Annotated in this window: 56 protein-coding genes and 2 pseudogenes; 42 read left to right on the top strand and 16 right to left on the bottom strand. The window is 72.3% G+C overall.

Features of this window, described 5'->3' with window-relative positions; genetic code table 11:
- Nucleotides 1-76: 76 nt before the first annotated feature.
- From AB0F58_RS19935 to AB0F58_RS19855, 17 genes are all read left to right on the top strand, one after another.
- Complete coding sequence (locus AB0F58_RS19935) at nt 77-1,690, top strand: ABC transporter substrate-binding protein (protein WP_357144716.1); 1,614 nt, start codon at nt 77-79, stop codon at nt 1,688-1,690.
- 68 nt (nt 1,691-1,758) lie between these two features.
- A complete protein-coding gene (locus AB0F58_RS19930) occupies nt 1,759-3,819 on the top strand; it encodes a hydantoinase/oxoprolinase family protein (protein ID WP_357144713.1) in 2,061 nt (686 codons plus the stop codon).
- On the top strand, nt 3,816-5,819 hold the full coding sequence (locus AB0F58_RS19925) for a hydantoinase B/oxoprolinase family protein (protein ID WP_357144711.1): 2,004 nt from the start codon (nt 3,816-3,818) through the stop codon (nt 5,817-5,819). The genes AB0F58_RS19930 and AB0F58_RS19925 overlap by 4 nt, the downstream gene beginning before the upstream one ends.
- Before the next feature lie 84 nt (nt 5,820-5,903).
- Nucleotides 5,904-6,215 carry a BMC domain-containing protein gene (locus tag AB0F58_RS19920; protein WP_357144708.1) on the top strand — a complete coding sequence of 104 codons (312 nt, stop codon included), beginning with the start codon at nt 5,904-5,906 and terminating at the stop codon, nt 6,213-6,215.
- Nucleotides 6,216-6,250: 35 nt separating this feature from the next.
- Complete coding sequence (locus AB0F58_RS19915; RefSeq protein ID WP_357144705.1) at nt 6,251-7,021, top strand: hypothetical protein; 771 nt, start codon at nt 6,251-6,253, stop codon at nt 7,019-7,021.
- Nucleotides 7,018-8,178, top strand: a complete 1,161-nt coding sequence (locus AB0F58_RS19910; protein WP_357144702.1) for a class I SAM-dependent methyltransferase — start codon at nt 7,018-7,020, stop codon at nt 8,176-8,178. Before AB0F58_RS19915 ends, AB0F58_RS19910 begins: the two co-directional genes overlap by 4 nt.
- Entirely contained in the window at nt 8,129-8,812 is a 684-nt protein-coding gene (locus tag AB0F58_RS19905) for a hypothetical protein (RefSeq protein WP_357145226.1), read from the top strand. The genes AB0F58_RS19910 and AB0F58_RS19905 overlap by 50 nt, the downstream gene beginning before the upstream one ends.
- A gap of 19 nt (nt 8,813-8,831) precedes the next feature.
- Nucleotides 8,832-9,119: a EutN/CcmL family microcompartment protein gene (locus AB0F58_RS19900; RefSeq protein ID WP_357144699.1), complete on the top strand. Its 288-nt coding sequence runs from the start codon at nt 8,832-8,834 to the stop codon at nt 9,117-9,119.
- 1 nt (nt 9,120) lies between these two features.
- Nucleotides 9,121-9,762 carry a BMC domain-containing protein gene (locus AB0F58_RS19895; protein ID WP_357144696.1) on the top strand — a complete coding sequence of 214 codons (642 nt, stop codon included), beginning with the start codon at nt 9,121-9,123 and terminating at the stop codon, nt 9,760-9,762.
- Between the two features lies 1 nt (nt 9,763).
- A complete protein-coding gene (locus AB0F58_RS19890; RefSeq protein WP_357144692.1) occupies nt 9,764-10,552 on the top strand; it encodes an alpha/beta hydrolase in 789 nt (262 codons plus the stop codon).
- Complete coding sequence (locus tag AB0F58_RS19885) at nt 10,549-11,970, top strand: FAD-dependent oxidoreductase (RefSeq protein ID WP_357144689.1); 1,422 nt, start codon at nt 10,549-10,551, stop codon at nt 11,968-11,970. The genes AB0F58_RS19890 and AB0F58_RS19885 overlap by 4 nt, the downstream gene beginning before the upstream one ends.
- Nucleotides 11,971-12,112: 142 nt before the next feature.
- A complete protein-coding gene (locus AB0F58_RS19880; RefSeq protein WP_357144686.1) occupies nt 12,113-13,324 on the top strand; it encodes a CoA transferase in 1,212 nt (403 codons plus the stop codon).
- Nucleotides 13,325-13,336: 12 nt separating this feature from the next.
- Nucleotides 13,337-13,972 carry an isochorismatase family protein gene (locus AB0F58_RS19875; protein WP_357144683.1) on the top strand — a complete coding sequence of 212 codons (636 nt, stop codon included), beginning with the start codon at nt 13,337-13,339 and terminating at the stop codon, nt 13,970-13,972.
- Entirely contained in the window at nt 13,972-14,985 is a 1,014-nt protein-coding gene (locus tag AB0F58_RS19870) for an ABC transporter permease (RefSeq protein WP_357144680.1), read from the top strand. Before AB0F58_RS19875 ends, AB0F58_RS19870 begins: the two co-directional genes overlap by 1 nt.
- Nucleotides 14,978-15,844, top strand: coding sequence for an ABC transporter permease (locus AB0F58_RS19865; RefSeq protein ID WP_357144676.1), 867 nt, complete (start codon nt 14,978-14,980; stop codon nt 15,842-15,844). The genes AB0F58_RS19870 and AB0F58_RS19865 overlap by 8 nt, the downstream gene beginning before the upstream one ends.
- Nucleotides 15,841-16,890, top strand: a complete 1,050-nt coding sequence (locus tag AB0F58_RS19860) for an ABC transporter ATP-binding protein (protein ID WP_357144673.1) — start codon at nt 15,841-15,843, stop codon at nt 16,888-16,890. Before AB0F58_RS19865 ends, AB0F58_RS19860 begins: the two co-directional genes overlap by 4 nt.
- The gene (locus AB0F58_RS19855; RefSeq protein WP_357144670.1) at nt 16,887-17,846 is read left to right on the top strand and encodes an oligopeptide/dipeptide ABC transporter ATP-binding protein; all 960 of its coding nucleotides are present in this window, start codon (nt 16,887-16,889) and stop codon (nt 17,844-17,846) included. The genes AB0F58_RS19860 and AB0F58_RS19855 overlap by 4 nt, the downstream gene beginning before the upstream one ends.
- A 76-nt stretch (nt 17,847-17,922) precedes the next feature.
- Here the strand turns inward: AB0F58_RS19855 and AB0F58_RS19850 are convergent, their stop codons facing one another.
- Nucleotides 17,923-18,579 (bottom strand): GntR family transcriptional regulator, encoded by a 657-nt coding sequence (locus AB0F58_RS19850; protein ID WP_357144667.1) that lies wholly within the window; start codon nt 18,577-18,579, stop codon nt 17,923-17,925.
- A 74-nt stretch (nt 18,580-18,653) separates the two neighbouring features.
- On the opposite strand from AB0F58_RS19850, the gene AB0F58_RS19845 reads away from it, so the two are divergent.
- Nucleotides 18,654-19,565 (top strand): hydroxymethylglutaryl-CoA lyase, encoded by a 912-nt coding sequence (locus AB0F58_RS19845; protein WP_357144664.1) that lies wholly within the window; start codon nt 18,654-18,656, stop codon nt 19,563-19,565.
- Between the two features lie 181 nt (nt 19,566-19,746).
- Here the strand turns inward: AB0F58_RS19845 and AB0F58_RS19840 are convergent, their stop codons facing one another.
- The gene (locus AB0F58_RS19840) at nt 19,747-22,722 is read right to left on the bottom strand and encodes a BTAD domain-containing putative transcriptional regulator (protein WP_357144661.1); all 2,976 of its coding nucleotides are present in this window, start codon (nt 22,720-22,722) and stop codon (nt 19,747-19,749) included.
- 89 nt (nt 22,723-22,811) lie between these two features.
- On the opposite strand from AB0F58_RS19840, the gene AB0F58_RS19835 reads away from it, so the two are divergent.
- Both AB0F58_RS19835 and AB0F58_RS19830 read left to right on the top strand, forming a co-directional pair.
- A complete protein-coding gene (locus tag AB0F58_RS19835) occupies nt 22,812-23,537 on the top strand; it encodes a hypothetical protein (protein WP_357144659.1) in 726 nt (241 codons plus the stop codon).
- A gap of 22 nt (nt 23,538-23,559) precedes the next feature.
- Complete coding sequence (locus tag AB0F58_RS19830; RefSeq protein WP_357144657.1) at nt 23,560-24,198, top strand: hypothetical protein; 639 nt, start codon at nt 23,560-23,562, stop codon at nt 24,196-24,198.
- A gap of 158 nt (nt 24,199-24,356) precedes the next feature.
- Here AB0F58_RS19830 and AB0F58_RS19825 read toward each other — a convergent pair whose 3' ends face one another.
- Nucleotides 24,357-25,199 carry a DUF72 domain-containing protein gene (locus tag AB0F58_RS19825; protein ID WP_357145210.1) on the bottom strand — a complete coding sequence of 281 codons (843 nt, stop codon included), beginning with the start codon at nt 25,197-25,199 and terminating at the stop codon, nt 24,357-24,359.
- A 357-nt stretch (nt 25,200-25,556) separates the two neighbouring features.
- Between AB0F58_RS19825 and AB0F58_RS19820 the strand changes: the two genes are divergently transcribed.
- The 10 genes from AB0F58_RS19820 to AB0F58_RS19775 all read left to right on the top strand — a co-directional run bounded on the left by AB0F58_RS19820 (nt 25,557) and on the right by AB0F58_RS19775 (nt 36,444).
- The gene (locus tag AB0F58_RS19820; RefSeq protein WP_357144654.1) at nt 25,557-26,759 is read left to right on the top strand and encodes a membrane dipeptidase; all 1,203 of its coding nucleotides are present in this window, start codon (nt 25,557-25,559) and stop codon (nt 26,757-26,759) included.
- Entirely contained in the window at nt 26,756-28,381 is a 1,626-nt protein-coding gene (locus AB0F58_RS19815; RefSeq protein WP_357144651.1) for an ABC transporter substrate-binding protein, read from the top strand. Before AB0F58_RS19820 ends, AB0F58_RS19815 begins: the two co-directional genes overlap by 4 nt.
- A 33-nt stretch (nt 28,382-28,414) precedes the next feature.
- The gene (locus AB0F58_RS19810) at nt 28,415-29,368 is read left to right on the top strand and encodes an ABC transporter permease (protein WP_357144648.1); all 954 of its coding nucleotides are present in this window, start codon (nt 28,415-28,417) and stop codon (nt 29,366-29,368) included.
- A gap of 154 nt (nt 29,369-29,522) precedes the next feature.
- Nucleotides 29,523-30,404 carry an ABC transporter permease gene (locus tag AB0F58_RS19805; RefSeq protein WP_357144645.1) on the top strand — a complete coding sequence of 294 codons (882 nt, stop codon included), beginning with the start codon at nt 29,523-29,525 and terminating at the stop codon, nt 30,402-30,404.
- Nucleotides 30,405-30,406: 2 nt separating this feature from the next.
- On the top strand, nt 30,407-31,588 hold the full coding sequence (locus AB0F58_RS19800; protein WP_357144643.1) for a Xaa-Pro peptidase family protein: 1,182 nt from the start codon (nt 30,407-30,409) through the stop codon (nt 31,586-31,588).
- The gene (locus AB0F58_RS19795) at nt 31,585-32,421 is read left to right on the top strand and encodes an alpha/beta hydrolase (RefSeq protein ID WP_357144640.1); all 837 of its coding nucleotides are present in this window, start codon (nt 31,585-31,587) and stop codon (nt 32,419-32,421) included. The genes AB0F58_RS19800 and AB0F58_RS19795 overlap by 4 nt, the downstream gene beginning before the upstream one ends.
- Nucleotides 32,418-33,398, top strand: a complete 981-nt coding sequence (locus AB0F58_RS19790; RefSeq protein WP_357144637.1) for an ABC transporter ATP-binding protein — start codon at nt 32,418-32,420, stop codon at nt 33,396-33,398. The genes AB0F58_RS19795 and AB0F58_RS19790 overlap by 4 nt, the downstream gene beginning before the upstream one ends.
- Entirely contained in the window at nt 33,385-34,374 is a 990-nt protein-coding gene (locus AB0F58_RS19785; RefSeq protein WP_357144634.1) for a dipeptide ABC transporter ATP-binding protein, read from the top strand. The genes AB0F58_RS19790 and AB0F58_RS19785 overlap by 14 nt, the downstream gene beginning before the upstream one ends.
- A 31-nt stretch (nt 34,375-34,405) precedes the next feature.
- A complete protein-coding gene (locus tag AB0F58_RS19780; RefSeq protein ID WP_357144631.1) occupies nt 34,406-35,608 on the top strand; it encodes a membrane dipeptidase in 1,203 nt (400 codons plus the stop codon).
- Between the two features lie 89 nt (nt 35,609-35,697).
- Nucleotides 35,698-36,444 carry a GntR family transcriptional regulator gene (locus tag AB0F58_RS19775; RefSeq protein ID WP_357144628.1) on the top strand — a complete coding sequence of 249 codons (747 nt, stop codon included), beginning with the start codon at nt 35,698-35,700 and terminating at the stop codon, nt 36,442-36,444.
- Here the strand turns inward: AB0F58_RS19775 and AB0F58_RS19770 are convergent.
- From AB0F58_RS19770 to AB0F58_RS19750, 5 genes and pseudogenes are all read right to left on the bottom strand, one after another.
- Nucleotides 36,410-37,066, bottom strand: a complete 657-nt coding sequence (locus AB0F58_RS19770) for an NADAR family protein (protein ID WP_357144625.1) — start codon at nt 37,064-37,066, stop codon at nt 36,410-36,412. The two genes, AB0F58_RS19775 and AB0F58_RS19770, sit on opposite strands and share 35 nt — an antisense overlap.
- A gap of 66 nt (nt 37,067-37,132) precedes the next feature.
- On the bottom strand, nt 37,133-38,113 hold the full coding sequence (locus tag AB0F58_RS19765) for an enolase C-terminal domain-like protein (RefSeq protein WP_357144622.1): 981 nt from the start codon (nt 38,111-38,113) through the stop codon (nt 37,133-37,135).
- A 160-nt stretch (nt 38,114-38,273) separates the two neighbouring features.
- Nucleotides 38,274-38,783, bottom strand: a complete 510-nt coding sequence (locus AB0F58_RS19760) for an NUDIX domain-containing protein (protein WP_357144620.1) — start codon at nt 38,781-38,783, stop codon at nt 38,274-38,276.
- 183 nt (nt 38,784-38,966) lie between these two features.
- A pseudogene (locus AB0F58_RS19755) lies at nt 38,967-39,479 on the bottom strand (hypothetical protein); the annotation flags it as partial.
- 159 nt (nt 39,480-39,638) lie between these two features.
- Nucleotides 39,639-39,833, bottom strand: coding sequence for a hypothetical protein (locus tag AB0F58_RS19750; RefSeq protein ID WP_357144617.1), 195 nt, complete (start codon nt 39,831-39,833; stop codon nt 39,639-39,641).
- A 240-nt stretch (nt 39,834-40,073) separates the two neighbouring features.
- Here AB0F58_RS19750 and AB0F58_RS19745 point away from each other — a divergent pair, with 240 nt between their 5' ends.
- Nucleotides 40,074-40,739 (top strand): GNAT family N-acetyltransferase, encoded by a 666-nt coding sequence (locus AB0F58_RS19745; RefSeq protein ID WP_357144614.1) that lies wholly within the window; start codon nt 40,074-40,076, stop codon nt 40,737-40,739.
- A 329-nt stretch (nt 40,740-41,068) separates the two neighbouring features.
- Nucleotides 41,069-41,419, top strand: coding sequence for an STAS domain-containing protein (locus AB0F58_RS19740; RefSeq protein ID WP_357144611.1), 351 nt, complete (start codon nt 41,069-41,071; stop codon nt 41,417-41,419).
- Between the two features lie 23 nt (nt 41,420-41,442).
- Here AB0F58_RS19740 and AB0F58_RS19735 read toward each other — a convergent pair whose 3' ends face one another.
- A complete protein-coding gene (locus AB0F58_RS19735) occupies nt 41,443-42,894 on the bottom strand; it encodes a glycoside hydrolase family 3 N-terminal domain-containing protein (protein ID WP_357144609.1) in 1,452 nt (483 codons plus the stop codon).
- A gap of 158 nt (nt 42,895-43,052) precedes the next feature.
- Here AB0F58_RS19735 and AB0F58_RS19730 point away from each other — a divergent pair, with 158 nt between their 5' ends.
- From AB0F58_RS19730 to AB0F58_RS19715, 4 genes are all read left to right on the top strand, one after another.
- On the top strand, nt 43,053-44,231 hold the full coding sequence (locus AB0F58_RS19730; protein ID WP_357144606.1) for an ROK family transcriptional regulator: 1,179 nt from the start codon (nt 43,053-43,055) through the stop codon (nt 44,229-44,231).
- A gap of 130 nt (nt 44,232-44,361) precedes the next feature.
- Entirely contained in the window at nt 44,362-45,204 is an 843-nt protein-coding gene (locus tag AB0F58_RS19725) for an ABC transporter ATP-binding protein (protein ID WP_357144603.1), read from the top strand.
- Between the two features lie 17 nt (nt 45,205-45,221).
- Nucleotides 45,222-46,115, top strand: coding sequence for a ribokinase (locus tag AB0F58_RS19720; RefSeq protein WP_357144601.1), 894 nt, complete (start codon nt 45,222-45,224; stop codon nt 46,113-46,115).
- A gap of 88 nt (nt 46,116-46,203) precedes the next feature.
- Nucleotides 46,204-46,695, top strand: coding sequence for a GNAT family N-acetyltransferase (locus AB0F58_RS19715; RefSeq protein ID WP_357144598.1), 492 nt, complete (start codon nt 46,204-46,206; stop codon nt 46,693-46,695).
- Nucleotides 46,696-47,142: 447 nt separating this feature from the next.
- Here the strand turns inward: AB0F58_RS19715 and AB0F58_RS19710 are convergent, their stop codons facing one another.
- The 3 genes from AB0F58_RS19710 to AB0F58_RS19700 all read right to left on the bottom strand — a co-directional run bounded on the left by AB0F58_RS19710 (nt 47,143) and on the right by AB0F58_RS19700 (nt 49,088).
- Nucleotides 47,143-47,904 (bottom strand): hypothetical protein, encoded by a 762-nt coding sequence (locus AB0F58_RS19710; protein ID WP_357144595.1) that lies wholly within the window; start codon nt 47,902-47,904, stop codon nt 47,143-47,145.
- A 159-nt stretch (nt 47,905-48,063) separates the two neighbouring features.
- Nucleotides 48,064-48,543 carry a DUF6232 family protein gene (locus AB0F58_RS19705; protein WP_357144592.1) on the bottom strand — a complete coding sequence of 160 codons (480 nt, stop codon included), beginning with the start codon at nt 48,541-48,543 and terminating at the stop codon, nt 48,064-48,066.
- Nucleotides 48,544-48,617: 74 nt separating this feature from the next.
- Nucleotides 48,618-49,088 carry a DUF6232 family protein gene (locus tag AB0F58_RS19700; protein WP_357144589.1) on the bottom strand — a complete coding sequence of 157 codons (471 nt, stop codon included), beginning with the start codon at nt 49,086-49,088 and terminating at the stop codon, nt 48,618-48,620.
- Nucleotides 49,089-49,184: 96 nt separating this feature from the next.
- Between AB0F58_RS19700 and AB0F58_RS19695 the strand changes: the two genes are divergently transcribed.
- A complete protein-coding gene (locus AB0F58_RS19695) occupies nt 49,185-49,958 on the top strand; it encodes an enoyl-CoA hydratase-related protein (RefSeq protein WP_357144587.1) in 774 nt (257 codons plus the stop codon).
- Nucleotides 49,959-50,037: 79 nt separating this feature from the next.
- Complete coding sequence (locus AB0F58_RS19690; RefSeq protein ID WP_357144584.1) at nt 50,038-51,660, top strand: acetolactate synthase; 1,623 nt, start codon at nt 50,038-50,040, stop codon at nt 51,658-51,660.
- A 192-nt stretch (nt 51,661-51,852) separates the two neighbouring features.
- Here the strand turns inward: AB0F58_RS19690 and AB0F58_RS19685 are convergent.
- The 3 genes and pseudogenes from AB0F58_RS19685 to AB0F58_RS19675 form a co-directional block, all read right to left on the bottom strand.
- Nucleotides 51,853-52,197: pseudogene (locus tag AB0F58_RS19685) on the bottom strand (PLDc N-terminal domain-containing protein); the annotation flags it as partial.
- 28 nt (nt 52,198-52,225) lie between these two features.
- Nucleotides 52,226-52,525, bottom strand: coding sequence for a DUF202 domain-containing protein (locus AB0F58_RS19680; RefSeq protein WP_357144581.1), 300 nt, complete (start codon nt 52,523-52,525; stop codon nt 52,226-52,228).
- Nucleotides 52,522-52,914 carry a DUF202 domain-containing protein gene (locus AB0F58_RS19675; RefSeq protein WP_357144579.1) on the bottom strand — a complete coding sequence of 131 codons (393 nt, stop codon included), beginning with the start codon at nt 52,912-52,914 and terminating at the stop codon, nt 52,522-52,524. Before AB0F58_RS19675 ends, AB0F58_RS19680 begins: the two co-directional genes overlap by 4 nt.
- 40 nt (nt 52,915-52,954) lie before the next feature.
- On the opposite strand from AB0F58_RS19675, the gene AB0F58_RS19670 reads away from it, so the two are divergent.
- Together AB0F58_RS19670 and AB0F58_RS19665 are read left to right on the top strand one after the other, a co-directional pair.
- On the top strand, nt 52,955-53,752 hold the full coding sequence (locus AB0F58_RS19670) for a GNAT family N-acetyltransferase (RefSeq protein ID WP_357144577.1): 798 nt from the start codon (nt 52,955-52,957) through the stop codon (nt 53,750-53,752).
- Nucleotides 53,749-54,162, top strand: coding sequence for a hypothetical protein (locus tag AB0F58_RS19665; protein ID WP_357144574.1), 414 nt, complete (start codon nt 53,749-53,751; stop codon nt 54,160-54,162). The genes AB0F58_RS19670 and AB0F58_RS19665 overlap by 4 nt, the downstream gene beginning before the upstream one ends.
- 27 nt (nt 54,163-54,189) lie before the next feature.
- Here the strand turns inward: AB0F58_RS19665 and AB0F58_RS19660 are convergent, their stop codons facing one another.
- Nucleotides 54,190-54,405: a hypothetical protein gene (locus AB0F58_RS19660; protein WP_357144571.1), complete on the bottom strand. Its 216-nt coding sequence runs from the start codon at nt 54,403-54,405 to the stop codon at nt 54,190-54,192.
- Nucleotides 54,406-54,625: 220 nt separating this feature from the next.
- Here AB0F58_RS19660 and AB0F58_RS19655 point away from each other — a divergent pair, with 220 nt between their 5' ends.
- Together AB0F58_RS19655 and AB0F58_RS19650 are read left to right on the top strand one after the other, a co-directional pair.
- Nucleotides 54,626-55,405 carry an electron transfer flavoprotein subunit beta/FixA family protein gene (locus AB0F58_RS19655; protein ID WP_357145208.1) on the top strand — a complete coding sequence of 260 codons (780 nt, stop codon included), beginning with the start codon at nt 54,626-54,628 and terminating at the stop codon, nt 55,403-55,405.
- Between the two features lie 12 nt (nt 55,406-55,417).
- Nucleotides 55,418-56,176, top strand: a 759-nt coding sequence (locus AB0F58_RS19650) for an electron transfer flavoprotein subunit alpha/FixB family protein (protein ID WP_357144568.1), incomplete at its 3' end; no start/stop codon positions are given.

Below are 56,176 nucleotides of genomic sequence, written 5' to 3'. Positions count from 1 at the left end.
TCGCTTCATGTGATCCGCTTCACCGGGACCATTGGGATAGATGTAGCAACCTTGCACACAATGTGGAGGTGTTGGCATGGGAATACGCTCCGTGCGGCTGCGGGCCGTGGCACTGCTCGCCGTAGCGAGCCTGACTCTCGCGGCCTGCAGCGGGAACGATGCGGAGGAGTCTGATGCCGGCACCGGCCAGGCGTTGACCATCGCGGCGCCGGGAGTCGTGTCCAGTCTCGACTCCGAGCGCTACCAGGGGTTCATCTCGATCGACCTGCTACCGAACACCGCCGGCACCCTCGTGCGCTTCAAGAAGCCCGAGGCCGGCGCGACCACCCTCCAGACGCCGGACCAGATCGAGCCCGAGCTTGCCGAGTCCTGGAAGCTGAGCGAGGACCGCAAGCAGATGTCCTTCACGCTCCGCGAGGCCAAGAGCCAGTTCGACAACCCCCTCACCTCGGACGACGTGAAGTGGTCCGTCGATCGGATGGTCAACAGCACGGGCGTGCCGATCGCCAAGATCCTGATGGGCATCGGCGGTTGGGACACCGCCAACCCGATCACCGTCACCGACGCCCGGAACTTCACGATCAACGTCGCCAAGCCGAACGCGGTGAGCGTGTCCATCCTGAGCACGTTCTTCATGACCATCTACGACTCGGTCGAGGCGAAGAAGCACGCCACGGCGGACGACCCGTACGCCTACAAGTGGCTGGCGGAGAACACCGCCACCTTCGGGCCGTACCAGGTGCGGTCGTTCGACCCGGGCAAGGAGGTCCGCCTCACCGCCAACAAGAACTACTTCCGGGGCATGCCGAAGGTGACCGACGTGGTGGTCCGCGCCGTCGCCGACACCTCGAACCGGCTCCAGCTCGCCCAGAGCGGGCAGGTCGACATCGCCAGCGCGATGACCTTCGACCAGCTCTCCTCCCTGGAGAAGAGCGGCGACGTCCGGTTGGAGCGGGTGCTCTACCCGAACATCGACGTGCTGGTGCCGAACCTCAAGGCCAAGCCCTTCGACGACAAGCGGGTGCGCGAGGCCATCTCGTACGCCGTGGACCGCAAGGCGATCGTCGACTCCGCGTACCAGGGCTTCGCCACGCCGTCGGCCGACTACATCCACGACGACTTCGGTGCTCCGGCCGCCGGCCAGTCCCTGACCCACAACATCGACCGGGCCAAGCAGCTGCTGGCCGAGGCGGGGCTGCCCAACGGCTTCCCGATGGAACTGGCCTACAACGCGGCGAACGTCGGCGCCCACAGCGAGCAGGTCGCCGTCCTGCTGCGGTCGCAGCTGGCCAAGGTCGGCATCGACGTGAAGCTGAACAACGTCGCCTCCGGCGCGGACTTCGACACCGCCAAGCGTGAGGGCAAGCTCCAGACCTGGCTGGCCACCAGCACCCCGCTGGTTCCCGACCCCGCCTACTACCTCCAGGTCTTCTACTCCACCGGCGGTCTGACCAACCTCCAGAACTACAGCTCCCCGACCGTCGACGGGCTCTCCCGGCAGATCCTCGAAACCCAGCCGGGCGCCGAACGGGAGGCGCTGGTCAAGCAGGTCAACGACTTCATGGTCAGTGACATGCCGGCCGTCCCGCTGGTCGACGGCCAGAAGTACTACATCTTCAAGAAGAACGTGACCGGGTTCGTCAGCTACTCCCAGGGCCACGTCAACTACTACGACATCACCGTCTCCTAGCCCGCCGCGTCGTCCCCGGCCGGCGACGGCCGGGGACGACCCCGGCGAAGAAAGCAGGATGTTCACCGATGTACCGACTCGGAGTTGACGTCGGCGGTACGTTCACGGACGTCCTCCTCATCGAGGAGGCGACCGGGAAGACCCGCCGGACGAAGGTGCCGTCGACACCCCAGGACCAGTCGATCGGTGTCATCGAGGGCGTGACCCGCGTCCTGGCGGACGCCAAGGCCCGCGCGGCGGACATCCGCCAGTTCCTGCACGGGACGACGGTGGCCACCAACGCCGTCCTCGAACGCCGGGGTGCCCGGGTGGGCCTGATCGTCACCACCGGCTACCGGCAGGTCCTGCACATCGCGAGGTCCTTCGTGCCCGGTGGGCTGGGCGGCTGGATCGTCTGGGACCGGCCGGCCGAGCTGGTGGCGCTCGACGACGTCCGCGAGGTCGCCGGCCGGATGGACTTCCGGGGCGAGCAGGTCGACGCGCTCGACGAGGCGGCCGTACGGACCGCCGTCCGCCAGCTCGTCGACCGGGGCGTGGACGCCCTCGCCATCGGTTTCGTCAACTCGTACGCCAACCCCGCCCACGAACTGCGGGCCGCCGAGATCGCCGCGGCCGAGGCGCCCGGCGTACCGGTCTCCACCTCGGCCGGGGTCCTGCCCGAGCTGGGGGAGTACGAGCGGACGCTGACCACGGTCGCCAACGCCTACGTCCGACCCGGTGTCGGGGCCTACCTGCGGAACCTGAGCGCGAAGCTGGTCACCGAGGGCCTGGTCGGCGAGCGTCGGGTGCTGCGTTCCGACGGCGGCCTGATGACCTTCGAACGGGCCGAGGACATCCCGGTCAGTCTGCTGATGAGCGGACCGGCCGGCGGGGTCGCCGCGGCGGTGGCCCTCGGCCCGGCGGCCGGTCACCCGGACCTGCTCACGCTGGACATGGGCGGCACCTCCACCGACGTCGCCCTGATCGAGAACGGCACCCCGGTCATCCGGCGCGAGACGACCGTGGCCGACCTCGCCGTCCGCGCCCCGTCGATCGACGTGCAGACCGTGGGGGCCGGTGGCGGCTCCATCGCGCACGTACCCGAGCTGACCGGGGCGCTGCGGGTCGGCCCGGCCAGCGCCGGTGCCCTCCCCGGCCCGGCGACGTACGGTCGCGGCGGCACGCTGCCGACGGTCACCGACGCGAACGTGGTGCTCGGCTACCTCCCGCACGCCCTGCTCGGCGGGGCGATGCCGCTCGACGTCGAGAAGGCCCGTACCGCGGTCGGGTCCGTCGCGACGAAGCTCGGGGTGTCGGTGGAGGCGGCCGCCGCCGCGATCATCGACATCGTCAACGAGAACATGCTGGGCGCGCTGCGGCTGGTCTCGGTGCAGCGGGGCTACGACCCGAGGCGGTTCGCGCTCTTCGGGTTCGGTGGCGCGGGCCCCCTGCACGCCAACGCCCTGGCCCGGCTCCTCGGCTCCTGGCCGGTGGTGATCCCGCAGTCGCCGGGCGTGCTCTGCGCCTACGGGGACGCCTCGACCGGCGTGCGGGCCGAGGCGAACAAGTCCCTGGTGCGCCCGCTCGACGACCTCGACGAGGAGCAGTTGCGCCGGGAGTTCGCCGAGCTGGCCGCGCGGATCGACACCGAGTTCGACCGGGCCGAGGTGCCCGCCGACGCCCGTACGGTGCGGTTCGAGGCCGACGTGCGCTACCAGGGGCAGGGCTTCGAGGTGCCGGTCGACGTCGGGACGTCGCGGCGGGAGGACCTGATCCCGAAGCTGCGCAGCGGATTCGACGAGGCCCACCAACGCCTCTTCGGCTTCGCCCTCGACGAGCGGCACGAGATCGTCAACATCCGGGCGGTGGGGATCTCCGAGGCGGAGCGGATCAAGCCCGTGGAGATCGGGCCGGGCACCCGTGACGCGTCCCGGGCGGTGATCGGCCGCCAGCAGGTGTACGTCGACGGCGGCTGGCAGGAGGCGACGCTCTACGACCGGACCGCCCTGGGTGCCGGTGACGAGCTGCGCGGACCGGCGATCGTCGTCGAGATGGACTCCACCAGCCTGGTCCTGCCGGGCTGCGTGGCACGCGTCGACAGGCTGGGCAACCTGCTCATCCTGCCCGTCGAGGACGGAGTGGTGGCATGAGCGCGGTCATCGTCGAGACGCCCCGCGCGGCGCGGCCGGTCGAGGTCGAGGCCGCGGTGCTCGACATCGTCGAGAACGCCCTGCGCAACGCCCGCTTCGAGATGGACGCCGTCGTGCTGCGCACCGCGATGTCACCGGGCATCCGGGAACAGCACGACGCGTTCCCGCTGATCGCCGACCGGCTCGGACGGATGGTCGCCGGCCAGTTCGGCTCCTTCATCGACGGCTTCCTGTCGGCGTACGAGGGCACGGTCGAGGAGGGCGACGTCTTCTTCACCTCCGACCCGTACGCCTGCGACGGCGCGATCAGCCACGCCAACGACTGGCTGGTGCTGCTCCCCATCTACCACCAGCACGCGCTGGTCGGCTGGGCGGCGATGTTCGGCCACATGAGCGACGTCGGCGGCAAGGTCCCCGGCAGCCTCCCCACCGACGCGGTGTCGATCCACGAGGAGGGGGTGATCGTCCCGCCGGTGAAGCTGTTCCGGAACGGCAAACTCGACCAGCAACTGCTCGACACCGTCCTCAACCAGGTGCGGCTGCCGAGCTGGAACCGGGCCGACCTGAACGCGGTCCTGGCGTCCTGCCGGACCGCCGAGACCCGGGTACGGGAGCTCTGCGACCGGTTCGGCGTGGACACCTACCTGTCCACCCTGGACCTGCTGCTAGAACGGAACAAGCAGGCGATGGCGAAGCTGTTCCGGCAGGTCGTCCCGGAGACGCCGGTGACCTTCGAGGACTTCGTCGACGACGACGGGCGGGGTGAGGGGCCGTTCCGCATCCGGTGCACCCTGTGGCGCGACGGCGACCGGGTCGTGCTGGACTTCGCCGGCACCAGCGACCAGGCCGACGGGTCGATCAACTTCCTGCTGAACGAGAACGTCCTGCGGATGTTCTTCGGCGTCTACACGATCATGGCGGTCGACCCGCTGATCCTGTTCAACGACGGCTTCTATCCCCTGGTCGACGTCCGGATCCCCGAGGGCAGCCTGCTCAAGCCCCGCCGGCCGGCGGCCATCTCGTGCCGGACGCACGCGCTGGGGCGGCTCTTCGACGTCCTCGCCGGGTTGCTCGGGCAGTGTCAGCCGGACTTCCTCTGCGCCGCCGGGTTCTCCTCCAGCCCACACCTGATGTACTCCGGCTCCGACCGGACCGGGAAGTGGTTCCAGCTGTACCAGATCGGCTTCGGCGGGGTTCCCGCCCGGCCGGTCGGGGACGGGTTCGACGGCCACTCCATGTGGCCCTCGTTCACCAACGTGCCGAACGAGTACCTGGAGGCCTACTACCCGCTGCGCATCGAGGCGTACGAGTCGGTCCCGGACTCCGGGGGCGCGGGCCGGCACCGGGGCGGCAACGGCATCCGGATGGCCTACCGGTTCCTCGAGCCGGGCGAGGTGTCCATCCACGACGACCGGTGGTTCACCAAGCCGTGGGGCGTGCTCGGCGGCGAGCCGGGGCGACGCGGGACGAAGATCCTGGAACGGGCCGACGGCTCGCGGCAGGTGGTGCCGGCCAAGTGCGACCGCGTCGCGGTGCGCCCCGGTGACCTGCTGCACTTCGTCACCTGGGGTGGCGGCGGGTGGGGCGACCCGCTCGAACGCGACCCGGAGCAGGTGCGGCACGACGTCGAACGCGGGCTGGTCACCGTCGAGGGCGCCCGGGGGTACGGGGTCGTCCTGACCGGCGGCGACGTGGACACCGACGCCACCCGGAGGCTGCGCGCCGAACTGGCCGGCACCCGGCGTGACCTGCCCCGCTTCAACCGGGGCGGCACGCTGGAGGAGTTGACGCAACGCTGCCTGACCGAGACCGGGCTGGCCCCGCCGCGCGAGCCGTCCCGGGCCCGGGGGCGCCAGGAACCGACCGCGACCCCCACCCGCGCCACCCGCACCCCGGCCGGACCGGAGCGGGTCCGGGCCGCCGGGCCGGAGCCGCGACCGGCGCTCTCCCCGCTGGAGGCGCTCGTGCACCACATCGCCCGGCAGGTGACCGCGCGATGAGTCCCACCCACTGCCAGACCGGCACGGTTCTGGGCAACGACGGCGGGCATCCGCCCGTCGACGAACTCTCGAAGGAGAACTGCAATGGCTGACCTTCAGAACTCTGCGCTCGGGATGATCGAGACCCGTGGCCTGGTCGCGGCGGTCGAGGCCGCCGACGCGATGGTCAAGGCCGCCACCGTCGTCCTGGTGGGCACCGAGTACATCGGCGGTGGCCTGGTCACCGTGGTGGTCCGGGGCGACGTCGGCGCGGTCAAGGCCGCCACCGACGCCGGAGCGGCGAGCGCCTCCCGGCTCGGCGAGGTCGTCTCGGTGCACGTCATCCCCCGCCCGCACACCGAGGTCGAGGCGATCCTGCCCACCGGGGCGACCCGGGGTGGCGGAACAAAGGCCTGACCAGGCCGTCGCGTGCTCATCGAAGGAGCTGATACATGAGTCGGGTGTGGACTGCCGTCGATATCGAAGACGTCGCCCGGTCGCACGAGCCGCGCGAAATCCTTCTGGGCCCGCGTGACCTGATCTCGCCGCACGCCCAGGACATCGCCCGGGGGCTGGGCGTCGAGATCCGCCGGACCGGACAGGACGTGCCGGCCGAGCCGGCCCGACCGTCGGTCCCGGCCGACTCCGGTGCGACCTCCGGCGGCTGCGACGACGCGGACGCCTGCTCGTGCGGCTGCGCGGCTGCCGAGGAGGCGGAACGGACCATCCGTACCATCGCCGCCGCGGTCTCGTCGGCGAACCCGGGCGCGGACGCGTCGACCGTCGCCAGCGAGACGTTGCGGGCGCTCGGCGCCTACGGCGGGCCGGGCGTCGGGAGCCCCGACCAGGCGCAGCCGCTGCCCGGACAGCTGCTGCCCAAGAAGGCGAAGGGCGCCCGCCCCCAGTTCTTCGCCGAGCCGGGCATGGAGGCCCTGGTCTCGACGCTGGTCACCCTCTCGTCCGAGGTGTGGGTGCTGCGCGAGCGGCTGATGACGCTGGAGCACCTCCTCGCCGACCGGCGGGTGGTGGAGCGCGGTGCGGTGGACGACTTCACCGTCTCGGGCGCGGACGCCCAGGCCCGCGACGAGGAGGCGGCGGCCTTCGTCGCCCGGGTGCTGCGGGTCTTCTACGAGTGGCGCGAGGAGATCGTGCGGGAGGAGACCCCGGAGTCGTACCGGGAGGTCATCAAGCAGGCCTTCGCGCAGGTGGGGGAGGGGAAGTGAAGGAACAGCAGCGGCACGGCCTGTTGCCGAGGGAGAACCACGACGAACTCGCGCGGGAGAACTTCGTCCGGGCGCTCAAGTCGCACATCTCCAACGAGGTGACCCCCGGGGTCCGGGAGCTGTACGCGCACCGCGTCGCCCCCCGGTACGAGCAGGAGGAGGGGGTCCCGCCCCGCGACCGGCAGTCGGTGCGCCGGGCGATGGAACCCGAGCCGTACTACCAGCTCTGGAGTTCGGTGCGCCGGGCCAGCCAGGACCTGCTCTGGAACGTGGTGGCGGACAGCATCGGCCGGCAGCTCGACGACCTGAAGGCGCAGGCGGAGCGGGCCGGGAAGGGACTGGGCACGCTCGAACTCGACCCGGGGTTCACGCTGCCCTGGTACTTCTGGGGCATCGACATCCACGCCATGCCGGGTGGTTACCGCAGCGAGTACGTGGCCGGGGACCTCACCGCCGGGGCGCTCTACGACCGGGGCGTCTACGTGTACGCCATGGGCCAGATGGGCGCGCTCAACGACGACTACGGCCAGTCCGTGGTGAACAACTACCTGAAGAAGGAACACCGGGACTTCCGCCCCAAGCGCATCCTGGAGATCGGGTGCGGGGTGGGCAACTCGACCCTGCCGTACGTGGACGCCTACCCGGACGCCGAGGTGCACGGGGTCGACGTCGGCGCGTCGCTGCTCCGGTACGCGCACGGCCGCGCCGAGTCCCTCGGCCGGAAGGTGCACTTCTCGCAGCAGAACGCGGAGGCCACGAGGTTCCCGGACGGGCACTTCGACCTGGTCGTCTCGCACATCCTGCTGCACGAGATGCCGCCGGACGCGGTCCGCGCCGTGCTGCGGGAGTGCCACCGGCTGCTCGCCCCCGGCGGCATGATGATCCACGCGGACTTCCCCGGCTACGCCGGCCTGGACCCGCTGGTGCAGTTCCTCATCGACTGGGACACCTGGAACAACAACGAGCCGTTCTGGGGCCCGATGCGGGACATGGACCTCGTCCGGGCCGCCCGGGACGCCGGGTTCACCGGCGACTGCTCGGAGCTGTCCTGCAAGCGGGAGTGCGTCGAGGAGGTCACCACGCCGACCGGCCGGGTGCTCCAGAGCGGTGAGCGACGGCGCAGCGGCACCCTGGCGCTCCTCGTGGGTCGGCGCTGACATGGCGCGCGGCAACGTCGAGTTGCGGACCTACGCGTTCGTGGACCGGCTCCAGCCCCAGATGGCCGCCCTGCTCGGCAGCGTGATGTCGGGCGACCCGGTCGTCGAGGGGATGAGTCAGCTCTACCTGGAGATCTCCCCGGGCAGCGACGTGTACGCCCTGGTCGACGCGGCGGTCAAGGGGGCCGGTGTCCGGCCGGGTTCCCAGGTCGTCGAGCGGCAGTACGGCATGACGGAGCTGCACTCGATGTCCCAGGACGCCGTCCACCAGGCCGGTCGGACGATCCTCGACCTGCTCGGGATGACCGAGGCGGACGCCCAGCCCGCGGAACTCGTCTCGGCGAAGATCGTCTCCAACATCGACGCCTACCAGGCGCAGCTGGTGAACCGGTCCAAGAAGGGCTCCCTGCTGGTCGCCGGTGAGTCGATGCTCGTCGTCGAGTGCGAGCCGGCCGCCTACATCTCCGCCGTCGGCAACGAGGTGGAGAAGTCGGCGGACGTCAAGATCGTGGACGTCCGGGGGGTCGGTCAGTTCGGACGGTTGTGGATCTCCGGCATGCACGCGGAGGTCGAGTCGGCCCGTGACGCGGTCCGGCAGGCGTTCGAGAAGACACCCTGGTCCAACCGGCGCTAACGGAACGAGGTGAATCGGCGTGCGTATCGCCCGGGTGATCGGGTCGGTGGTCAGCACCGTCAAGTCCGAGGCGCTGACCGGAGCCAAACTGCTCGTCGTCGCGCCGCTGGGTGAGACGCACGCCGCAGAGCCGTATGTCGCGGTCGACACCGTCGGCGCCGGCAGGGGAGAGGTCGTCCTGGTCGCGACGGGTGGCGCCGCGCGGCTGGCGGAGCGGCAATCCAGTCAGGCGCCCGTGGACTCCACCATCGTCGCGATCGTCGACCGGTTGGAGTCCGAGGCGTGGGTCAACTATGTGAAGGACTGACGTGGACCTGTGGGATGCGGGTGCCCTCGGCATGGTCGAGGCGCGAGGACTGGCCGCGTCGATCGTCGCCGTCGACGTGATGGCGAAGGCGGCCGAGGTGACGGTGATCGGCGTCCAGCGGATCGGCGACGGTCTCGTCGCGGTGTCGTTCACCGGCGACATGGCGTCGGTGACGACGGCGGTCGAGAGTGCCCGGCAGGCGGTCGCCGCGGTCGGCGGGACGATCACCTCGACCGTCATCGGTCGACCCGCCGTACCGACGACCGTCCTGCGCGACACCGACCACGAGGTGCCCGCCGGCGTGCCGCCGGCCGGGGACACGCCCGGCGGCAGGACCGCCGTCGGGGAGGCCCCCGCCGCGGCGACGCCCGCCGCGAGCACGCCCGCCGGGGACGAGCCGGGCGGGAAGACCGGGGACGCCCCCGCCGGAGAGCCGGCCGGCCCGGCGGTGCCCGAGGCTGCCGTGCCCCGCACGCCACGGAGCCGGTCGGCGCGGTCCACCTCACCGAAGCGGGGCACGCCCGGAGCAGCGGCGGCCGAGCCGCCTCCGGCGTCCGGTCCACCGCCTCGGGCGTCCGGTCCACCGTCGCCGGCGGGGGAGCCGCCGCCCGAACCACCCACCCGACGACCACGAGGGAGGTGACATGCGCGGATATGTCGGCCCGGAAGGCGCGCAGGTCCACTACCGGACCAGCGGTACCCGGGGACCTGCCCTCGCGCTGTTCCACGAGTCGCCGCAGGCGTCCAACGTCTTCGCACCGGCCCTGCCCGCCCTCGGGCGTTCGCTGCGCGCCTTCGCCTTCGACACGCCCGGATACGGGCTCTCCGACCCGCCGGCCGAGCCGCTGGACATCACCGGCTACGCGCGCCGGCTGCTCGACGCGATCGACGCGCTGGGCATCGGGGAGTTCGCCGTCGCCGGACAGCACACCGGTGCGTCCCTGGCGCTGGAGGTCGCCCGGCTCGCGCCGCCCGGCCGGGTCACCCACGCGATCCTGTCCGGGCTGGTCCTCGACCGGGCCGAACGGGAGCGGCTGGGCGCCTCCTGGGCACCGGACAAGCCGGTCGATCCGGCCGGTGGGCACCTGCGCGACCTCTGGGAACGGTACCTGGACATCTGGGAGGCACCCCCGGAGCTGGTCAACCTCGCGGTGGCGAACATCGCCTCGGTGTTCGGGCGCTACAACTGGGCGTACCGGGCGGCCTTCCGGTACGACCCGACCGAGCCCCTGCGGACCGCGCCCTGCCCGGTGCTCCTGCTCACCGCCGAACGGGACATGCTGGCCCACTGCGACGCGCTCGCGCTGACGATCCGTCCCGACGCGAAGGCCGTCCGACTGACCGACACCACCGGGCAACTGCCGTGGCGGGTGCCGGAGGAGTACGCCTCGGTGGTGTCGTCCTTCGTCACCGGGGTCGGGGGTGCGCCGTGAGCGAGGACGCGGACCTGCTGGTGGTGGGAGCCGGTACCGCCGGTCTGCCCGTCGCGATCGAGGCGGCGCGGGCGGGCCTGCGGGTCGAGCTGGTGGACGCCGCCGACGACATCGGGGGGACGTTGCGGGTCTCCGCCGGCCACATGAGCGCCGCCGGCACCCGCCGCCAGCGTCAGGCGGGTATCGACGACGACCCCGACCGGCACTTCGCCGACGTGATGCGGATCGGGCACCACGAGGGGGACGCCGCCCTCATCCGGCTGGCGGTCGACGAGGCCCCCGGTCTGGTCGACTGGTTGGACGAGAACGGTTTCCCGTTCGCACCGGGCACCCCGGTGGTCTACCACGGACACTCCCCGTACTCCCGGCCCCGGACCTACTGGGGGGTCGCGCACGGCCAGTCGATCCGGGAGACGCTCCGGCCACTGCTCGACGAGCAGGTCGCCGCCGGCAATGTCACCCTGCGGCTGCGGTCCCGCGCCGTCGAGCTCACCACCGGTGGCGGTGCGGTGACCGGTGCGGTCGTGCAGACCGCCGACGGACCCCGCGAACTGCGCGCCGGCGTCACGGTCCTTGCGTCGGGCGGGTACGGAGCCAATCCCGGGCTCTTCGCCGCGCTGACCCCCGGTAACCCACGGCTGGTGACCAACGCGGTGGAGACCTCGACCGGGGACGCCATCGAGATGGCCTCGCCGCTCGGTGCCGTCGTCCGCTTCGCCGAACTCCACACTCCCCGCCTCGGCCTGCTCGAACGCCGTTCCGATCCCGGACGGGTGGACCTCTGGTCGGCGTTGGCCAACCTCGCGCCCGCCGAACGCCCGCCCCGGGAGATCTGGGTGAACGCGCGAGGTGAGCGGTTCACCGCCGAGGACCTCGACGACGTGACGTGCCACGAGCGGGTCGTGCAGGAGCAGCCCGGTGCCGAGTTCTGGATCGTGTTCGACGAGGCGAGCATCGACGCGGGGGCCCCGCTGGTGCCCCGGTGGGGGGCGGAGCGGCTGCGCGAGGAGGCGCGGCGCGGGGACGTCGCCTGGGTCGCCGACGACCTTCCCGGCCTCGCCCGTCGCGCCGGGATCGACCCGGACGGGCTGCTGCACACCGTAGGGGCGTACCACCGGGCGGTCGACGAGGGCGCGGACCCGCTGGGTCGCCGGGTGCTCGACCACCGGGTGACCCGACCGCCCTACTACGCGGTGCGGTCGGTAGCGGCGCTGCTCTGCAGTTTCGGCGGGCTGGACGTCGACACCGGCTTCCGGGTCCGGCGCGACGGCGGCGGGGTCGTTCCGGGGTTGTACGCCCTCGGCGAGGCGATCGGCATGGGGGCCACCAGCGGGGCCGCGTTCTGCGGGGGGATGGCGGTGACGCCGGCGCTGGCGTTCGGTCGTCTGCTCGGTCGGCGACTGGCCGCGAAGGCGTGATCGGTAGGAAGCGCCCCTGACTGTCCTGTATGCAGCGAGATCCTGATGTGGATCTCCCTTCGGTAAAACCGCTGTTGACAGCGGGTGGCGTACGACTGTTGTATACAAGAGCCGCTCGGGTGGCCTGCTATGAGAGGTGTCCATGTCTAGCGATCAGCACCACGAAGGACCGCTCCACGGCGTACGCGTAGTCGAGTTCGGGTCTCTGCTCGCGGGCCCCTTCTGCAGCCAACTGCTGGCCGACTTCGGCGCCGAGGTGATCAAGTGCGAACCGCCGCGCCAGGGCGACCCGATGCGCGAGTGGGGCCAGGAGAAGTCGCACGGCAAGTCGTTGTGGTGGCCGATCGTGGCGCGCAACAAGAAGTCGATCACCGTAGACCTGCGGACGCCCGAAGGGCAGGAGGTCGCCCGGCAACTGATCGCGCAGAGCGACGTGGTGGTCGAGAACTTCCGGCCCGGGACCATGGAACGCTGGGGCCTCGGGTACGAGGAGATCTCGGCGGACAACCCCGGTCTGGTCATGGTCCGGGTGTCCGGCTTCGGCCAGACCGGACCGTACTCGAAGCGACCCGGCTACGGCTCGGTCGGCGAGGCGATGGGCGGCCTGCGGTACGTCGTCGGCGACCCGCAGACCCCGCCGAGCCGGGTGGGGATCAGCCTCGGCGACTCGCTCGCCGGCACCTTCGCCGCGCTCGGCGCGGTGCTCGCCCTGCGGGTCCGCGACCAGAGCGGTCGCGGTCAGGTCGTCGACTCGGCGATCTACGAGGCGGTGCTGGCGATGATGGAGTCGCTGCTGCCGGAGTACGCGCTCGGCGGTCACGTGCGCGAGCGCACCGGCGCCATCCTGCCCAACATCGCCCCGTCCAACGTCTACCCGACCCGCGACGACGGGCTGCTGCTCATCGCGGCCAACCAGGACACCGTGTTCCGGCGGCTGGCGGTGGCGATGGACCTGGCCGACCTCGGCACCGACCCGCGCTTCGCCACCCACGCCGCGCGCGGTCGCCACCAGGTCGAACTGGACGAGATCATCTCGCAGTGGTCGTGCCGGTACGACACCGAGCACCTGATGACGGTGCTGGTCAAGCACGACGTGCCGGTGGGCCGGGTCTACCGCGCCCCGGAGATGCTGGGCGACGCGCACTTCGCCGCCCGCGAGGCGATCGTCCGGCTCGACCACCCCGAGTTCGGCGAGTTCCCCATGCAGAACGTCGTGCCGAGGCTGTCCAGGACCCCCGGCCGGATCAAGTGGACCGGCCCGCAACTCGGCGAACACACCGACGAGGTGCTGACCGACGTGGTCGGCCTGGCCACCGACGAGATCGACAAACTACGCGCCAGCGGCGTCATCTAGGAGGCGAACGCGGTGAACGACCTCGACGCGGACTACCGCCGGGCCGGCTTCGGCGGTGACCTGGGGCGCGGCACCCGCCGCGCGCTCCTGCTGGTCGACTTCGTCCGGGCCTACCTCGACCCGGCGTCACCGCTCTACGCCGGCTCGCCGGATCCGCCGGCCCTGCGGGCCAGCGCCGCGCTGCTCGACGCCGCCCGGCGGCACGGCACGCCGGTGGTGCACACCAGGGTGCTCCTCGCCCCGGGCGGGGCCGACGGGGGCCTGTTCACCCGTAAGGTGCCGGCGCTGCGGGTCTTCGAGCAGGGCAGCGCCTTCGCCGAGGCGCCGCCCAGTCTGGCCCCGGCGGCCGGCGAACTGGTCGTGACCAAGCAGTACGCCAGCGCGTTCTTCGGCACCAGCCTGGCCAGCAGCCTGCGGGTGCTGGGCGTGGACGCCCTGCTCGTCGCGGGCGCGTCGACCAGCGGGTGCGTCCGGGCGAGCGCGGTGGACGCGTTACAACACGGATTCGTCCCGCTCGTCGTCGCCGACGCGTGCCTGGACCGGGACCCGCGGCCGCACTCCGCCGCGCTCTTCGACCTCGGGGCCAAGTACGCCGAGGTCGTGACCCTGGACGAGGCGACGACCCTACTCGGACCGGGAGGTGTGTGATGCGGGTCCTCGGTTACGCGCGACGACGGGTGCTCTTCCTGCCGGTCGGGCTGCTGTCCGTCATCATCCTGGCGTTCCTGCTGGTCAACGCCCTGCCGGGCAACCCGGTCGGGGTCATCGCGGGCCCGGCCGCCTCGCCGGAGGAGATCGCCGCGATCGAACGCCGGCTCGGCCTGGACCGGCCGCTGTGGGAGCGGTTCGTCGACTACGTCGCCAACCTGGTCCGTGGTGACCTCGGCTCGTCGTACTACACCGACCGGCCGATCCTCTCCGAGATCATGCGGTTCGCCCCGGCCACGCTCGAACTGGTCTTCCTCTCCCTCACCATCGCCGCGCTCCTCGGGGTGGGCCTCGGCACGCTCGGGGCGTACTACAAGGGCACGATGGCCGACCGGACCTCCCGGTTCGTCATCACCACGTTCCAGTCGATCCCGGACTTCTTCCTGGCCCTGCTCCTCATCTACCTCTGCTTCTACCTCGCCGGATGGGCACCGGCCCCGGTGGGCCGGCTCGGTCTGATGGACGAGCCGCCGCCGACCGTGACCGGGGCACTGCTGGTCGACTCGCTGATCTCCGGTGACATGCAGGTCTTCCGGTCGGCGGTGGCCCACTCGATGCTGCCGGTGCTGACGCTCGGCATCTACTACTCGGCGTACTTCGCCCGCAGCACGTACGCCTCGCTGGTGCCGGCCCTGGAGTCCAAGCAGGTCGAGTTCGCGCGGGCCTGTGGCCTGCCGGAGCGGACCGTCCTCGCGTACGCCTTCCGGCAGGCGCGGACCCCGATCCTGACCTACGGGGGCATCCTCCTCGCCGCGCTGCTCGGCGGCGCGGCGATCATCGAGACCATCTTCTCGTGGGGTGGCTTCGGGGAGTGGGCGATCGACTCCATCCTCCAGCTCGACATGCCGGCCGTCCAGGGCTTCATCCTGGCCGCCGGCCTGGCGACCCTGTTGGCCTTCACCGCACTGGACATCCTGGTCGCGGTGCTCGATCCGAGGGTGCGTTATGACTGAGACCCTGGCCGCCGACCCCACCACGGTCACCACCGGCGTGACGAGGAAACGACGCCGGGGTCGCGGACGGCTGCGGCTGTGGGTGCCCACCGGCATCCTCACCGCCATGCTGGCGGCGGCCTACCTCGCCCCGCTGCCGCACGACCCCGCCGAGCCGCTGCCCAACACGCTCGCGCCACCGGACGGCGAGCACTGGATGGGCACCGACAAGTTCGGGCTCGACGTGTTCAGCCGGCTGGTGGCCTCGGCGGGGGTGGACATCCCGCTGGCGCTCGCCGGCATGGTGATCTCCCTCGTGATCGGGGTGCTGCTCGGGCTGGCCGCCCTGCACCGGGGGCCCTGGGGGGAACGCGTCGTCCGCGCGCTCGACGTCTTCCAGGCCTTCCCGCTGCTCATCCTCGCCATCGCCCTGGTCGCGCTGATGGGGAACAACATCGAGAACGTCGTCGTCGCCATCGCCATCATCAACGTCCCCCGGTTCGTCCGGCTGGTCCGCAGCGAGGGCCTGACCATCCGGGAGAGCCGGTACATCGAGGCGGCGCACGCCATCGGGGCGACCGGGCCGCGCGTCATGTTCCGGCACGTCCTGCCGAACATGACCGGCATCATCCTGGCCCAGGCGTCGCTGGCGGTGGCGCACTCGATCGTGGTGATCGCCTCGCTCTCCTTCCTCGGCATCGGCATCAACGCCGCCGACGCCAGCTGGGGAGCCATGATCCAGACAGGAGCGCAGAACATGGCGACCGGCCAGTGGTGGGTCTCGGTCTTCCCGGGCCTGGCCATCTTCCTGACCGTGCTGTGCTTCAACGCCATCAGCGACGAGTTGCAGGACACCTTCGGCCGGGCGAGGCAACGGTGAGTGCCCTGGACGCGCTGCGTCGCCCGCGCGCCCGCCCCACCTTGCCGGAGAACGGCGGGCCGGGGAGCCGTCTTCTCGAGGTGAGCGGCCTGACCACGCGGTTCGACACCCCGGACGGCGTGGTGCACGCGGTCAACGGCGTCGACTTCCACGTCGACCGGGCCGAGGTCGTCGGCGTGGTCGGCGAGAGCGGGTGCGGGAAGTCGGTCACCATCCGGTCGATCCTCGGCCTGGTCCGCCCCCCGGGGCGGGTGGTGGACGGCACCGTCCGCTTCGACGGCGTCGACCTGCTCGGCCTGCGCCGTACGGAGCTGCGCCGGCTGCGCGGCAAGGAGATCGGCTTCATCGCGCAGAACCCGTTCAGCGCGCTGAACCCGGTGATGCGGATCCACCGGCAGTTCGGCACCATCCTGGCCGCGCACGGCGCGAAGTCCGACGGCGAGGTCCGGGACCGGGCCCGCGCCGCGCTGGCGGACGTCGGCATCGCCGGGCCGGACCGGGTGCTCGACGGCTACGCCCACCAGCTCAGCGGCGGCATGGCCCAGCGGGTCGTCATCGCCATGGCGATGCTGCTCAACCCGGCCTTCGTCATCGCCGACGAGCCGACCACCGGTCTGGACCTGACCGTGCAACGGCAGATCCTCGACCTCATCCGGGGTCTGGTCCGCGAGCACGGCCGGTCGATGCTGCTGGTCACCCACGATCTCGGGGTGGTGGCCCAGTACTGCGACCGGGTGGTCGTCATGTACGCCGGCAAGGTCATCGAACACGGGACGGTCCGGGAGGTGCTCAACACGCCGCGCCACCCGTACACGCAGGCGCTCGTCCGGGCCATTCCCCGGCCGGGCCGGCCGCTGGTGCACCTCACCGGGCGGCTCCCGGACCTCGTCGACTACCCGACCGGGTGCCCCTTCCGGGCGCGGTGCCCGCACGCCTTCGAGCCCTGCGGCCACGTGGTTCCCGAGGCGGTGACGGTGGCGTCCGGTCAGACGTACTGGTGCCACCTGCCCGAGGAGAGGCCCGAGGAGAGGGAGGCCGTCCGGTGAGCCTGCTGGAACTGACGAACGTCAGCAAGGAGTTCGACCTCGGTGGCTCCACCCGGGTCTACGCGCTCGACGACGTGTCCCTCTCGGTGGACGCCGGCGAGACGTTGGCGATCATCGGGGAGAGCGGGTCCGGGAAGTCGACGTTGGGCCGGTTGGCCCTGCGGCTGATCGAGCCGACCCGTGGCTCGGTCCGCTTCGAGGACACCGACGTGCTCGCGCTCCGGGGCCCCGACCTGCGGCGGCTACGGGCCCGGCTCCAGATCATCTTCCAGGAGCCGTTCGAGTCGTTGAACCCGCGCATGCGCGTCGCCGACATCGTCGGCGAGCCGCTGGCCATCCACCGGCCGAAGACGTCCGCCCAGGACCGTCGGGCCCGGGTCGACCGGGTCATCGAGCAGGTCGGGCTCGCGCCCGACATGGCGCGCCGGTATCCCGGTGAACTCAGCGGTGGGCAGCAGCAGCGGGTGGGCATCGCCCGGGCCATCGTCACCGAGCCGTCCCTGATCGTCCTCGACGAGCCCACCTCGTCGCTCGACCTCTCGGTCCGCGCCCAGATCCTGCAACTCCTGGCGGACCTCCAGGCCGAACTCGGCATGGGCTACCTGTTCATCTCGCACGACATCCACACCGTCCGGTACGTCAGTGACCGGATCGCGGTCATGTACCGGGGACGCGTCGTCGAGACCGGCCCCTCCGAGCGGGTCTTCGCCGACCCGCAGCACCCGTACACCCGGGCGTTGCTGGCCGCGGCCCTCTCCGTCGACCCCGACGAGGAGATGCCGCCGGCCCGGCTGGTCGGTGATCCGCTGAGCCCGACCACGCTGGTGCAGGGCTGCGTCCTGTATGGACGGTGCCCGGTCGGCGAGGACCGTTGTGTGCAGACCGAGGTACGGCTCATGCCGTACGACGAAGGACGCGAGGTCGCCTGCATCAAGCCGGGCGCCGCCGGGAGCTGACCACCCGGCGGTGCCCCGCCGGCTGACCACCCGACGGTGCCCGGCTGGCGACCACCCGGCGGTGCCCGCCGACCCGTCAGAAGTCGGTACGCCCCACCATGCCGTCCAGCAGCACCGTCCGGGCGGCCAGTACGTGCGCCCGCATCGTGCTCGACGCCCACTCGGCGTCCCCGGCCTTCAGCGCCGCCACCAGGTCCCGGTGGTGCGCCATGCTGCGGGCCAGCGCGTCCGGAGTGTAGAGACGGAACGCCCGGACGACGAGGGGAACCTCCACCACCGCCGACAGCAGCGAGCTGAGCCGGGAACTGGCGGCGGCGCTGACGACCAGGGAGTGCAGTTCGGCGTTCAGGGTGGCGATCTGCTCCAGATCCTGGTCGGTGCCCCGCTGCGCCCGCTCCTCCATCTGGTCGCAGAGCAGGTCCAGCCGGGGCAGACAGGCGGCGTCGATCCGCTTGGCGGCCAGGGCCGCGCCGTAGCTCTCCAGGCGGGCCCGGATCTCGTAGATCTCCTGGAGATCGGCGAGCGACCACTCCGCCACCCGCGCCCCACGGTTGGGCTGGGACACGACGAGACCCTCGGCGGTGAGCCGGCGCAGGGCCTCCCGGACCGGGGTCCGGCTCACCCCGAACTGCCGGGACAGTTCCACCTCGCCGAGGCGCTCACGCGGACGGATCGTGCCACTGAGAATGGCACTCCGTAACGCCTCGTAGGCGTCCTCCGCAGCATTCGTCACCGGTGCCTCCGTTGTGTGAGCGGCCTGCGGCAGTGTCCTTGCCGCGTCCCCCGACGGTCTGAGATTGTATACACATGGCGGTTGAAGTGGTGGAAGTGTCTCCTCGGGACGGTCTGCAGAACGAACCCGAGATCCTGTCGACGGAGAGCAAGGTCGCGCTCATCCAGCGGTGCGTCGAGGCGGGCGCCCGGCGGATCGAGGCGGTCTCGTTCGTCCGCGCCGACCGGGTGCCCCAGATGGCCGACGCGGAAGCCGTCATGGCCGCGGTGCCCCGGCGCGACGACGTGTCGTACATCGGACTGGTGCTCAACCGACGCGGGCTGGACCGGGCGCTCGCGGCCGGGGTGGACGAGGTGAACTGCGTGGTGGTCACCACCGAGACCTTCAGCCGACGCAACCAGGGCGCCTCCGTCGACGAGATGGTCCGGGCCTGGTCCGACATCGCGCGGGACGCCCACGCGGCCGGCGTGCGGGTCAGCGTCACCGTGGCCGCCGCCTTCGGCTGCCCCTTCGAGGGCGACGTCTCCCCGGCGACCGTCGGCGAACTGGTCCGCCGGCTGACCGACGCGGAGCCCGACGAGATCGCCCTGGCGGACACCATCGGGGTCGGCGTTCCGGCGCAGGTCCGGCAGGTGGTGGCGGCGGTGCGCGCGGCTGCTCCGGGCGTGTCGCTGCGCGCCCACTTCCACGACACGCGCAACACCGGGATCGCCAACGCGCTGGCGGCGGTGGAGGCCGGCGTGACCGTGCTCGACGCGAGCGTCGGCGGCATCGGGGGCTGCCCCTTCGCCCCGGCGGCCACCGGCAACGTGGCGACCGAGGATCTGACCTACGCGCTGCACCGCTCCGGCCACCCGACCGGCCTCGACCCGCGGAAGGTGATCGAGACGGCGGCCTGGATCGGCGAGCAGCTCGGCAGGACCCGCCTGCCGGCCGCCCTCGGCCGGGCCGGCTGGTTCCCCGGCGACCCGGACGGGCGGAGCTGAACGACCACCGGCACCGGACAGCTCCGGCTCGACGTCGTGACCGGACGGGCCGGCTGGGCGGGGGCGTGACCGGACGGGCCGGCTGGGCGGGGGCGTGACCGGACGGGCCGGCTGGGCGGGGGCGTGACCGGACGGGCCGGCTGGGCGGGGGCGCAGGTCGCCCCGGCCGGTGGCCGACGGGCTACCGGCGCTCGCGGGACGCGCCGCGGGGGGTACGCCGAAGCGGCGAACCGGCCGTGCCGGCCGGACAGGGGTCGTCGTCCCGGAGCCCGAACCGGGACCGGAGTTCCGCGCGGACCTCGTCGGCCTCGGGGCTGCCCACGTCGGTGAAGACGGCCAGGGCCAGCCGCAGCCGGCGTACCCCCCGGTCGACGTCGCCGTGCCGGCAGAGCATCAGGCCGAGCCGCCGCAGCGCCACCGCCTCCCCGTGCCGGAACTCGGCCTGGCGCATCGCCTCCACGGCCAGCTCGGCGTAGCGGATCGCCGATTCGACCTGCCCGGCGCCCAGGCAGGCGTCGGCCAGGGTGCCCATCATGCTGCCCCGGTTGCGCTCGTTGACCGGCACCCCGGCGACGGCCAGACCACGGCGCAGGTAGCGCAGCGCGGAGTGGTAGCGCCCGAGCAGGCACTGCACCTCGCCGAGGTTGCCCAACGCGTTCGCCTCGATCTCGGGGGCCTGACTGCGGCGGGCGAGGCGGACCGCCGTCCGGCAGAACCGGACCGCCTCCTCGTGGCGGCCGGCGAGCCGGTACGCCATCCCGATGTTGCCGGTGGTCGCGGCGCAGGAGCGCAGGTCACCGAGGCGTCGACGCAGTCGTAGGCTCCGCTTGAAGCAGGCGGCCGACTCGTCGTACTCACCGGCCATGCCGTGCAGGACGCCGAGCTGGTTGAGCGCGCGGGCCCGACCCTCGTCGTCGCCGGCCGCCTCGCTGATCTCCAGGCTGCGCCGGAGCAGGGGTGTCGCCTCGTCGGTGCGGTTGCGGTGGAAGTGGGCCACCGCCAGGTCGTGCAGCAGTCGGGCCTGCGCCACCGGGTCGCCGAGCCGCTCCGCCGCAGCCACCCCGGCCCGGTCCACGGTGACCCAGTCGTCCACGTGGCCGCGCATCTCGAAGAAGAGGAAGAGGCTGTCGGCCAGGTCGACGCCGGCGCGGGCGGTGGCCTCCGCCCTGGCGGCCTGGACGACCGCCGCCACCAGGTTCGGTCGCTCGGCGGACAACCAGGCCAGCGCCGTCGCGGCGTCGTCGAAGGCGGACGGACCGGTGACGGCCGGTACCCGGGTGCCGGGACGGAGCAGGCCCAACGCCTGGCGGGTCCGCTCCAGGCAGTACGCGAGCAGCCGGTCCACCGCCGCCGCGCGGACCTGGTCCGGCTCCTCGTCGGCCCGCTCGCGGGCGAAGAGCCGGATCAGGTCGTGCATGGCGTACCGGCCGGCAGTGGTCTCGTCGAGCAGCCGCGCGTCGACCAGTTCGTCGAGCGCGTCGAGGGCCCGGGGCGGGTCGACGTCGAGCAGCGCGGCGGCCACCTCGCAGGTGACGTCCATGCTGTCGACGGCACCGACGAGCCGGAACAGCCGGGGTGCCAGCGGATGCGTCAGGTGCTGGTAGCTGACCAGGAAACTGGTGCGTACCGCGATGTCGCCCAGGCGCAGTTCGTGCAGTCGTCGGTGCTCGTCGCGCAGGCGGTCGTCCAGGGTGGCCAGGCTCCAGGCCGGTCGGGCGGCCAGCCGGGCCCCGGCGATCCGGACGGCCAGCGGCAGCCCGCCGAGCCGGCGGACCAGCCGGGCCGCGGTGTCCTCCTCGGCGTCCACCCGGAGGTGGCCGGCGAGCCGGCGGAGCAGGTCGACGGCGTCGGCGTCGTCGAGCACGTCGAGTTCCAGGTAGCTGGCCCCGTCGACGTCGGTGAGCTTCCGTCGCGAGGTCACCAGGACCGCGCAGCCGTCGGCGGCCGGGACGAGGGGTCGTACCTGGGCGGCGTCGTGGGCGTTGTCGAGGACCAGCAGCACCCGCCGGTCGGCGAGCAGGGAGCGCAGCGCGGCCGAGGCCTCCGCCACGTCGGTGGGGATCGCCGGCTCGGCCACGCCGAGCACCCGGAGGAACCGGCCCAGCGCGGCCAGTGGCGGGAGCGGGCTGGTGCCGGCTGTCGCGCCCCGCAGGTCGACGTAGAGCTGCCCGTCCGGGAAGGAGTCGGCCACCTGGTGCGCGGCCTGCACCGCCAGGGCCGACTTGCCGACGCCGGCCGGCCCGGTGACCACGTACAGCGGCATCGGCCGCCCCGGCGTGGCGGTCAACGCGTCCCCCGGCCGGGCGGTCAGCGCCGCGCGCAGCCCGGCGAGGGCCCGGTCCCGTCCGACGAGCACCGGGGCGGTGTGCGGCAACTCCCGGACGGCGGTACGGGCGGACCGCCCCGGGGTGGTCGCGGACGGGTTCGGCCGGCGGGCCAACTCGGCGAGCCGGTGCAGCACCGGACCCGGTTCCATGGTCAGTTCGTCGGCCAGCGCCCGACGGTAACTCCGGTACGCGTCGACGGCCTCGCCGCGCCGACCGAGGTGGTGCAGCGTCATCACCTGCTGCTCGACGAAGCGTTCGTGCAGCGGGTACCGGGCCACGAGTTCGTCCAGCACCACCAGCATCTCGTCGTGCCGGCCCAGGTCGAGTTCGACGTCGACGTGCTCCTCGTACGCCGTCAGCCGCCGCCGGGCCAGCCAGGCGACACTGCCGCCGAACCCGCCCAGTCCCGCCACGTCGGCCAGCGGAGCGCCCCGCCACAGGTCCAGCGCGGACCGGTAGAGCGTGGCGGCGCGCGGGGTCAGACCGGCGCGTACGGCGGCGCGGCCGGCCTCCAGCAGGGCGTCGAACCGGGTCACGTCGAGGTCGTCCGGGTCGACGGCGATCCGGTAGCCGGGCGGGTCGGAGGCCAACCGGTCACCTGTCAGCTGGCGCAGGCGCCACACGTACAGCTGCACGTTCTTGCGGGCGGTGCGCGGCGGGTCGTCGCCCCACAGCAGGTCGACGATGTCGTCGACCGGGGTGATCCGGTTGAGGTGCAGGAGCAGGGCGGCGAGTACCGCGCGCTGCCGGGGCGGCCCGGCCGGAACCGGCTGACCGTCCGCCCAGACCTGTACCGGTCCGAGCAGTCCGAAGGTCAGCCGGCCACCCATGGCACCGCAGCATAGCGAGCCGCATATACCAAAAATAGATCGACAGTTGGGAATCTTCGCGGCACTCGATCAGGGAAAGGGGATCTCCCGTGTCCGACCGAACCGCCGGGGAGCGGTTGCCGGCGTGGGTGCCGGCGATGTGGGCCGCCGTGCTCTTCGCCGCACTGCTGACACCTGCCAGCCCGGCCCACGCCTCCCACCCGAACCCGTCCTCCACCCGCCACCTGCACACCATGCACTACGCCTCGTCCGGCACCGCCGCGGGCGCCAACGACGAGCAGTTCTGCGTCGAGTCGAAGGACACCGCGAAGGTCAGCCACAGCTCGGCCCGTGCGTTCGTCAAGCAGACCCTGACCGAGATGGGCGCCGGCAAGGTCTGGGACGGCCTGGGCAACTGGCGCATCGACCTGTGGGCGACCGCCAGCAACTGCACGTCGTACCCGGCCTCGACCCGCAACACCATCGAGATCGAGGTCCACTACGGCTGGGACTGGAGCAGCCGCTGCGGCGGGTCGGTCGGCTACTACAACTGCGTGGTGCACGACAACGCGGTCTGGGACGCCGCCCACGGCCACTACGACAGCCAGTGGGCGTACGTCTACCTGGTGTTCAGCTCCGGCGGACGCCTGGACACCGTGGGGCGGGCCTTCATCAACCACGAGTTCGGCCACGTCTTCGGGCTCACCGACGACAACGGCGTGTGCAACCCGCCCAGCCTCATGCACAGCACGATCGTCGGCTACAGCTGCAACAACTGGCCCAACTGGTACCCCAGCCCGTCCGACTTCCAGTCCGTCGTCAACGTGATGGCCTGACCGGCACGGAAGGAGGCCCGAGATGGCACGAGGTTCCGCACGGACCCGTCTGGTGACCACGCTGACGGCCTGCCTCGCGTCGGCGCTGGCCGCCGGGGCGATCGTGCTGGCCGTGCTCGACCGCTCCGGCGGCCACGACCACGCCGACCACGCCCACCTCGACACGGCCAGCGGACTGCTCGTCACCAACCGGCCGTCCCTGCGGATGTGTGTCGAGGCCGGCTCGGGCGCGGAGCGGGGTGCCGTCCGGGCCGACCTGCTCGCCGGCCTGGACCGGGCCCGCGCGGACCCGAACTGGGCCGGCGCCTACGGCCGGGCGCGGCTCGCCCCGTCGACCGTCCTGGAGTTCGGCTGCCCGGCCCCGAGGCTGCCGGACCGGGCCGGCCGGACGGCGCTCGCCGGACCCGGACTCACCGCCGACCCGAGCGCCTACCGCGTCTGGGTCTACGTCCTCGACGAGCCGACCGCCGACCGGATCCTCGGCGCCGGCCAGCCGGCCGACGTCGCGACCGCCGAACTGATGCGCGAGGGACCGAGCCTCTGGCCGGTCTCCACCGCCCTGCTGATCCGGCAGAGCCGACTGGGCGACCCGACCACCGTGGGTCGCCTCCTCCGCACCGCGCTGGGCCTGACCAGAGCGGAGTCGAACGAGCTTCCGTGACCACGGAACCACCGGGCCGAGGACGAGATCGGCGACGGCCGGTACGTCTCCGGCGGCTCGCCCCGACCGGCTCGTCCGGCATCGTCGCGCCGAGTTGCCGACCCTCGCGAGCCCGTGCCCGCCGGGGCGGCCCCGTTCCCGGGCACGGGCGGCGGCGGTCAGAACAGGGTCAGCGGCTCGACCGGGTTCGGCGCGACCGGGATCGGCTCGGGCAGCGGTGCCAGATCGGGTACCCGTGCCCGCACCTCGTCGTGGAATCGGCGGGCGAGCACCGGCGCGTCGGCGTTGTCCGGGGTGTGGACGAAGACGGTGGGGGAGCGCCCCTCCCGCAGCCACCCGGCGACCACGTCGATCCAGTGCCGCCAGCCCTCGACCGTCCGGGCGGTGTCGTCGCGGCCGAGGTACCGGACGATCGGCCGGTCGGTCAGGGCGCACGTCCGCAGCGGCATGCGCGGCTTCTTCGTCCAGGCGTCCCGTTCCGCGTCGCTGGTCGGTGGGCTCCGGAAGAACGCGGTGGTGTCGAAGGGGATCCACTCGGCGTTGGCGTCGGTGAGCACCCCTTCGAGGAGCCGTACCGCGTGGGGATCGGCGAAGAACGCCGGGTGGCGGACCTCGACGGCGTACCGGTGGGTGGTGGGGAGCCGGCGCAGGAAGCGGGCCAGGGTGGGTACGTCGGTCGGGGCGAACGAGCCGGGAAGCTGGATCCAGAGGGCGTGCGCCCGGGGCCCGAGCGGTTCGATCGCGTGCAGGAAGGCGCGCAGCGGCTCGTCGGCGCCGGTGAGGCGCTGGTCGTGCGTGACGGTCCGGGGCAGTTTCAGCACGAATCGGAAGTCGGGGTCGGTCTGGTCCGCCCAGGTGGTGACGGTCTCCCGGGCCGGGGTGGCGTAGAAGGTGGTGTTCCCCTCGACCGCGTCGCACCAACCGGCGTAGTGCCGGAGGCGCTCGTGGGCCGGCAGGGGGTACGGCTGGATCCGCCCCTGCCACGCCTTGAGGCTCCACATCGCGCACCCCACGTGCAGCCGCATGCTGCCACTCCTCCCCGTCGACGTGTCCGGACACGGTATCCGGCCGGAACAGTCCTGACCTTGCCGTGATTGGTCTGACCTCCTGGCCGGTGCGCGGCGGTTGGAGATCGTCCGTTCGGGTGGGATGGGATCGTGCGGGCGGTGCGTCCCTGCCTGCCCGGCGAGTGGAGATTTCTCCGATCCTCGTCCTGACCTGCGGGAATGTTGCCCATTTCAGGTAACGGTCGGGTCACGGGCTATTCCCGAGGTGTTCAGTGCTGGACTAGCGTCCGGGGAGGCATGAGGTCAGACCTCATTCCTCAGACCTCTACCCCGGACGAGGTGAGTTGACGAGTGCAGGAACCCGCCCCCCGCTACGCCGGATACCGGTCCTTCGACTACTTGACGCCGCACGTCGACTACAAGGTCTTCGCGCTCGCGCCGCAGGTGGGTCGGGTACCGGAACACGACCTCGGCCTCAGTGACGACCAGCGCGCCCGGGTCGCCCGGCTGCTCCGTGAGCAGATGGCCATCTCGCTGCACGAACACCCGAAGATCCTGCCGGCGGACGTGTCGCAGTTGCGGGACTACAACCGCACCGGACGCAACGCGTTCGGCTTCGACGGCCTGGCCCGCTCCGGCATGACTGCGGTCTTCGACAACTTCATGAACGGCACCGGCTGCGTGACCAGCGAGCACGCCTGGAAGTGGGACGACGTCATCTACGACATCGGCCTGCGCTTCGCCGACGTCGCCAAGCAGGACCACGTGGTGGTGGCGACGACGCTGGACCAGATCTTCGAGGCCAAGCGCAACGGCCAGATCGCCCTGGTGGCGGGTCTGGAGGCGGCCACGATGATCGAGAACGAGCTGGACCGGATCGACATCCTCTACGGCTTCGGCGTCCGCCAGATGGGCATCGCCTACAGCCAGGCGAACATGCTCGGCAGCGGCCTCTCCGAAACCCGCGACGGGGGGCTGACCCACTTCGGGCGGCGCGCGGTGGACCGGATGAACAAGCTGGGCATCGCCATCGACATCTCGCACTCCGGCGACCAGACCTCGCTGGACGTGGTCGAGGCCAGTCGGGTTCCGGTCTTCATCACCCATGCCGGGGCCCGTGCGGTCTGGAACACCCCTCGGATGAAGCCGGACGAGGTGATCCGGGCCTGCGCCGAGCGGGGTGGCGTGATCGGCATCGAGGCCGCTCCGCACACCACCCTCTCGGCGGACCATCCGCACCACTCGATCGAGTCGGTGATGGACCACTTCACGTACTGCGTGGAGCTGGTCGGCATCGACCACGTGGCGTTCGGCCCGGACACCAACTTCGGTGACCACGTCGGGCTGCACGACAGCTTCACCCAGCACCTGGCGATCGGGCAGGCCCACGGCGTCGTGGACCACCCCCGGGTCGAGTACGTGAGCGGCATGGAGAACCCGGGCGAGTGCTTCAGCAACATCGTCGGGTGGTTGGTCGCGCACGGTTACTCCGACGACGAGATCGCCAAGGTCATCGGCGGCAACATCATCCGGGTTCTTCAGGAGGTTTGGTGAAAAAGACAGTCAAGGGTCGGTGGCGGCTCGCTGTCGCGCTCGGCGTGGCGGCCACGCTGGGCGTCTCCGGGTGCGGCCTGAACGGGGACGACTCGTCCTCCGGCAACTCGGCGGGCTCGTCGGTGCTGCGGATCGGCACCACCACCGACGTCAGCAACTTCAACCCGCTCCAGTCGCTGAGCAAGACCGACTCGTGGATCCTCAACGCGATGTACCCGCACCTGCTGCGGATCGACGAGAGCGCGAAGAAGGCCCCGGAGCTGGCCAAGGAGTACCGCTACGAGGACGACGGCAAGACCGCCGTCTTCGTCCTCCGGGACGACTTCAAGTGGACCGACGGCAAGCCGGTGGTCGCCGAGGACGTCAAGTTCAGCGCCGAGCAGATCATGAAGTACAAGCTCGGCAACGTCGCGGCGAAGCTGACCTGGGTCGAGTCGATCGAGGCGCCGGACGCGACCACGGTCAAGTTCCGGCTCTCCCAGCCGTACGCGCCGTTCGCCGAGGGCGTCGGTTTCTGGATGTCGATCGTGCCGAAGCACGTCTTCGAGTCCGCCGGTGACCTCTCCAAGTTCCCGAACGACTCGAACTGGGTCGGGGCCGGCCCGTTCGTGCTGGAGAGCATGACCAAGGGCCAGCGCTACGTGATGAAGCGCAACGAGAACTACCCGCTCGCCCCCGACGGCAAGGCCGCCGTCAGCCAGGTCGAGTACCGGGTCTACCCGGACGTCAACACGATGATGCTGGCGCTGCGCAACGGTGACATCGACCTGATGGGCACGCCGGTGCCGGTGTCGGCGGCGAAGACCTTCGAGGGCGACTCGAAGATCAAGATGGCGAAGGTCGGCGCGCTCGGCTTCGCCCACCTGACCTACAACATGAAGAACAAGCAGCTCGCCGACCAGCAGGTCCGGCAGGCGCTCTCGATGTCGGTGGACACCAAGTCGATCATCTCGGCGGTGCTCCAGGGCGACGCCCAGCAGATGGCCGGGCCGATCTCGCCGATCTTCTCGGACTACGACAACACCGAGATCCAGCCGTACCCGTTCGACCCGGCGGGCGCGAAGGCCAAGCTCACCGCGGCCGGCTACCGGGACGGCAACGGCGACGGTTTCTTCGACGAGCTGAACTTCGGCGTGGCCTGTGACCAGTCGAACGCGAACATCACCCGGGTGGTGCAGCTCTTCCGGGAGAGCGCGGCCAAGGCCGGCATCAAGCTGGAGAACGAGTGCGTCGAGCGGAACACGTTCCTCTCCCGCACCAAGAACGGTGAGTACGACATCGACGCCTCGCAGTGGGGCGTGTTCGACAACCCGATGGACCAGCTGCGCAGCACCTACCTGTCCAGCAACCCGGGTGGCATCAACTACAACCTGCTCGAGTCGCCCGAGATCGACCGGCTGATCAACGACGCCGCCGGCACCACCGACCCCGAGGCGTTCAAGACCAAGATCAAGAACATCGACAAGGTCGTGCACGAGCAGGCGTACCTGACCCCGCTGTACGTGGAGAACTTCCAGTTCGCCTACAACGCCAGCAAGTTCACCGGCTTCGCCCCGTCGCCGTCGGACCTGCTCGGCATGGTCACCGCGTACTCGCTGGCCCAGGTCAAGCCGGCCAGCTAGCCAGCCCCAACCAGAGGAGAGGAGGGGTCCCCCGTGGCGCGTTTCGTGCTCAGTCGGGCACTGAAGGCCGTCCTGACCGTGTGGATTGCGATCACTTCGACGTTCTTCCTGCTCCGGCTGCTGCCGGGGGACCCCACGACCCTGATGGTCGAGGGGGACATGACGCCGGAGATGCAGGCGGCGCTGCTCAAGACGTACGGCCTGGACCGGCCGCTGTGGGAGCAGTACGTGTCGTACCTGCGCGAACTGCTCCAGGGCAACCTGGGCATCTCGTTCCGGCAGATCCAGCCGGTCACCGACATCATCGTCGAACGGCTGCCGTGGACGCTGCTCCTCGCCGGCAGCGCGTTCGTCATCACCGTGGCCGTCGGCATCCCGATCGGCGTCTGGGCCGCCGTGCACCGGGGTAACTGGCTGGACCGTACGCTCCAGGCGCTCGGCATCGGCGGGCACGCGCTCTTCGTGCCCAGTGTCGCCATGCTGCTGCTGGTCTTCCTCGGCGCCCAGCTCGGCTGGTTCCCGATCGGCGGGGCGATCGACCCGGACACCCGGGGCGCGGCGGCCTACCTGAGCCTGCTTCACCACCTGGTGCTGCCGGTGCTGTCGCTGGTGCTGGTGCAGCTCGGCCCGTACGCGCTGACCCTGCGCACCAACATGATCGAGGTGCTCGGCGAGGACTACATCCGGGCCGCCCAGGCCCGGGGCCTCTCCGCCACCCGGCGGGTCTGGAAGCACGGCCTGCGCAACGCGATCCTGCCGGCGCTGACCCTGATGGGCCTGCAACTGGGCACCCTGGTCGGCGGGGCGGTGCTCACCGAGACGGTCTTCGCCTACCCCGGCGTCGGACGACTGATCTTCGAGGCGGTCGGGCAGCAGGACTACCCGGTGCTCCAGGGCGCGTTCATCATGCTCGCCGTCACGGTGGTCTTCGCCAACGCGCTGACCGACATGCTCTACGCCGTCCTCAACCCCCGCATTCGCCTGTGATGCGCGAGGAGTGCAGCGCAGCGGAGCCCCGCAGTCGCGAACGGAAGGTGGGCTCTGTGATGCGCGAGGAGTGCAGCGCAGCGGAGCCCCGCAGTCGCGAACCGGCTGCACCCGTGAGCGACCGTTCCATCCCCACCGACGAAGGGAGGACGCCGTGAGCGCCCCCGTGCTGACCGAGCAGACGGTGCCGCCGGTCGCCCCGGCTCCCGTCACCCGGTCCTGGCGCCGCTACCTGCGCCAGCCCTCGGCGGCGCTGTCCGTCCTGGTGCTGGTGGTCATGGTGGCGCTGGCGGTCTTCGCGCCACTGATCGCCGACGAGCCCACCGGGGCCGGGCCGGACGTGCTGCAGAGCCCGTCCGGGGCGCACTGGTTCGGCACCGACGACCTCGGGCAGGACATCTTCGCTCAGGTCGTCTGGGGCACCCGGACCAGCCTGGTGATCGGCCTGGCCGCCTCGGTGATCGCGATCGTGCTGGGCACCGCGATCGGTCTGGCCTCGGCGTACTTCCGGCCGGTCGACGGCGTCGCGACGGTGATCACCGACGTGATGCTGGCGTTGCCCACCCTGCCGCTGATGATCATGTTGGCCGCGGTGGTCAACCCCAGCGTCTGGACGCTGACCCTGATCATCGGGTTCTTCGCCTGGCCGGAGGTGGCCCGGCTGATCCGGTCGCAGGGCCTGGTGATCAGTGCGATGCCGTACATCGACGGTGCCCGGGTGCTCGGTGCCACCGGCTGGCGGATCGTCACCCGGGAGATCCTGCCCGCCGTCGTCTCGCTGGTGATCGTCAGCGTGCTGCTCACCGCCTCCCGCGCGGTGATCTCCGAGGCCGGGCTGAGCTTCCTCGGCCTCGGCGACCCGGACGCCTGGTCCTGGGGCCGCATCCTGCTCAACGCCCAGCGCAGCGGCGTCATCGCCATCGCGTGGTGGCAGACGCTCTTCCCGTCCCTGGCGATCCTGCTGCTGGTGCTCGCGGCGACCGTCGCCGGCATGCGGTTCAACGACACCCGTGACCCCCGCGGCAACGGAGGCTGACCATGCGACTGCCCGACAGTTTCTACACGTCCGTCCGTACCCGGCTCACCGAGGCGCTCGACGAGCGCGGCCTGGACGGTTTCCTGGCCACCCATCCGGCGGACGTCGCCTTCCTCAGCGGCTTCTTCTACATCGCCACCGAACGCCCGGTCTACCTCTGGATGCCGAAGACGGGGGACCCGCTGCTGGTCATCCCCCGCCTCGACGAGGAGTACGCCGCCCAGCAGGGCGTCACCGTGGAGACGGTCAGCTACTTCGAGTACCCGGGCGTGGTGACCGCCGAGCAGACCCTCGCCACGGCACTGTGCCGCCCCGGTGGCCCGGTCCGCCGGATCGGGGTGGGCGCCGGGATCTCCGTCGGCGCGTTCCGGGCGCTGTCGCTGGCCATCGCCGGGGCGACGCTGGAGACCACCGACGCGGTGGCCCGGCTGCGGCTGCGCACGTTCCCCGAGGAGGTCCCGTTCCACGAGGCCGCCGCGCGGATCTGCGACGAGATGCTCGGCGCGGGGCGGGCGCTGATCGAGGAAGCGCTGGCCGGCGGGGGACCGCTGCCCCGCGAGGACGAGATCGCCCGGCACGTCATCGGCTACGGCACCGACCGGATGTACGCCGAGTACGACCTGGTCGTCTACACCACCAAGCTCGCCGGCGGTCTGGTCTACGCGGGCCCGAACTCGGCCCTGCCGCACGGCCTGCCGACCCGGCGGCGGCTCCAGCCCGGCGACACGCTGATCCTCTCCCTCGGCGCGGCGGTGGCCAGCCGGTTCGTGGAGAGCGAACGTACCTTCGTCATCGGCGAGCCCACCGCCGAGCAGGAGCGCTACTACGAGGCCGACCGGGAGGCGCAGGAGGTCGGCACGCGGGCCATGGTCGCCGGCCGGACCTGCGCCGAGGTCAACCGGATCTGCCTGGACGTGCTGCGCGGGCACGGGCTGGGCGACTTCATCCGGCACCGGCAGGGGCACGGCATCGGGTTGCAGAACCACGAGGCGCCCTGGGTGGAGGACGGCGACGACACCGTGCTCGCCCCCGGGATGCTGCTCTCCAGCGAGCCCGGTGTCTACGTTCCCGGCCACGCCGGCTACCGCATCTCCGACACGGTCCTGGTGGAACCGGACGGTCCGCGCCGGCTGACCGGCTACCCGCGCGACCTGGCATCGAACATCATCGAGGGGGTCCGATGAAGATCAATGGAGCGGAACTGGTCGTCGAGGCGTTCGGCCCGACGGACGCACCGGCGATGATCGTGCACCACGGCGCACCCGGCCTCGGCTCCCGCAACGAGCCGAAGCGCTCGTTCGGCCCGTTCGCCGACCGGATGCGGGTCATCGTCTTCGACGCACGCGGGTCCGGCGAGTCCAGCGACGACGAGCCGTTCACCCACGAGCAGTGGGTGGCCGACGTGGACGCCATCCGGGAGCACTTCGGCTACGAGAAGATCGTGATGGCCGGCGGCTCGTACGGCGGGTTCATCGCGCTGGAGTACGCCGTGGCCCACCCGGACCGGGTCTCCGCGCTGGTCCTGCGGGACACCGCCGCCGACACCGCCCACGACCACCTGGCCGTCGAGCGGGCCCGCAGCACCGACCGGTCGGTGATCCCGGAGTGGGTGATCGAGCGGATCGGTACCGGCCGGTTCGAGAGCGACGAGCAGCTGCGCGAGTACTGGCGGGCCATCCTGCCGCTCTACGACCACCAGCACGACCCGGCCAAGGACGAGGCGAAGCTCGCCGCCACCCGGTTCCACTACCGGACGCACAACGCGGCCTTCGGGCAGAACATGCCCCGCTACGACCTGAAGCCGAAGCTGCCGTCGATCACCTGCCCGACCCTGGTCACCGTCGGCCGGCACGACTGGCGTACCCCGGTGGCGGCCTCGCAGGTCATCGCCGACCTGGTGCCGGACGCCCGGCTGGTGGTCTTCGAGAAGTCCGGGCACTCGCCGCAGCTGGAGGAGCCCGAGCTGTTCCAGCAGGTGGTGCGGGACTTCCTCGCCGAGGCCGGGGTGCTGCGATGACCCTGCTGGAGGTCGCTGACCTGCGGGTCGAGTTCCCCGGCCCGACCGGGCCGGTGCGCGCGGTCAACGGGGTCTCCCTGGAGGTCCACTCCGGTCGGACCCTCGCCGTCCTCGGCGAGTCGGGCTCCGGCAAGAGTGTCACCGCGCAGGCGGTGATGGGCCTCCTCGGCTCACCGCCGGCCCGGGTCGCGGGTGCGGTGCGGCTGCACGGTCGGGAGCTGCTCACCCTGCCGCGCAAGCAGCGCGACCGGGTGAGCGGCGAGGAGATCGGCATGGTGTTCCAGGACGCCATGGCCGCGCTGAACCCGGTCTTCACCGTCGGCGATCAGATCACGGAGGTGCTCCGGGTCCGTCGGGGCATGTCCAGGGCCGACGCCCGCCGCCGGGCCGTCGAGCTGGTCGACCGGGTCCACATCCCGGCCGCGAAGGACCGGATCCGCGACTACCCGCACCAGTTCTCCGGCGGGATGCGGCAGCGCATCATGATCGCGCTGGCCATCTCCCTGGAGCCGGACCTGCTGATCGCCGACGAGCCCACCACCGCCCTGGACGTCACCGTGCAGGCGCAGGTGATGGAGCTGCTCGCGGAGATCCAGCGGGACAGCGGCATGGGCCTGCTGCTGATCACCCACGACCTCGGCGTGGTCGCCGAGGTCGCCGACGACGTGGCGGTGATGTACGCCGGCCGGATCGTCGAGCGGGGCAGCGCCGGGCAGATCTTCGGCGGCCCGGCCCACCCGTACACCGAGGGGCTGCTCGCCTCGATGCCCCGGGTGGACCGGCGCGACGAGGCCCTCTACGCCATCCCGGGCGCCCCGCCCAACCCGGCCCGGCTCCCGACCGGCTGCCCGTTCCACCCGCGCTGCCCCCGGGCCACCGACGAGTGTCGGGTGACCCTGCCACCGCTGGAGACGCTGCCGGCCGGCCGGGCCAGCGCCTGCCACCACCACGAGGAGGTGCTCGGTGCCACCCACTGACGACGTGGTGCTGCGGGTCGAGAACCTGGTCAAGCACTTCCCGCTCAAGGGACGCATCCCGTTCACCTCCGGCGGCGTGGTCCGCGCCGTCGACGGGGTCTCCTTCGACCTGCGCCGGGGCGAGACGCTCGGTGTGGTGGGCGAGTCCGGCTGCGGCAAGAGCACCCTGGCCCGGATGCTGGTCGGGCTGGAACAGCCCACCTCCGGCGCGGTCACCTTCGGTACCTCCGTGGTGCACAAGGCCCGGGGCCGGGACCTGCGCGCCTTGCGGCGGCGGATCCAGATCGTGCTCCAGGACCCGTACACCTCGCTGAACCCGCGGCGCACGATCCGGGAGATCCTGCTCCAGCCCTTCGAGATCCATCCCGACGTGCTGGACAAGCGGCGCCGGCTGGACCGGGTGAAGGAACTGCTCGACCTGGTCGGCCTCGACGCGCAGCTGCACCTCGACCGCTACCCGCACCAGTTCTCCGGCGGGCAGCGTCAGCGGATCGGCATCGCCCGCGCGCTCGCCCTGCAACCCGACGTGATCGTCTGCGACGAGCCGGTCTCCGCGCTCGACGTCTCGGTCCAGGCCCAGGTGGTCAACCTGCTGGAACGGCTCCAGGAGGAGCTGGGCGTGGCGTACGTCTTCATCGCCCACGACCTGTCCGTGGTCCGGCACATCTCGGACCGGGTGGCGGTGATGTACCTCGGCAAGCTGGTGGAGACCGGCCCCGAGGCGAGCCTGTACGACACGCCCCGGCACCCGTACACCACCGCCCTGCTCTCGGCCGTGCCGGTGCCCGAGCCGGCCGCCCGGGGGCACCGCCAACGGATCCTGCTGGCCGGTGACCCGCCCAGCCCGGTGAACCCGCCCTCGGGATGCCGGTTCCGGACCCGCTGCTGGCAGGCGACCGAGACCTGCGCCACCACCGAACCTCCGCTGGCCGCCGGCGAACACCCGGTTGCCTGCCACTACCCGCTGGCCGCGTAGCGCCCGGCGACCGTTCCCAAGGAGAAGTGTCTTGCTGCAAGAACCCGCTTCCCGGTACCAGGGGCACAGGTCCTACTCGTACCTGGAGCCGCACACCGACTACCGGGTGTTCGACCTGGCACAGGAGGTCGGCCGGGTGCCCGAGCACGACCTCGGCCTGACCGACGCCCAGCGTGCCCGGGTGACCCGGCTGCTCACCGAGCACGTCGCGATCTCCCTGCACGAGCACCCGGTGGTGCTGCCCGAGGACGTCCGTGAGCTGCGCGCGTACAACCGCACCGCGCGCCAGCGCACCGGCTACGAGGGGCTGGCCCGTTCCGGCCTGACCGCCGTGTTCGACAACTTCATGGCCGGCGCGTCCTGTGTGACCAGCGAGAACGGCTGGAAGTGGAACGACCTCGTCTACGCCCTCGGGATGCGGATGAGCGACCTCTACAAGCAGGACCACGTCTTCCTGGCCACCTCGCTGGCCGACATCCACGCCGCCAAGCGGGACGGCCGGCTGGCGCTCGTCGCGGGCCTGGAGTGCGCCAGCCCGATCGAGAACGAGCTGGACCGGATCGACATCCTCTACGGCTTCGGCGTCCGCCAGCTCGGCATCGCCTACAGCCAGGCGAACATGCTCGGCGGCGGCCTCTCCGAGCGGCACGACGGCGGGCTGACCCACTTCGGGCGGCGCGCGGTGGACCGGATGAACAAGCTGGGCATCGCCATCGACATCTCGCACTCCGGCGACCAGACCTGCCTGGACGTGGTGGAGGCCAGCCGGGTTCCGGTCTTCATCACGCACGCCGGGGCCCGTGCGGTCTGGAAGACCCCCCGGATGAAGCCGGACGAGGTGATCAGGGCCTGCGCCGAGCGGGGTGGCGTGATCGGCATCGAGGCGGCCCCGCACACCACCCTCTCGGCGGACCATCCGCACCACTCGATCGAGTCGATCATGGACCACTTCACGTACTGCGTGGAGTTGGTCGGCATCGACCACGTCACGTTCGGCCCGGACACCATGTTCGGCGACCACGTCGGGGTGCACGACACCTACGCCGGCAACTACGCGCACGACGCCGGCGACCGGCCGGAGCACCCCCGGGTGGAGTACGTCTCCGGGATGGAGAACCCCGGCGAGGCGTTCGGCAACATCGTCGGCTGGTTGGTCGGGCACGACTACTCCGACGACGAGATCGCCAAGGTCATCGGCGGCAACACCCTGCGGGTCCTGGAACAGGTCTGGTAGTGCCGGATCGGCCTATCGGTCGGCCCGGCACCGACGAACTAAACTCCGTACGCCGCGGCCGGCGGCGGACAGCGATGAGGTGAGGGCGGATGGGACGGCGCGAAACCGCGCTACAGGCCGCGCACAGTCGGCTACGGGAGCTGATCGGTAGCGAGTTCCGGGTGGGCGACAAGCTGCCCAACGAGCGGGACCTGGCCGACCGGCTGGAGGTCAGCCGGGCCACGGTGCGCGAGGTGCTGGGGCAGCTCGCTGGTGAGGGCGTGGTGACCCGGACCTGGGGCATCGGCACCTTCGTGCACGACGGTGTGGAGCGGGTGCCGGTGTCGATCGGCGACGTCACCGCGCTGCGGGACCGGATCACCGCCTCGGGGCACCGTCCGACGCTCCAGGACGCGGCGGTCAGCCGGGCCACGTGCCCGCCCGGCTGCGCCGAGGTGCTCGGGGTCGAGCCGGACTCGCCGGTGTGGCGGATCGACCGGCTCTTCGCCGTCGACGGGGTCCCGGCGGCGTGGATCCGCGACCACCTGCCGTTGCGCTTCGACGGCCGGGACCTCAACCCGTCCGGGCTGCTCAGCATCGACCTGGACATGTTCGAGTTCCTGGCCAGCGCGACCGGGATGCCGGTGCGGCGGGCCGAGATCGAACTCGTCGCCGTGCTCGCCGACGAGGAGGCCACCGCCCGACTCGGCGTGGCGCTCGGGCACCCGCTGGTCACCGCCACCCAGATCGGCTACGGGACGGGTGACGTCGCCCTCTTCCACGGGCACATCACGGTCCGCACCGACGTGCTGACCCTGCGGATCAGTCGGGGCGGGCAACCCGAACCGGCGCGCTGAGCGGCTCCGGCCGTACCGCCCGGGTGTCCGCAGTGGAACCGCTAGCGGTGTCCGCGTCCGGTGCTCCTGCCCGCAGGGCCGCGCGGGCCCGCATCAGCGCGAAGCCGAGCAGGTTCAGCCCCCGCCAGCGGGCGGGGTCGGCGGCAGCCGGGTCGGTCGAGGCCAGGCCGATGCCCCAGACCCGGTCCAGCGGGCTCGCCTCGACCAGCACCCGCTCCCCGGTGGCGAGCAGGAACGCCCGCAGGTCCGGGTGCTGGCCGAACTTGGCGACGTTGCCGGCCACCACGATGTCGTACCGGTGCTCCTGCCAGGTCCGCTCGTCGAAGCCGGCGACCGCCCGGCCGAGGGTCTTGGCCTCGTTCGGGTGCGCGACCGTGAGCACCTTCCCGGCGGTCGCCCGGTCGCCGAAGAGCATCGCCTTGGCCCACATCATGTAGTGCTCGGCGGTGGCGAACGCGGTCCCGTCGACCACGAACGGCGCCGGCCACCACTGGCTCAGGCAGGCGGGCCCGACGGTGCCGTCCGGCCGGGCCCGGTGCCCCCAGAAGAACAGGAACCTCGGGGTACGGCCGGCGCGCACCGCGTCGGTCAGGTCGGCGACGCTGTACGGCTGCACGGACATGCCGGACAGTGTGGCGTACCGCGACGCGGTGCCGCCTCAGGTTTACCGGTCGGACGGAGTGGCCGCTCAGCCCCACAGCTCCGGCGTGGGCGGGCTGAGCCAGCCGTCGACGCACGGCATCGACGGCTGCACGTCCTCGGTGAGGATCAGGTGCCCGGCGATGTCCCGGAACTCGGCGAAGTGCGCGACCTGGAAGGCGGCGGCGGAGGCGAGCGAGGTGGCCGCGAAGCAGCCGACCATGATGCGCAGGTCACGCTGCCGGGCCTGCGCGACGATCCGCAGCGCGGCGGTGAGCCCACCGCACTTGTCCAGCTTGATGTTCACCCCGTCGTAGAGTTCGGCGATCCGGGGGAGGTCCTCCTCGGCGTAGAAGGACTCGTCCGCGATCAGGGGCACCTGCCGGGGCAGCCCCCGCAGCGCCTCCTCGTGCTCGGGTCTGACCGGCTGCTCCACCATCCGGACGTCGTGCCGGGCGAGCACCGGCAGCATGGCCACCAGGCGGTCCGGCGTCCAGCCGCAGTTGACGTCCACCACCAGTTCGGCGTCGGGGCGGTGGGTACGGGTGAGTTCCAGCCGTTCGACGTCCTCCGCCGACCCGAGCTTCAGCTTCAGGGCACGGCGTCCCTGGCTGTCCTTGAGTTCCTGGACGAACGGGGTCTCGTCGGCGAGCGAGACGGTGAGCATGTCCTCGACCGGGGTGGGCTCGGGCAGGCCGATCGTCTGCCACACCCGGCGTCCGCTGCGCTTGGCCGCCAGGTCCCACAGGGCGGCGTCGACGGCGTTGCGGGCCGCGCCGGCCGGCAGCAGGCCGAGCAGGTCCTCCCGGCCGGCGCCCTGCCCGATCGCGACCCGCGCCTGCTCCACCTGCTCGGCGGTGGCGGCCTTCGGATCGGGGAACGGGCTCTCGAACAGCGTGGCCTCGCCACGGCCCCGGACGTCGCCGTCGCGCAGTTCCACCCGGACCAGCCGGGTGGCCAGCAGACTGGCTCTCGCGAAGTGGTACGGCAACGAGAAGGGGATGTCGAGAAAGGCGTAGCTCAGCTCCATCGAGTCCTCAATCCGTCCGACGGCACGAGAAATCGATGGTATGCGATCTATTGGTCGGCGGGCCGCTGGCGGCGGCCCAAGTTGTTTCCTCGCAGCCGGACGCCAGCGGTCAGCCGGCCCGAACGCGTCGGCGACGGGCCGGACTGCCGCGGGTACCGGATCAGCGCTGGGTGGCGAGGTAGCCGGTCAGCACCTCGGTGTGGGTGGAGAAGGCCAGTTCGGTCGGCTCGGTGAGGACGAGCCACTCGGTCGACTCCGCCGTGGGAGTGGACGGGGGCAGGTCCTCCAGTCGCCGGGTCGGGAGCGCGCCGAAGATCATGATCGTCCCGCCGCTCGGCGCACTGTGGACGGCGACGAGCCGTACCTCCGCCGCCGTGCCGGTCAGGCCGGTCTCCTCCCGCAGTTCGCGGACGAGCGCCTCCCGCCACTCCTCGCCGTGCTCGATGAAGCCGCCCGGCAGCGCGAGAAGCCCCCGGGCGGGCTCGATGTCGCGGCGCTGGACCACCACGCCGACTCCGGTGGGGGTGACCACCGGCTGGACCGCCACCGCCACCGGCAGGGGGTTACGCCAGGTGGTGTGACCGCAGGCTGTGCAGTTCCGGGGCCAGCCCACCCCGTCGGGGTAGGCGGTGCCGCAGCCGGAGCAGTGGGAATGGGGTATGCCGCTCACACCGCAGGACGATACGCGGTCGCCGCCAGCCCGTCCGGTCCGGCGGTCTCAGGCCGGTGCGCCCTGCGCCGCCGGGGCGGGCAGCCGGTCCGGTCCGGTGGGGGCGGACACGCCGTCCGGGCCGGTCGGGGCGGGGGCCTCCGGTGCGTCGGCCGGGGTGGCCGCGTCGTCCGCCTCGCCCGGGGTGGGGAAGCCGTACCGGGCGGCGTGCTCCGGGTCGGCGGGGTCGATCTGCCGGAGCCCGGCGTCCGCGAGCCGCTTGTTGACCTCGTCGAGCCGTTCGCGGACCAGGGTGGCCTCCTCGTCGGTGACCCGCCCCCGGTGCGGCCTGCCGGCGTGCTCGATGGTGCCGTAGTCGATCTTCTCGGCGGCGGCCTTGCGGGCCTTCGGCGGGCGGACCCGCTCGGCGGTGCGCAGGAGCTGTGCCATCGGCGTCTCGGTCGACATCGCGTCGAACTCGCTGGCGGTCAGCACCACCCGGCGGGGCTCGCCGTCCCCGTGCGGCTCGTGGATCTCCACCACCGCGACGTCGAGCGCGGCGTCGTCGATGCCCTCCACCTCGGTCGGGCTGATCTCCAGTTGGACGGGTCCGGTCACCAGGTCCGGGTGCTCCAGGACGACGACGCGGACCACCTGGTCGTCGGTCGCGAGGACCGTGCCGCTGAAGTCGGAGACGTGGATGGTCTTCTTGCCCATGGGTGGAGCTTCTCCTGTCGGTGGCCGAGCCGGAACGCAAAGAACCTACCCGACAGGTGTGCTAAGACCGCCGCCCCGCGAGGTCCGGGTGTGTCGCGCCCCGAGGGTCGGCAGTGGTTTCCCCGGCGTCTCCGGCGGGTCGGCGGGGTGGGACGTCGATCAGTGTGCGCCGAGGTGGCGACGGGTGGAGAGGTTCGCCGGGAGCCGGTTCACCTCGGCCCACGACCGGTCGGTCGGCTGCGGGGCCCGGCGGTCGACGTACCGCGCCTGCGATGGCGCGGACACGTCGCCCCGGAGCGTCGGCCAGAGCCGTCCCGTGTCGCGTTTGTCCTGTTCGATCAATTGCTTCGGCATGGCCGTACCATCCCAGAGAAAGTTGTCCATCTATGGAAATAGGTGTGACGCGCGGTTGGTGCGTCCGGTTCCCGCGTCGGTCGCCGGAGATTCGGTCGACATTCATCGGTGATGTTCTCTGCCTGTACCCGTGCCGGGCGGGCTTCAACCAATCCCGTGGGGACCACCTCAGGTCCGGGCGCCGGGGCGTCGGCCGGGGATCGCCGGTCCGTGGCGGCCGGCACGCCGTACCGTGATCCGGTGCTCGACAGGCGACTGCACCTGCATCTGGTGACCTGGCTCGGCCAGTGGCCGGCCGGGCCGGGGCTGCACGTGGTCGGCTCCCGGCGCCGCGCCCGCCCGGCCTGGGACGGCCGGCTCCGGCCGGCGGTCGCCGTGGCCGCGCCCGGTGCCGCCGTGCTCTCCGTGCCGCCGGAGCGTGTCGCGGCGGTCCGGGCGCTGGCGGCGGAGGGGCCGACCGGCCGGCTGTGGTCGGCGCTGCCCGGCGCGGTCGGCCATCCCGGCCTGCCGTTGCGGGAGGGCGTCTTCCGCTGGTGCACCGCCCCCAGGGCGCTCCCCGACGCGGGGGAGTGGACCGAACCGGCCGATCCCGGATTCCCCGCCTGGCTGCACCTGTTCGACCGGGAGGTGCTGGTGGCGCGGGACGCCGACGGTCGCTACCTGGCCGGGGTCGGCGTCAAGCGGCACGACCGGTACGGCCGCGAGCTGGCCGTGGGCACCGTGCCGGCCGCCCGGGGTCGAGGGCTGGCCCGCCGCCTGGTCGCACAGGCGGCCCGGCGGGTGCTCGACGAGGGGGCGGTGCCGACGTACCTGCACGATCCCGGCAACACCGCCTCGGCCCGGGTCGCCGAGGCGGCCGGCTTCGCCGACCGGGGTTGGCGTTCCCACATCGTCCACCCCGACTGACCCGGGTGGCCGGGCCGGCGCGGACCGTGGATCCCGGGCCGGATCCACGGTCCGCGGCCTCTTCCCCCCAGGTCCGAGGAGGCGTCGGGCGACCGGACATCCCGGTGAGGCAACGCTATGTGTCGACGCGGTCTCCGGCAAGCCCCCAACGTCTGCGTGGAGCTGTCCAAAAGTGGACTTGACCTGGGATTATTTATGGTCCTTGGTGCCCTGGCCGGTGGTGACACACGGTACGGGTCCCCGGTGTTCCACGCGCCCGGGGCGGGTCGGTGGATAGGGTCGGCGACAAGAGGCCGGACGCGGCTGCGGTACGGAGGCGGTGAGCGGTCATGCAGGTTCGGGTAGCGGACACCGGCCGGGGTGGCGTCGTGTTGAGCCCGGCGGGTGAGGTCGACATGTCCACCGTCGACGTGCTGGAGACCGCGCTGCTCGCCGTACTGGACCGGCCCGACGTCGAGGAGTGCCTGGTCGACCTGGCCGAGGTCAGTTTCCTCGACTCGACCGGCCTGCGGGTGCTGATCGAGGGGTTCAGTCTGGCCCGGGAACGGGGCCGGTCGCTGCGGGTGGCCAACCCCCAGCCGGTGGTCGAGCGGGTCCTGCGGATCACCTCGGTCGGCCCGCTGCTGGGACTGCCGGACGTCACCACCCCGCTGCCGCCCGACGCCCGCTCCCTGGGCTGAGTCCGGGCCGGGTGGGCGGCTGGTCAGCCGGCCAGGCCGAGCACCTCCGCGGCGGCCCGGCCGTTGGCGTGACTGGCCCCGTAGGTGGCGACGAAGGCGCGGACCCCGGCCGGCCGCCAGCGCCCCGGCCAGCCCATCTCCACCACGGTCACCGGGTGGGCGGCGGCCAGTCCCTCGACCAGCTCCGCCCCGCCGGGCAGCCGGTGCAGGTGCCGGCCGACCAGGACGACCGGTCGGTCCCCGGCCAGCGCCCGCAGGGCGGCCGGGTCGATCTCGCCGGCCACCACCCGGACCTCCTCGGTGTCCGACAGGTGGGGGCCGAGCCCCCAGGGCACCCGCCCCTCGGCCATGCTGGCCGTGGCGTGGACCTGGACCACCAGCGGCCGGTCCAGCCCGGCGACGACCCCCTCGACGCGGACCGCCCGGCGCGCGGCGGCGTACCCGAGGTCGCCGTGGTCCGGCGCGGGCCCGCCGACGGGCCGGGTCCAGGCGGCGAGGTCGGCGGTCCGGCCGGCCGCCTCCTCGACCCGGTCGCGGGCCAGCCGCCCGTCGCCGAGCGCGGCGACGATCTCGGCGGCCACGTGTTCGACCAGTGCGGCGTCGACCTCCGCGCCGACGCAGAGCAGGTCCGCGCCGGCCGCGAGGGCGGCCACCGCGGCCGGACCGACCCCGCCGGCGGCCACCGAGGCGCCCTTCATCTCCAGTGCGTCGGTGATGATCGTGCCGGCGAAGCCCAGCTCCCGGCGGAGCAGGTCGACCAGGACGGCCCGGCTGAAGGTCGCCGGCCGGTCGCCGGTCAGCACCGGAACCCGGATGTGCGCGGTCATCACCGCCCGGGTGCCGGCGGCCACGGTCGCCGCGAAGGGCGGCAGGTCGCGTTCCCGCAGCACGGCCAGGGGGACGTCCACGGTCGGCAGCTCCAGGTGCGAGTCGGCGACGGTCGCGCCGTGCCCGGGGAAGTGCTTGGCGCAGGCCGCGACGCCGGCACCCTGCAATCCGTCGACCGCGGCGGCCGAGTGCGCGGCGACCCGGAGCGGGTCGGCGCCGAACGACCGGGTGCCGATCACCGGGTTCTCGTCGGCGCTGTTGACGTCCACCGTCGGGGCGAGGTCGACGGTGATGCCGAGCGCGGCCAGCTCCGCCCCGATCGCCGCGTAGACCCGGCGGGTGAGCGCCACGTCGCCGACCGCGCCGAGCGCGGCGTTGCCCGGGTACGGACTGCCGGTGGCGTGCGCCAGCCGGGTGACGTCACCGCCCTCCTCGTCGATGGCGACCAGCACGTCGGCGCGGACGTCGCGCAGTGCGGCGGTCGCCGCGGCGACCTGGGCCGGAGTGTCGACGTTGGTCCCGAACAGGGTGTAACCGGCCAGCCCCGCGCCGAGGAGGTCCAGTGCCCAGGGCGGTGGGGTCGGCCCCGGGTACGCCGCGAGCAGCGTGCCGAGGGCGAGGCGACGAAGTCCTGGATCCAACCGCACGTGATCTCCTTCTCGACGTCGTCCGGGTCCTCCGGCCTGCCGATCGACGGTCCCGGGCCGGTCGTCCGGCCGCTGACCCGGGTCGGGGCCGGCCGTTACGCTACGGTCACCCCGGATCGATTCGATCAACAAGGTTTACCAAAACCAGAGGACGTGGCATGAGTTCGACGCGGCTGCCCGGCACCCCGCGCCTGTTGCGGGCGCTCAACGACCGCGCCGCCCTGGAGCTGCTGCTCGAACGGGGGCCGCTCACCCGTGCCCGGCTCGGCGAGCTGACCGGGCTCTCCAAGGTCACCGCCTCGCAGCTCGTCGAGCGGCTCGAGGAGCGGGGCCTGGTCACCCGGGTCGGCGAGCAGGCCGGCGGGCGCGGGCCGAACGCGCAGCTCTACGCCGTCCGGCCGGGCAGCGCGCACGTGATCGGGGTGGACGTCGGAGCGGACCGGGTGGAGGCGGCCTGCGCCGACATCACCGGGGCGGTGATCGGCCGGGTGGAGCAGTCCACCCGGGACACCGACGACCCGGTGGGCGTGGTGCACAACGCGGTGGTGCAGGCGGCCCAGAACGCGGGCGCGCCGATGGCGAGCGTGCGCCGGGTCGTCCTCGGCACCCCCGGTCTGGTCGACCCGACCACCGGGGACATCACCTTCGCGTTCAACCTGCCCCGCTGGCACCGCGGCCTGCTCGCCGCGCTCCGCGACGACCTGGCCACCCCGGTGGTCTTCGAGAACGACGTCAACCTGGCCGCGGTCGCCGAGGCGCAGTCCGGCGCGGCCCAGGGGATGACGGACTTCGTCCTGGTCTGGGTGGACGCCGGGGTCGGTCTGGCGATCATGCTGAACGGGCGGCTGCACCACGGCAGCACCGGTGCGGCCGGCGAGATCGGCTACCTGCCGGTGCCCGGGGCGCCGATTCCCCGGGACGTCTCCCGTCGGGCCAAGCCGGCGTTCCAGCAGCTGGCCGGGGCGGAGGCGGTCCGCGCGGTGGCCCGCGAGTACGGCTTCCCGGACGACGTCACCGCTGCCGGGGCCGTCCGGGCGGCGATCGCGGCCGGTACGGCCGGCGGCCCGATGCTCGACGAGTTGGCCCGCCGGTTGGCGCTCGGGGTGGCGAGCACCTGCGTGGTGCTGGACCCGCCACTGGTGGTGCTGGCCGGCGAGATCGGCCGGGCCGGCGGCGCGGCCCTTGCCGAGCGGGTGCAGCACGAGGTGGCCGCGATCACGCTGGTCCGGCCGAGGGTGGTGCCCACCGGGCTGAGGGAGGAGCCGATCCTGCGGGGAGCGTTGCGGACCGCCCTGGACGCCGTCCGCGACGAGGTCTTCGGTTCCACGGTCGGTTGACCCGCCGGATCGGACCGCATTCCCCATGTGAAGGAATTCTTCACCACATGCGCCTGACCTGCAAGGTCTTGCCAGTGATGCGCGTCGCCCGTCGGAGTGCCCGGGGACGGGCACGTGGTTGGATGGATGGGTGACTGCTGAGCTGATCCCCGGCGCGGATGGCGCCGCACCCGCATCGTCGGCCCAGGACGAGGATCTGGTGGTCAACCTCGACGCGGTGGGCGTACGTCGATCCGGCACCGCGCTGTTACAGGATCTCGACTGGCGGGTCGAGCTGGACGAGCGCTGGGTGGTGCTCGGCCCCAACGGCGCCGGCAAGACCACCCTGCTCAACCTGGCGGCGGGGCGGCTGCACCCGACCACCGGCACCGCCCACGTGCTCGGCGAGCGGATCGGGCGCACCGACCTCACCGAGTTGCGTACCCGCATCGGGCTCTCCACCGCGGCCCTGGCCGAACGGATCCCGACCGAGGAGAAGGTCACCGACGTGGTGGTCACCGCCGCCTGGTCGGTGGTCGGCCGGTGGCGGGAGAGCTACGACCGTACCGACGAGGTCCGGGCCCGTGCCCTGCTCGGCCAGCTCGGTGTCGCGCACCTCGCCAACCGTGGCTACGGCACCCTCTCCGAGGGGGAGCGCAAGCGGGTGCAGATCGCCCGAGCCCTGATGACCGACCCGGAGCTGCTGCTCCTGGACGAGCCGGCCGCCGGGCTCGACCTGGGCGGCCGGGAGGACCTGGTCGCCCGGTTGGCCGAGCTGGCGTACGACCCGGACGCGCCCGCGCTGGTGCTGGTCACCCACCACGTCGAGGAGATCCCGCCGGGCTTCACCCACGCGCTGCTGCTCCGCGAGGGGGGCGTCGTCGCCCAGGGCCTGCTCGGTGCCACGCTGACCAGCGACAACCTCTCCAAGACCTTCGGACTGCCGCTGGTGGTCGAGCGTTCCGGCGAGCGCTTCACCGCCCGCGCCGCCTGACCGTCCGGAGACCTTCCGTGCCGCAGACCCGGGTCGTGGTGGTGGGCAGCGCGAACATGGACCTGGTCGGGACGGCGCCCGCGCTGCCCCGGGTCGGGGAGACCGTGCTCGGCACCGACTTCGTGATGGTGCCCGGTGGCAAGGGCGCCAACCAGGCCATCGCCGCCGTCCGCGCGGGCGCATCCTGCGCCTTCCTCGGCGCGATCGGATCGGACGCCTTCGGGGTCACCCTGCGGGCCCGGATCACCGCAGCCGGAGTGGACACCAGTCAGCTCCGGGTGACGTACGGCCCGTCCGGCGTGGCGCTGGTCATGGTCAACGCCGACGGCGAGAACCAGATCCTGGTCACGCCGGGCGCGAACGCCTCCCTCACCGGGCTCACCGCCGCCGAGCTGGCCGCCGTGCGGGACGCCGACGTCATGGTGGCACAGCTGGAGATCCCGGTGGAGACGGTGACCGAGGCGGCCGTGGCCGCGCGGTCGGCCGGCACCCGGTTCGTCCTCAACGCGGCACCGGCCCGGCAGGTGCCGCAGGAGCTGCTGGACCTGGTCGACCTGCTGGTGGTCAACGAGGTGGAGGCCACGGCGCTCACCGGGCGGGGCCGTGCCGCGCCGGAGGCGCTGCTGGACCTGGCGCCCCGGGCGGTCCTCACCCTCGGTGCCCAGGGCGCGTGGTACGTCGACCGGGACGGCCCGGCCACGCACGTTCCGGCGGTCACGGTCGACGTGGTCGACTCCACCGCGGCGGGTGACGCGTTCACCGCCGCCCTCGCGGTGGCCTGGGGCGAGGGGCGCGACCTGCTCGACGCGGTCCGCTGGGCGGCGGCGGCCGGCGCGGCCTGCACCCGCCGGCTCGGCGCCTCGGTGGCCCTCCCGCACCGCGCCGAGATCGACGAGCTTCACGCGCGCTGAGCCCCGGTCGTCGGCGGCCCCGTGACCGCCCCCGGGGGCCGCGTTCCGCCCTCGGGATCCCGGCCGGTCGGGCCGGTACGGTGGCGCGGTGCCCGAACTCCAGCAGCTCGAACTGCGTCACGCCGCCGCCCTGCTCCGCTTCGAGCGGGAGAACCGGGCGTACTTCGCGCGGTTCGTGCCGGACCGGGGCGACGACTACTTCGCCGGATTCACCGCCCGGCACGCGGAGCTGCTGGCGGAGCAGGTCGACGGCGGATGCCGCTTCCACGTCCTGGTCGACGACGACGGCACCGTGCTGGCCCGGTTCAACCTGGTGGACATCGCCGACGGCAGCGCCGAGCTGGGCTTCCGGGTGGCGGAACGGGCGACGGGACGGGGTGTGGCGAGCGACGGGGTCCGGGCCGTCTGCGCACTGGCCCGCGACCGCTACCGGCTGCGTCGGCTGTTCGCCTCGGCTGACCTGCGGAACGTCGGGTCGCTCGCGGTTCTCCGGCGCACCGGGTTCACCCCGGTCGGCGAGATCACGGTCGACGGTCGTCCCGCACGGCGACACGTCCGGGACCTGACCACCGACGCCTGACACCCGGACCGACCGGCGGGACGAACGGTCGGTGCGACGGTATCCCCGGGCACGGCCCGGCCGGATGGTCGTGCGGCAGACCATCCGCGCGACGCTCGGCTCCTGGCCGGCTCCGCCACCACCCCCGGCCAAGGGTGGTCGATGCCCGCCGCACGGTTACGCTTCGTGTCCGTGATCGGGATGATGGTGATTTCTCGCGCTGGGTGATCCCCTGCCGATCGACGCCTTCCCCGAAGTTCCCTTTGCTCTGCAACCGGATACGCGACACCCCCGCTGAGCAGCGTTCTTGGCGGGTCGATGATTTCGGTCTGGGGAGTCGCTGCTCACCGAGGGTGTCTGGTGCGTGCAGGGGTGCAGAGCAAAGGGTGCGCGGGGTGTGGGGTGGGTCGGCGGGGGGGTTACTCAGCGTGAACAACCCGCTGTTGTCGGCACCAGCATGCGCGAGAGCTAGTCGACCTGGTCGTCGGTGCGCCGTTCGCCCCGGCGGCGGAGCATGCCCAGGCCCGGGATGCCGGCCACGGCGAGTTTCAGGTCCCGGGTCACGTCGAGCAGGTCGTGCAGGTCCGGTCCGACCCGGTCCAGGGTGGCCAGGATCGGCAGGATGTCGGCGGTCAGGTGCTCCTTGAGCTTGGGTAGCTCGTCGACGAGACGGATCGCGGCGGTCACCTCCTCGTGGCTGAGCTGCTCCACGAACCGCGCGGCCATCGGCGCGGCCCGCCGCAGCACCGGCTCGTACGCGGTCAGGAGTTCCCCGGCGGTGGCGGCGGCCACCCCCGCCGTCTCCACCGTGCCGGCTGCCCGCCCGGCGACCACCTCCGCCTCGGCGACCACCGTGGCCGCCGCCCCCGCCACCTGCTCGGCCCCGGCGACCACCACGGCTGCCTTCGCGGCGACCTCGGTGGCGTTGTCGATCGCGGTGGTCGCGGCGGCGCTGATCACCGCCACCTCCCGGACGGCCGACTCGGCGTCGGTGAGCACCTGGTCCGTCCGGTCCAGGGTCTGCTCGATCCGGTCCACCACCCCGTTGATCCTGGTCACCAACGTTTCGACGGCATCGAGCACCGCGAAGGCGCGCGTCGGCACGGCCGCGAGCGACACCGCCGAGCCGAGCGCCTGGTCGACCGCGGCCCGGGTCAGCCCGGCAGCCCGGGAGGCGGCGTCACCGGTCATCCCGAGGACGGCGGACGGGCGGGGGAGGGGAATCACCATGCGTCCAAGTGTGCGGCGCGACCGCCACAACCGCCGCCCAGCGGTCGGTGGGCGGCGTGCCGGGGCGCCCGGCCCGCGCTTGCTGACGAGCGGGGGCCGGGCCCGGTCCGGGCGGACGGGCGGGGGCCCCGGACCCGGTCCGGGCGGACGGGCGGGGGATCAGACGTCCCCCTGCTGTTCGACGGCGCGCTGCACGGCCCGGTAGATCTGCCCGAACCGGAGCGCGTCCGGGCTGCTCAGCAGTAGGATGTCGTGCCCCCGGTGCTGCACCCAGAGTTCGTGCATCCGGTCGCCGCGTTCGTAGGAGCGGTCCAGCCAGCTCAGCGGCAGTTCCAGGAAGGGGGCGAGCACCAGCGCGCCGACGACGAAGGCGGCCACGACGATCAGTGCCAGCGTCCAGTTCCCCCGGTCCTGCGCCGACCAGGCCAGCGAGATGACGCAGAGCAGTGCCACCAGTGGGGGCAGGGAGAGCAGCAGGACCAGGACGCCCCGGCCGAGTTTGCGGGAGTGCTGCCCGAGGGTGCTCCGTCCCCGGGCGTGCCAGACGTAGGTGATCTCGGGTAGCCGCAGGATGTGCCCGTCCACCCGGATCGACTCGGAGGTCACCTGCACCGTGTCGTCCTGGTAATAGAGCGTCATCTCTTCAGTACACCCGGTGCGGGCACGTTCGGCAGCCCCGCTCCCGCGGTCGGCGCGTCCGCTGTGGACCCGGATCAGCGCGGGCGGACCGGATGGCCGCGTTCCATCGCCCGTTGCAGGGCCCGGTAGATCTGCCCGAAGCGGAGCGCGTCGGCGGTGCGGACCAGCCGGACCGGGCGGCCCTGCCAGCGGATCCAGATCTCCCGCTCTCGGCTGCCCCGGGCGTACGAGCGGTCGAGGTGTTCGAAGAGGACGTCGGCGACCGGGCCGACGGCGAGCCCGACCAGCACCGACGCGCCGACGATCGCGATGGTGACGGTCCACGACCGGTGCAGCCAGATCGCCAGGGCGATGCCGAGTACGGCGGCCACCAGCGGCCCGGCCATCGCCGCGCCGATCGCACCCCGCCCGGCGACCACCCGCCAGGAGCGGCTGCCCCGCTGGTGCCAGACCTCGCTGATCTCGGCGAGCGGGAAGCGCTGCCCGTCGACCCGGACGGCGGTCGAGGTTACCTGCACCGACCTGTCGTCGTAGAACATGACCATCGCGACTCCCGGTGACGGAGCTGACACCAGACTATCTACCCCAACGACCCGCGCCGTAAGGTTGGCACGCGACTTCGACGAGGAAGTGAGGGCAGTATGGGCGAGTTCGTTCGGCTGGAGACCAAGGACGGCATCGGCACCATCCGGCTGGACCGGCCGCCGATGAACGCGCTCAACGTCCAGGTCCAGGAGGAGTTGCGCGAGGCCGCCACGGCCGCCGCCGACGACCCCGAGGTCCGCGCCGTCATCGTGTACGGCGGGGAGAAGGTCTTCGCCGCCGGGGCGGACATCAAGGAGATGGCCGACATGTCCTACGTGGACATGCTGGAGCGCTCCGCCCGCCTCTCCAGCGCGCTCACCGCGTTCACCCGGATCCCGAAGCCGGTGGTCGCCGCGATCACCGGGTACGCCCTCGGCGGCGGCTGCGAGCTGGCGCTGGCGTGCGACTGGCGGGTGGTGGCCGAGGACGCCAAGCTCGGTCAGCCGGAGATCAAGCTGGGCATCATCCCCGGTGCCGGCGGCACCCAGCGGCTGGCCCGACTGGTCGGCCCGGCCCGCGCCAAGGATTTGATCATGTCCGGCCGGATGGTCGACGCCCAGGAGGCGCTGCGGATCGGGCTGGCCGACCGGGTCGTCCCGGCCGCCGACGTCTACCTCGCCGCCGTCGCGCTGGTGCAGCCCTACCTCACCGGTCCGGTGCAGGCGCTGCGGGCGGCGAAGCTCGCCGTCGACGCCGGCCTCGACATGGACCTGAACTCCGGTCTGGCCTGGGAGAGTCAGCTCTTTGCGGGGCTCTTCGCCACCGACGACCGCCTCGAGGGCATGACCGCGTTCGTGGAGAAGCGCAAGCCGAGGTTCACCGGTCGCTGACACGCCGCGCCGAAGCTTCTTCACGTTCCAGGTGACCGACCGGTAACCTCGGACCGGCCACGCGACGAGAGGGGCGGCGATGACGGAGCGGATCGAGGGGCACGGCGGGGAGTTGGCGCTGGCGGCGCTGCGCGCCTACGGCGTACGCGAGATGTTCACCCTCTCCGGCGGGCACGTGTTCCCGCTCTACGACGCCGCGCACAAGATCGACTTCCCGGTCTACGACGTGCGGCACGAGCAGTCGGCGGTCTTCGCGGCCGAGGCGGTGGCCAAGCTCCAGCGCCGCCCCGGCCTCGCCGTGCTCACCGCCGGTCCGGGCGTCACCAACGGCATCTCCGGCCTGACCAGCGCCTTCTTCAACGCCTCGCCGGTGCTGGTGCTCGGCGGCCGGGCCCCGGCCTTCCGCTGGGGCTCGGGCAGCCTCCAGGAGATGGACCATCTCCCGCTGGTCCGTCCGGTCACCAAGCACGCCGAGACGATCTTCAGCACCGACGACATCCCCCGGATGGTCGCCGCCGCGCTGGACACCGCGCTCACCCCGCACCGCGGGCCGGCCTTCCTCGACCTTCCGCTGGAGGTGGTCTTCTCGGTCGGGGAGGCCGACCGGCCCAGCGGCGCGGCGCCCGCCCCGCTGGAGGCCGACCCGGACGAGGTGGCCCGTGCCGCCGCGTTGATCGCCGGAGCCCAGCGCCCGGTGATCGTCGCCGGATCGGACGTCTGGTCCGGCGACGCGGTCGACGCGCTGCGGGCGGCGGCCGAGGCGCTCGGCGTACCCGTCTTCACCAACGGCATGGGACGCGGCGCGCTCCCGCCGGAGCATCCCCTCGCGTTCGTCAAGGCCCGGCGGGCCGCGCTCTCCGGAGCCGACGTGGTGGTGGTGATCGGCACCCCGCTGGACTTCCGGCTCAGCTTCGGCGACTTCGGCGACGCGCAGGTGGTGCACGTCGTCGACGCGCCGAGCCAGCGCGCCGGGCACGTGGAGACGGCCGTCTCGCCCGCCGGTGACCTGCGGCTGATCCTCACCGCGCTGGCCGACCACGCCGGTGACCGGGTCGACCACGCCGACTGGATCGCGCAGCTGCGGGTCAAGGAGGACGCGGCCAAGGCGCGTGACGCCGAGGAGATGGCCGCCGAGACCGACCCGATCCGCCCGGCCCGGATCTACGGCGAACTGCGTCGGGTGCTCGCCCGGGACGCGATCACCATCGGCGACGGCGGCGACTTCGTCTCGTACGCCGGCCGCTACCTGGAGCCGGCCCAGCCCGGCACCTGGCTCGATCCCGGCCCGTACGGCTGCCTCGGCACCGGCATGGGGTACGCGATGGGGGCCCGGATCACCCACCCGGACCGGCAGGTCTGTGTGCTGATGGGCGACGGCGCGGCCGGCTTCTCACTGATGGACGTCGAGTCGCTGGTCCGGCAGAAGCTCCCGGTGGTGATGGTGGTGGGCAACAACGGCATCTGGGGCCTGGAGAAGCACCCGATGCGCGCCATGTACGGCTACGACATCGCCGCCGACCTCCAGCCCGAACTCCGCTACGACCAGGTGGTCGCCGCGATGGGCGGAGCCGGCGAGACGGTGACCAAGGCCGCCGACCTGGGCGCGGCCCTGGAGCGGGCCTTCGACGCCGGGGTGCCGTACCTGGTCAACGTGATCACCGACCCGACCGACTCGTACCCCCGCTCGTCGACGCTGGCCTGACCGCCGACCACCGGGAGAGTCTCCCGCTCACCGTCCGGTCGGGTGCGCCGCCAAGGTCGTGCCCACCGCCGGCACCCGGCCGGACGGTCAGCTGGTCTGGTCCGGGTCGGTGTGCCGGTCCGGGGCGTCCGCCCGGTCGGGGTCGCGGGGGCTGCGCTGGCCGTCGGCGGCCGGTCCCGGTTCGTGGTCCCCGCGCAGGTCCCGTTCGCGTCGCCGCAGGTCGTCCTCCCAACGGCGGAAGAGGTCCTCGTCCTCCTGCCGCCGTACGTCCGCGATCGACCTGAGGAAGTCGGGGTCGTCGTCCGGCGCCGAGGGCCCCCGCCGGGGCGCGGGGCGCGGCCCGCTCGGGGCGGGCGCGGGCCGGCCGGCGAGGAACCAGGCGACCGGACCGAGCAGGGGCACCAGCAGCAGCACCGGCACCCAGACGGCGCGGGGCACCGCGCGGACCTGGTGCTTCTCGGCGGACAGGCAGTCGATCAGCGCCAGCGCGGCGAGGACCACCTGGGCCGCGACGATGAGGAGGAAGACCCGGACCATCCACCAATCATGACGCACTCCCCGCAGGTCACCACAGCGTCCGCAGGACGAGCACCGCGCCGAGCAGGGCGTACCCTGCCGCGGCCAGGGCGGTCAGCGGCACGGGGAGCCCGCCGGTCGGTGGTCGGCCGGTCCCGGTGCCCCGCCGCCAGCACAGCGTCAGCGCCGCGCCCCAGGTGAGCACGGCGAGCCCGGCGACCAGCGCCCCGGCCACGCCACCGGCCACGGCCAGCCGGACGGCCAGCACGGTGACCACGGTGAGCGCCAGTGCGGTCCGCCGCCAGGCGAGCCGGGTCCGCTCGGGTTGCAGCCCCGGGTCGGCGGTCACCGGCGTCCGACCGCCCGGACCAGTACCGCCACCACCAGCAGGATCGCGCCGAGCCCGACCGCCAGCGCGAGGACGGCCGGGAACCGGGAGGCGGGCAGGTCCTCGCCGAGCCGGATGGCCCGTTCGGTACGCGCCCAGTGGTCCACCGCCCGGACGGCCACCGTGCCGCCGAGCAGCAGCAGTGCGACCGCGATCACCTCGCGCAGGTGGGCCACGGGCAGCGGGGGCAGGAACTGGGCGGCGGCGAGCCCACCGGCGATCAGGGCCAGCCCGGTCCGCAGCCAGGCCAGGAAGGTGCGTTCGTTGGCCAGGGAGAAGCGGTAGTCCGGGCGGGTGCCGACCGTCCGCATCTCCTGCGGGTCGAACCACCGCATGATCGCCTGCCACACACCGCCATTATCGGGTCGACCCCGGACGTAGCCTGGACCGATGAGCGATCTTGACGCGACGATCCTGCGGACGGCGTACGACCGGCAGTTGCGACCGGACATCCCGGAGCCGGTGCCGGACGGGGTGACCGTGGAGCGGGACGGTCCGCTGATCCGGATCCTCGGCCTGGACCACCGGGGCTTCCTGACGTACCGGGACCTGGGCGGGCTGACCGGCGCGGACCTGGATGCGCTGATCGTCCGGCAGCGGGAGCTGTTCCGCCAGCGGGGTGAGGCCGTCGAGTGGAAGGCGTACGGGCACGACGAGCCGGCGGACCTGGCCGACCGGCTCCGCGCGGCCGGGTTCGTCCCGGAGGAGCCGGAGACCGTGGTGGTCGGCCCGGTCGCGCCGCTGGCGGCGGCGGTCCCGGTGGTGCCCGAGGGGGTCCGCCTGCGGGAGGTCACCGACCGGGCCGACCTGGAACGGATCGCGGCGATGGAGGCGGAGGTCTGGGGCGAGGACCGGGGGCACCTGGTCGACGGGCTGGCCCGGGAGATCGCCACCGACCCCCAGTCGATCACCGTGGTGGTGGCCGAGGCGGAGGCGACGGTGGTCAGCGCCGGCTGGATCCGCTACGTCGCGGGCACCGGCTTCGCTACCCTCTGGGGCGGCTCGACGCTGCCGGCGTGGCGGCGGCGCGGCGTCTACCGGGCGCTGGTCGCCCACCGGGCCCGGCTGGCGGCGCAGCGCGAGCGCACGCTGCTCCAGGTGGACGCCTCCGCCGAGAGCCGGCCGATCCTCGAGCGGCTGGGCTTCGTCCCGGTCACCACGACGACGCCGTACGTCTACACTCCGTGATCATGGACCAGTCGCTGACGGCCGAGGAGAAACTGACCCTCAAGACCGGTGCGTTCGGTGCCGTCCTCCTGGTGTCGAACGCCGATCCGGGGCTGTTCGCCCTGGTCCGGGAGAGCTTCGCCGCGTCCGGGGTGATCGCCGGCACCAGCGGGATGGTGCGGAACGCCCTCACCACCGGTCCGCTGCCGCGACTGCCCGAGGGGTCGGCGCAGCAGGTGGAGCAGGCCGCGCTGACCGCGCTCGGGCGGGCGATGGCGATCCTGCGGGAGAAGGCCCCGGACGAGGTGGCCGCGTACCGGACCGTGGTGCTGACCGCCGCGGACCGGGCGGCTCGGGCGCACCGAGGGGTCGACCCGGCCGAGCAACTGGCGATCGGCCGGATCAGGGCGGTGCTGGACGCGGCGGACTGAACGCCCGGTGGAGCGGCCGGGGCCGGTTCACGCCCCGGCGGGACGGGCCGGAGCGAGCCGTCCGGGTGCCCAGAGTGCCCGGACGGCGAGCCGGACGCAGCGTTCCCGCAACCGCCCGCAGGCGCACCGGTACGCCGTCGGGGGGACCCGTCGGCAGATGGCCGGCGGGTGCGCGGCCGGGGCGCCGGCCGGGGGCGTACCGGGAGCGACCTGCGACAACACCTCGCCGTCCTGCCCTGACATGTCGTAATACCTCCCGATTCACGACTGTAGCTCCTCGGCGGTGGTTCGGTGAGCTGTGTCACGCTGAGGTCGGGCCGGGGCGTGATGCTACTGACAGGTAACATTGTCGCGTGGGCAACTGCACAGCAGCCCGCGGTTGACCGGTGCCAACGGAACGCGCGAGGCTGCGCCCGGGAGCGGGCGAGCAACGCCATCAACACAGGAGGGTCGTCGAATCGCGATGAACATCGTCGTACTCGTCAAGCAGGTGCCTGATTCGGGCGCGGATCGGAATCTGCGTAGTGACGACAACACCGTCGACCGTGGTTCGGCGAACAATGTGATCAATGAGATGGACGAGTACGCCATCGAGGAGGCGCTGAAGATCAAGGAGGCGCACGGTGGTGAGGTCACGATCCTGACGATGGGTCCGGATCGGGCGACGGAGTCGATCCGTAAGGCGCTGTCCATGGGTCCGGACAAGGCGGTGCATGTGGTGGACGACGCGTTGCACGGTTCCTGCGCGGTGGCCACGTCGAGGGTTCTCGCGGCGGCTCTGGGCACGCTCGGCGCGGATCTGGTTCTGTGTGGGGCGGAGTCGACCGATGGTCGGGTTCAGGTGTTGCCGCACATGCTCGCGGAGCGGTTGGGTGTCGCGGCGCTCACCGGTGCGCGGAAGCTGACCGTGGACGGCGGGTCGTTGACCGTCGAGCGGCAGACGGAGGAGGGTTTCGAGGTGGTGACCGCCTCGACTCCGGCGGTGGTTTCCGTGTGGGACACCATCAACGAGCCGCGGTATCCGTCGTTCAAGGGGATCATGGCGGCGAAGAAGAAGCCGGTGCAGACGTTGTCCCTGGCGGATCTGGGGGTCGCGGCGGCCGAGGTGGGTTTCGACGGGGCGACCAGCACGGTGTTGGAGCACAGCAAGCGTCCGCCGCGCTCCGGTGGGGCGAAGGTCACCGACGAGGGCGAGGGCGGCGTCAAGCTGGTCGAGTTCCTCGCCACCGAGAAGTTCGTGTGAGGGGTCGGGTAGATGTCTGAGGTTCTCGTCGTCGTCGAAGCCACTCGGGAGTTCGGCGTCAAGAAGGTCACCCTCGAGATGCTCACCCTCGCCCGCCAGCTGGGCACCCCCGCCGCGGTGGTGCTCGGCGGCCCCGGCGCGGCCGAGGCACTCGGCGGCAAGCTGGGTGAGTACGGCGCGGAGAAGATCTACGCCGCCGAAAGCGAGGAGATCGACGGCTACCTGGTGGCCCCGAAGGCCACCGTCCTGGCCGAGCTGGTCGGCCGGGTGCAGCCGGCCGCCGTGCTGCTCGCGTCCGCCCAGGAGGGCAAGGAGATCGCCGCCCGCCTCGCGGTCAAGCTGGACAACGGCATCCTGACCGACGTGGTCGACCTCGCCGCCGACGGCACCGCCACCCAGGTCGCCTTCGCCGGCTCCACCATCGTCAAGTCCAAGGTCACCAAGGGCCTGCCGCTGGTCACCGTCCGGCCGAACTCGGTCAACCCGGTCGCCGCGCCGGCCACCCCGGCGGTCGAGCAGCTCACCGTGCAGGTCACCGACACCGACAAGCTGGCCAAGGTGGTCGAGCGGGTCGCCGAGCAGAAGGGTTCCCGGCCGGAGCTGACGGAGGCGTCGGTTGTCGTCTCCGGCGGCCGGGGCGTGGGCAACGCCGACAACTTCAAGCTGGTCGAGGAGCTGGCCGACCTGCTCGGCGGCGCGGTCGGGGCGTCCCGGGCCGCCGTCGACTCCGGCTACTACCCGCACCAGTTCCAGGTGGGCCAGACCGGCAAG

Source organism: Micromonospora sp. NPDC023956, assembly GCF_040639195.1.
Taxonomy (GTDB): domain Bacteria; phylum Actinomycetota; class Actinomycetes; order Mycobacteriales; family Micromonosporaceae; genus Micromonospora.
This window is presented reverse-complemented; position numbering and strand designations above follow the sequence as displayed.

Excerpts from the sequence above, each read along its gene's own strand:
- AB0F58_RS19935 (WP_357144716.1), top strand. The coding sequence starts at position 77 with ATGGGAATACGCTCCGTGCGGCTGCGGGCCGTGGCACTGCTCGCCGTA.
- AB0F58_RS19930 (WP_357144713.1), top strand. The coding sequence starts at position 1,759 with ATGTACCGACTCGGAGTTGACGTCGGCGGTACGTTCACGGACGTCCTC.
- AB0F58_RS19925 (WP_357144711.1), top strand. The coding sequence starts at position 3,816 with ATGAGCGCGGTCATCGTCGAGACGCCCCGCGCGGCGCGGCCGGTCGAG.
- AB0F58_RS19920 (WP_357144708.1), top strand. The coding sequence starts at position 5,904 with ATGGCTGACCTTCAGAACTCTGCGCTCGGGATGATCGAGACCCGTGGC.
- AB0F58_RS19915 (WP_357144705.1), top strand. The coding sequence starts at position 6,251 with ATGAGTCGGGTGTGGACTGCCGTCGATATCGAAGACGTCGCCCGGTCG.
- AB0F58_RS19890 (WP_357144692.1), top strand. The coding sequence starts at position 9,764 with ATGCGCGGATATGTCGGCCCGGAAGGCGCGCAGGTCCACTACCGGACC.
- AB0F58_RS19880 (WP_357144686.1), top strand. The coding sequence starts at position 12,113 with ATGTCTAGCGATCAGCACCACGAAGGACCGCTCCACGGCGTACGCGTA.
- AB0F58_RS19870 (WP_357144680.1), top strand. The coding sequence starts at position 13,972 with ATGCGGGTCCTCGGTTACGCGCGACGACGGGTGCTCTTCCTGCCGGTC.
- AB0F58_RS19865 (WP_357144676.1), top strand. The coding sequence starts at position 14,978 with ATGACTGAGACCCTGGCCGCCGACCCCACCACGGTCACCACCGGCGTG.
- AB0F58_RS19845 (WP_357144664.1), top strand. The coding sequence starts at position 18,654 with ATGGCGGTTGAAGTGGTGGAAGTGTCTCCTCGGGACGGTCTGCAGAAC.
- AB0F58_RS19840 (WP_357144661.1), bottom strand. The coding sequence starts at position 22,722 with ATGGGTGGCCGGCTGACCTTCGGACTGCTCGGACCGGTACAGGTCTGG.
- AB0F58_RS19830 (WP_357144657.1), top strand. The coding sequence starts at position 23,560 with ATGGCACGAGGTTCCGCACGGACCCGTCTGGTGACCACGCTGACGGCC.
- AB0F58_RS19825 (WP_357145210.1), bottom strand. The coding sequence starts at position 25,199 with ATGTGGAGCCTCAAGGCGTGGCAGGGGCGGATCCAGCCGTACCCCCTG.
- AB0F58_RS19800 (WP_357144643.1), top strand. The coding sequence starts at position 30,407 with ATGCGACTGCCCGACAGTTTCTACACGTCCGTCCGTACCCGGCTCACC.
- AB0F58_RS19795 (WP_357144640.1), top strand. The coding sequence starts at position 31,585 with ATGAAGATCAATGGAGCGGAACTGGTCGTCGAGGCGTTCGGCCCGACG.
- AB0F58_RS19790 (WP_357144637.1), top strand. The coding sequence starts at position 32,418 with ATGACCCTGCTGGAGGTCGCTGACCTGCGGGTCGAGTTCCCCGGCCCG.
- AB0F58_RS19775 (WP_357144628.1), top strand. The coding sequence starts at position 35,698 with ATGGGACGGCGCGAAACCGCGCTACAGGCCGCGCACAGTCGGCTACGG.
- AB0F58_RS19770 (WP_357144625.1), bottom strand. The coding sequence starts at position 37,066 with ATGTCCGTGCAGCCGTACAGCGTCGCCGACCTGACCGACGCGGTGCGC.
- AB0F58_RS19765 (WP_357144622.1), bottom strand. The coding sequence starts at position 38,113 with ATGGAGCTGAGCTACGCCTTTCTCGACATCCCCTTCTCGTTGCCGTAC.
- AB0F58_RS19750 (WP_357144617.1), bottom strand. The coding sequence starts at position 39,833 with ATGCCGAAGCAATTGATCGAACAGGACAAACGCGACACGGGACGGCTC.
- AB0F58_RS19740 (WP_357144611.1), top strand. The coding sequence starts at position 41,069 with ATGCAGGTTCGGGTAGCGGACACCGGCCGGGGTGGCGTCGTGTTGAGC.
- AB0F58_RS19730 (WP_357144606.1), top strand. The coding sequence starts at position 43,053 with ATGAGTTCGACGCGGCTGCCCGGCACCCCGCGCCTGTTGCGGGCGCTC.
- AB0F58_RS19710 (WP_357144595.1), bottom strand. The coding sequence starts at position 47,904 with ATGGTGATTCCCCTCCCCCGCCCGTCCGCCGTCCTCGGGATGACCGGT.
- AB0F58_RS19705 (WP_357144592.1), bottom strand. The coding sequence starts at position 48,543 with ATGACGCTCTATTACCAGGACGACACGGTGCAGGTGACCTCCGAGTCG.
- AB0F58_RS19700 (WP_357144589.1), bottom strand. The coding sequence starts at position 49,088 with ATGGTCATGTTCTACGACGACAGGTCGGTGCAGGTAACCTCGACCGCC.
- AB0F58_RS19695 (WP_357144587.1), top strand. The coding sequence starts at position 49,185 with ATGGGCGAGTTCGTTCGGCTGGAGACCAAGGACGGCATCGGCACCATC.
- AB0F58_RS19690 (WP_357144584.1), top strand. The coding sequence starts at position 50,038 with ATGACGGAGCGGATCGAGGGGCACGGCGGGGAGTTGGCGCTGGCGGCG.
- AB0F58_RS19670 (WP_357144577.1), top strand. The coding sequence starts at position 52,955 with ATGAGCGATCTTGACGCGACGATCCTGCGGACGGCGTACGACCGGCAG.
- AB0F58_RS19660 (WP_357144571.1), bottom strand. The coding sequence starts at position 54,405 with ATGTCAGGGCAGGACGGCGAGGTGTTGTCGCAGGTCGCTCCCGGTACG.
- AB0F58_RS19655 (WP_357145208.1), top strand. The coding sequence starts at position 54,626 with ATGAACATCGTCGTACTCGTCAAGCAGGTGCCTGATTCGGGCGCGGAT.